A 57,671-nucleotide genomic window follows, 5' to 3' on the forward strand; every position below is an offset into this window, starting at 1 on the left:
TTACTGTGCTACGGCAACAAAAACGACAAGCACGCCCACGTTAAATACTGCGCTGGAATGGCTTATTCGGACAACCTCGCCAGTGCTTTGGAAAAGGCAACCATCGAATTATGGCAAACCTTCCGATTCATGCAGTCATTTAGCAGCACCAATAACTTTAAAAAAGAAATTGAGGACCCTTACCTCAGCTATTTCATGGAATGCAACCATTACAGTACCTACAATACAATTTCCAGCAACATAGATATGAGTCACCCCAAGTCCTCATCCAACGACACCGTCCCACTCACCTGCCAAAACCTTATTAGCGCAATAAGAAAACTCAAGTTAAATGGCTACCTATACTTATCCGCGCTGCCCACCAAAAAATCCAACATTCACTTTTGCAAGTACACCTCACCCAATCTGTTCCTCCACATGAACAATGCCTTCCACCTAAATACCAAAAACACTTATTCCGATTTCTTTTCCAAAAAAATCATCACTACACAACTAACCAGAATGGTCCCCTTCCCATGAGCAGCCTTCCTCAATGTGCGACGCCTAGGGTGGTCAGAATTGCAAGAATCTCAAAGATTTTAGTTCTCGAGCACTTGAAGGAGCCCACTGCACTTCTGTGGACAGCACTATCGCCTTGTATAATGTTCATCATCTTGACGCAAAGCACCCCGACATCTCAACAAACGAGCCAAGCATATATCACTGCAGCAGCATGGTTCTACGCATACATTTCGTCAAGCGTCGCTTTTTTTGGCCTGAGCTTTTATCTCATCGGCAGAAGAGAAAGTGGATTCATCCGATCATTTATCTATCAGAAAACAGCAATCGCTCTATTCTTGTGCTCACACCTCACTAGTTACACCCTGATCAGCATCATCTATTTCAGCTTTTTCTACTTAACAACCAAACCACTATACGGCGACTACTCGACCTATGAATTTCTGTATTTACTATCCTGCTTTTATGCGAGCTATCTGATGTTTTCATGCATTGGACTTGCCATAGCAGCATTACCCATAAAGTTCACCACTGCCAACACACTTTTCTCTCTCTTGTCTTTCATAATGTTACTCTCAGGCTATATAGGCGCCATGCACACTCAGGACATTCCTTCTATAAACCCACTACATCTGAGCACAAAAATATTTCACGGAGAGATTTCACTGATCAACAGCTTTCTCGCAGCACTTACCAGCTCCCTTCTTGGCAGTTACCTGACTGGTAAATATTTCAGAATCCAGCCTATTTGGAGTAGATACTAAATGAGCATACTAAGCATCAAAAACCTGAGCTTCTCCTATAAAAATCAAACCTTGTTTGACAATATAGGCCTAGCTCTAAACAAAGGCGAAATAGTTGGTATTCTTGGTAGCAACGGAGCTGGGAAAACGACACTTTTCGACCTAATCTGCAAAATTAGAAAGCCTACCCACGGAAAGATAATCAACAATTCCCAGCAACAGCTTTACCTTACTCAAATTCTAACCCCTCCACCGCTACTGCATATGGCCGAAGTTTACAACTTAATTTCCTGTTTAAGCTCAACATCCACACCCAGCCACTCTGAAACGCTTGCACGCCTCTACACTTGGTCGCCTCCGTTATTCAAACGCTATTCCGAGATATCAAAAAAGAAGGCTTCTACGTGCAGCTACGGTGAGATTCGGAGTTTTTTCACCCTAACGCTACTCCTCATGGGCAGCGACTTGATCATACTCGACGAACCTACTGCAGGTGTCGACCCAGAATTCCGTCATTACATATGGCTTGGTATCAGTAATGCCTGCCAAGAAGGTGCAGCTGTGTTGATCTCATCTCACTACACACATGAGATCGCCACTCACTGTCATCGCTTCTACATGCTTGCCCGCCAACGACTCGAGGAATTTGATAGCGGCGACCAGTTCATGACCCGTCACCATGCCACTTCACTTGATGAAGCGTTCATCAATGCCACTGTGTAATGGCGATGTGCAGCAACCTGCTCTTGACCCTATGGCCGTAGAATCGGCGATAGGGTCAAGAGCGACGCTTACAACCCCTCCAACTCCGCCATCAGGTCACTGAGCCGGTCGACCTTGTCATCGTCCAGCGCACTGTCCTGCAGCCCGCGCACGTACTCGGCCAACGCCTCCACCGTGCTGCACTCGAACATCGCCCGCAGCGGTACGTTCAACTGCAACTGCTTCTGCACCCGCGAGGCGATCTGAGTCGCCAGCAGGGAGTGGCCGCCCAGTTCGAAGAAGTTGTCGCGCACGCCAACCCGCTCGGCCTTGAGTACGTCCGCCCAGATACCAGCCAGGGTCTGCTCCAGCTCGTCGCGCGGCGCCAGGTAGTCCTGGCTGTGCTGGCCGCCGATGTCGATGGCTGGCAGGGCCTTGCGGTCGAGCTTGCCGTTGGCGTTGTGCGGCAGGCCGTCCAGCCAGGCCCAGTGCAGCGGCACCATGTAGTCCGGCAGCTCGGCCCGCAAGCGTAGCTTGACCCGCTCCAGCAACGCGGCATCGGCGCTTATGCCCTGGTGAGCCACCAGGTAGCCGACCAGGTGCTTGCCATTGACGCCCTCCTGCACGCCCACAGCAGCATCGCGGATCTCGGCCTGCTCATGCAGGCGGGCCTCGATCTCGCCCAGCTCGATGCGGTAGCCGCGGATCTTCACCTGGTGGTCGATGCGGCCGACGTATTCGAGCACACCGTCCGCACGGCGCCGTGCCAGGTCGCCGGTGCGGTACAGGCGCTCACCCGGAGCCCCATAGGGATGCGGTATGAAGGCCTGGGCAGTACGCACCGGGTCACCGACGTAACCGCGGCCGACACCGGTACCGGCGACGCACAGCTCGCCCACCGCCCCCAGCGGCACCAGCGCCTGGTCCTCGCCAAGCAGGTACAGGCGGTTGTTGTCGGTCGGCGTGCCGATCGGCAAGTAGCTGCCACGGGTCGACGCGGCGTCGACGCGGAAGAACGCCACGTCGTCCGAACACTCTGCCGGCCCATAGGCGTTGACCAGGCCGATCTCGGCGTAGCGCTGCAGCCACTGGGCCGCCAGCTCCGGCGGCATGGCCTCGCCGGTCGGCAGCATCCAACGCAGGCGGTCCAGGGGCTGGTGCTCGTTGGCCAGCATGCCCTGGATCAGCGACGGCACGCTTTCCAGCACGCTGATACCGGTGGCCTGCACATGGGCCAGCAAGCCCTGCGGGTCGTGGGCGATGGCGTTCGGCACGATGTTCACCTGGGCACCGAACAACGGCGCGGCGAGGAACTGCCAGACCGAAATGTCGAAGCTCTGCGAGGCGGTCTGGGCGATCACGTCCTGCTCGTCCAGTTGCAGGTAGGGCACCTTGCTCAACTGGTTGTTGAGCATGCCGCGCTGTTCGACCATCACCCCCTTGGGCAAGCCAGTGGAGCCGGAGGTGTAGATCACATAAGCCAGGTTGTCCGGCGCGCTGTGGATGCCGGGGTTGTGGCTGGCCACATCGCTGGCCTGGACCGCCTCCCACAGCAGCAGCTTCGGCCGTGCCGCGCCGCCCAGCTCGTCCAGCAACTGGCGCGCCTGTTCGGCACAGGCCGCCGTGCACACCAGCACTGGCGTGCGGCTCAGCTCGACGATACGTTGCAGGCGCGCCGAGGGCAGGCCCGGGTCCAGCGGCAGGTAGCCAGCGCCGGCCTTGAAGCTGCCGACGATCATGCCCAGCAACGGCAGGCCACGCTCGGCCAGCAGCGCCACGGGCTGGTCGATGGCCACGCCCGCCGCGACCAGGGCATGGCCCAGGCGGTTGGCCGCCAGGTTCAGCCCGGCATAGTCATAGGCCGCCTCCAGGCAACGGGCGACGACACGCTCGGGATGGGCGGCGACCCGCGCCTCGAACAGCGCCACATAGCTCTGCTCCAGGCTGTAGGCGTGCTCGGTGCGATTGCAGTCTTCCAGCAGGAAGCGCTGCTCGTCCGCGCCCAGCAGCGGCAGCTCGGCCACCTCCCCTTCGAAACCTTGCACCAGCGCCAGCAACAGGCGCTTGAACTCGGCCAGCAGGCGTTCGACGGTCGGGTAGTCGAAGTAGCGCTGGTCGAACGACAGGTGCAGGCCCAGGTCGTCGCCCGGGTAGCACACCGCGGTCAACGGGAAGTTGGTGTGGGTACGGCCCGAATCGGAGCTGGCATTGAGGTGCTGCGCATGATCCAGCACCGCCGTTTCCACCGGTGCATTCTCGAACACGAACAGGCTGTCGAACAGCGGCTGGCCCTTGGGCAGCTCGCTGCACTCCTGGATCGCCACCAGCGGCAGGTACTCGTATTCGCGCAGCTCCATGTTGCGCTCCAGCAGGCCCTGCAGCCACTGGCGCACGCTGAGCCGCTGGCCTGGCTCGGGCAACTGCACGCGCAAGGCGATGCTGTTGATGAACAGGCCGACCGTGCGCTGCATCTGCGGCAAGCTGACCGGGCGCCCGGCCACGGTGACGCCGAAGACCACGTCGCGCTCGCCGCTGTAGCGCGCCAGCACCAGGGCCCAGGCCGCCTGGGCGAAGGTGTTGACGGTCAGTTGGTGGGCTTGGGCCAGCTCGCGCAGGCGCACCCCGTCCTTGACCTCCAGGCGGGTGTAGCAGTCACCGACGATCATGCCGTCACCGGCATGCTCATGACGCAGTGGGCGGTCGCTCGGGATGGCCGTGGCGCGCTCGAAACCGGCCAGGTTGTCTTGCCACCACTGGCGTGCTTCGTCCAGATCCTGGCGTTGCAGCCAGCCGATGTAGTCGCGGTAGCGCGGCGGCACCGGCAGTTGGGCCTGGCGACCCTCGCCAAGGGCCTGGTAGATCTCGAAGAAGTCGTTCATCAGCAGCGAGCGGCACCAGGCATCGATGAGGATGTGGTGGTTGCTCATCATGAACCAGTAGCGCTCATCGTCGACGCGCACCAGGCGCAGGTGGAACGGTGCCTCGCGCAGCAGCTCGAAGCCGGCCTCGCGCTCCTGCTTGTGCAAATCTTGCAGGCGCTCTTCCTGGACCGCCTCGTCGAGGCCGCGCCAGTCCTGGTAGTCCACCGGTGTCTTGCCGGGCTTGTGGATGATCTGCAGCATCGCCTCGCCGGCGTTCCAGCTGAACGATGCGCGCAGGGCCTCGTGGCGCGCCACCACGGCCTGCCAGGCCTGGGCGAAGCGCTCGGGGTCGACGGCACTGTTGATGCGATAGCGGTCCTGCATGTAGTAGATGCCGGTGCCTGGCTCGAGCAGGGTGTGCAGCAGCAAGCCCTCCTGCATCGGCGTGAGCGGGTAGACGTCCTCGATCTCGGCGGCCGGTACCGGCAGGCTGTCGATCTGCTCCTGGGTCAGTTGCGCCAGGGGGAAGTCCGAGGGCGTGAAGCTGCCGTTGCCCTCGCCCAGGCAGTGCTCGACCAGGGCCAGCAGTTCCTGGCGATAGGCCTCGGCCAGCTCGGCGATGGTGCGCTCCTCGTAGCGCTCGGCGCTGAAGGTCCAGCGCAGTTGCAACGCGCCGCCATACACCTGGCCATCGACGCTCAGCCAGTTGGGCAGCGGTGCGTCCTGGTCGTGGGCCAGGCCTGTCGGTGCATCCAGCGGCTGGAACAGCGCCTTGGCATCGAACTGCTGGTCGAACTGGCCCAGGTAGTTGAAGGTGATCCGCGCCTGGGGCAACGCCGCCATGCGTTCACGGCTGGCGTCGTCGGCCAGGTAGCGCAGCACGCCGTAGCCGATGCCCTTGTGCGGCACCTGGCGCAGTTGCTCCTTGATGCGCTTGATCGAGCTGGCACGGGCAACGTCGCCCTCGCCCGCTGCCGGGCTCAGGCTCAGCGGGTAGGCATTGGTGAACCAGCCGACGCTGCGGGTCAGGTCGATGTCCTCGAACAGCCCGTCGCGGCCATGCCCCTCCAGTTGCACCAGCACCGCATCGTCACCGCTCCAGCGGCACAGGGCGCGGGCCAGGGCGGTGAGCAGCAGGTCGTTGACCTGGGTGTGGTAAGCCGCCGGCGCCTGTTGCAGCAGTTGCCGGGTCTGCTCCACATCGAGTTCGATGGCCAGGGTACGGGCATGGCGATGCAGGTTGCCACCCTGGGGATGGTCGCACGGCAGCTCGTGACGGGCATTGCCCAGTTGGCCGACCCACCAGCCCAGCTCGTCGCGCAGCGAGTCGCTGCCGGCATAGCTGGCCAGGCGCGCGGCCCAGTCGCCCATGGCGTGGGTCTTGGCTGCCAGTCGCTCGCCACGGTAGAGCGCCTGCAGGTCTTCCAGCAGCACGCGCCAGGACACACCATCGACCACCAGGTGGTGGATCGCCAGCAGCAGGCGCTGCCCACCCTGCCCGTCGCTGACCAGCAAGGCACGCAACAGCGGGCCCCGGTCAAGGTCCAGGCTGCGCTGCACGTCGGTGTAGAGCGCCTGGCAGTCGTCGAAATCGGCCACGGTGGCGGTCCACAGCAGCGCTTGCGTCGCCGCTTGGGCATAGTCGGCCTGCCACTGCCCATTGGCCTGGGTGAAGCGCAGGCGCAGGCTGTCGTGATGCTCCAGCAACGCCGCCAGGGCACGCTCCAGGGCATCGGCCTGCAACGGCTGGCGAGCCTCCAGCAGAACCGCCTGGTTCCAGTGCTGGGGCTGGCTCATGGCGCTGTCGAAGAACCAATGCTGGATCGGCGTCAGCGCAGTGCGCCCCTGGCGCGGGCCCTGCTCGATGCTGCTCGGCGCCGAGCCACTGCGCACCACCGCCGCCAGTGTCTGGATGGTCTGGTGCTGGAACAGGTCGCGCGGGGTGAATTGCAGCCCCAACTGACGCGCACGGCTGACCACCTGGATCGACAGGATCGAATCACCGCCCAGTTCGAAGAAGTTGTCCTGCACACCGACCCGCGACACGTTGAGCACCTCGCGCCAGATCTGCGCCAACTGCTGCTCCAGCTCGTTGGCCGGCGCCTGGTAGTGCTGGCGCGCCTGCTCCAGGTCGGGCGCCGGCAGGGCGCGGCGGTCGAGCTTGCCGTTGCCCATCAGGGGCAGGCTATCGAGCAGCACCAGGTGCGCCGGCACCATGTAGTCCGGCAGGTGCTGACGAGCATGGGCCTTGACCGTCTCGCGCAGGGCCGCCTGGGCCTCGCCGTCGGCCTGGGCCTGGGCACAGACCAGGTAACCCACCAGTTGCCGGCCGCCTGGCAGGTCGAGGGCCAGGACCACCGCCTCGTCGACGTCGGCATGGGCCTGCAGGCGACTCTCGATCTCGCCCAGCTCGATGCGAAAGCCTCGGATCTTCACCTGCTGGTCGGCACGGCCGACGTACTCCACCAGGCCGTCGGCGCGCAGGCGCACCAGGTCGCCGGTGCGGTACAGGCGACCGCCATCCTGGCTGAACGGGTCGGCGACGAAGCGCTCGGCAGACAACCCCGGTCGATCGTGGTAGCCCTGGGCCAGGCCTGCACCGCCGACGTACAGCTCACCGACGCCACCCTGGGGCAGCAGCGCCAGGTCTTCGTCGAGCACATAGGCGGTGCGTGCCCCGATCACCCGACCGATCGGCACGCTGCCGGCGTCGGCGGGAATCTGCTCGGGCGCCAGGCAGGCCAGCGGCATGACCACGGTCTCGGTGGGGCCGTAGGCGTTGAAGAACTGTTGCGGGGCAAAGGCCTGGCGGATGCGCTGCAGGTGCTCGCCGGTCAGCGCCTCGCCGCCGGTGATGACCAGCCGCACCGGCAACTGCTCGCCACGCCCGGCCAGGTACTGAGCCAGCTGGCTGCCATAGCTGGGGGTGAAGCCCAGCACGCTCACCTGTTGCTCGCGCACCAGTTGGCAGATTTCCTCGGCGCCCCACTGGCCCTGGCCACGCAGCACCACCCGAGCACCGCACAGCAGCGGCACCAGCAGGCGTTCGCTGGCGGCATCGAAGTTGATCGAATAGAAATGCAGCTCGCAGTCGTCGCTGCGCATGCCGAAGGCGGCGATCACCGCCTGGCAGTGCATGGCGATCTCGCCATGGCTGACCACCACGCCCTTGGGCTTGCCAGTCGAGCCGGAGGTGTAGATCAGGTAGGCCTGGTGCTGCGGCAGGTTGAGGTTGTCCAGCGGCGCATCGCTGTAGGCCGCAAGCGTCGCCGCATCGTCCTCCAGGCTCCAGTGGGCGACACCTGCGGGCAGCTCGCCCAATGCCGCGAGCAGCGCGCGCTGCCCCAGCAGCAGGCCGATGCGGCTGTCCTCGATCATGTAGCGCAGGCGGTCGAGCGGGTACTCCGGGTCCAGCGGCACGTAGGCGCCACCGGCCTTGAGGATGGCCAGCAGGCCGACCACCATCTCCAGCGAGCGCTCCAGGGCCAGGCCGACCCGGACCTGCGGGCCGACACCACGCTCGCGCAGGGCTCGGGCCAGGCGGTTGGCCTGCTGGTCCAGCTCGGCGTAGGTCAGGTGCTGGCCGGCGAAGGTCAAGGCTCGGGCCTGCGGGGTGCTGGCCGCCTGGGCGGCGAACAGGCCATGCACGGTGTGGTTCAGCTCGAAGTCATGCTCGCCCTGCAACTGGCCGATCAGCACCTGCTGCTCGGCGCTGCTGAGCATCGGCAGTTCGCACAGGCGCTGCTGCGGGTCGTCGAGCAGCGCTACCAGCAGTTGCTGCCAATGCTCGGCCAGGCGGGCGATGCGCGGCTCGTCGAACAGGTCGCGGCTATAGGTCAGGCAGCAGCCCAGGCGGCCGTCCAGGTCGGTGACTTCCAGGTAGAGGTCGAACTTGGTGGCGCTGGCGTCGTTGACCAGGTAGTCCACCTGCATGCCGGCCAGTTCGCGGCTCTGCTGGAAGGCCCAGCGCTGGACGTTGCACATCACCTGGAACAGTGGGTTGTAGGCGCTGCTGCGCGGCGGCTGCAGGGCTTCGACCAGTTGGTCGAACGGCAGGTCCTGGTGCGACTGCCCCTCGACCACGGTGTGGCGCACCTGCTCGAGCAGTTCGGCGGCGCTCATTTGCCCGTCCAGCGCGCAGCGCAGCACCTGGGTATTGAGGAAGGCACCGATCAGCCCTTCGCTCTCCGGGCGGATGCGGTTGGCCACCGGCGCGCCGATGCGCAGGTCGCGCTGACCGCTGTAGCGGTGCAGCAGCAGGGCCAAGGTGGCGGTGACGGTCATGAACAGGGTCAGGCCACGCTCGCTGTTGAAGGCCCGCACCCGCGCCGCCAGTGCCGGGTCGAGGTCGAAGCGGTACAACTCTCCACGGTGGCTCTGCACGGCGGGGCGCGGACGGTCCGAGGGCAACGCCAGGACCGGGTGCTCGTCGCCCAGGCGGGCTTTCCAGTAGGCCAGCTGGCGCTCCCCTTCCCCGCCCTCCAGCCACTGGCGCTGCCATACGCTGTAGTCCAGGTACTGCACCGGCAGCGGCGCCAAGGGCGATTCGCGCTCGTCGACGAAGGCCTCGTACAGCTCGCCCAACTCGCGGGCGAAAATGTCCATGGCCCAGCCTTCGGTGACGATGTGGTGCAGGGTCAGGACGAAGTAGTGCTCGCGCTCGTCGGCCTTGACCAGGCAGGCGCGCAGCAGCGGGCCGCGCTCCAGGTCGAACGGCTGGTGCGCCTGTTCGTCGGCCAGTTGCTGCAGGCGTTGCTCGCGCACCTTGGCCGGCTCGGCGCTGAAGTCATGCCAGGCCAGGTGCAGCGGGCTATCGTTGGCCACGCACTGGTACGGCACCCCGTCGATGCTCGGGAAGGTGGTGCGCAGAGTCTCGTGGCGTACCACCAACGCCTGCAGGGCGCGCTCGAAGGCATCCACGTGCAGCACCCCACGCAGGCGTGCCATGCCGCCGACGTTGTAGGCAGGGCTGTCCGGCTCCATCTGCCAGAGGAACCACATGCGCTGCTGCGAATAGGACAGCGGCACCGCCTGGCGTCGGTCGACCCGGGCGATCTCGCCTTGCAGGTTGCGCTCGCCCGCCTCGCGGATGCGCGCGATCTCGGCGCAGAAGGCGCCCAGTTCGCTGGCCTCGAACAGCGCCTTGAGCGGCAGCTCCACGTCCAGCGCCTGGCGGCTGCGCGAGACGATCTGGGTGGCCAGCAGCGAATGGCCGCCGAGGGCGAAGAAGTCGTCCTGCAGGCCGACCTGTGGCAGGTTCAGCACCTCGCGCCAGATCGCCGCGACCTGCTGCTGCAACTCGCTTTGCGGCGCGATGTGCTCGCGCTGCTGCCAGACCGGGGCCGGCAGCGCCTTGCGATCGACCTTGCCGCTCGGCCCCAGGGGCATGCAGGTCAGGTGGATCAGTTGCGCCGGCACCATGTAGGCCGGCAGGCGTTCGGCCAGGGCCGCGAGCAACGCTGTATCCTGCTCGACGCCGCTGTAGTAGCCGACCAGCTGGGCGCCAAACGCGTCCTTGTGGATCAGCACCAGCGCCTGCTCGACGCCCGGCTGGGCCAGCAGGCAGGCCTGCACTTCTTCAGGTTCGACACGAAAACCTCGCACCTTCACCTGCTGGTCGAGGCGCCCCAGGTATTCCAGGGCCCCGGCCTGGACCAGCCAGCGAGCACGGTCGCCGCTGCGGTACAGGCGCTGGCCGTTGCCGTCGGGCTGGGGCACGAAGCGTTCGGCGGTCAGCCCCGGGCGGCCCAGGTAGCCACGGGCCAGGCCCGCGCCGCCCAGGCACAGCTCGCCCGGCACGCCTGGCGCGGTCGGCTGCAGGTCGTCGTCCAGTACCCGACACAGCACGTTGCCCAGCGGGCGCCCGATCGGCGAGCGTTCGCCGTCCTCGGTGCGGCAGTGCCAGTGGGTGACGTTGATCGCGGTTTCGGTCGGGCCATAGCGGTTGTGCAGTTGCACCTGTGGCAGCAGTTGCAGGGTCCGGTCACGCAAGGCAGCCGACAGCGCCTCGCCACCGGAGAACAGCCGGCGCAGGCTGGTGCAGCCCGCCGCCAGGGGTTCCTGGACGAACACCTGCAACAGCGGCGGCACGAAATGCAGCGTGGTCACCCCATGCGCCTGCACCAACTGGGCGATGCGCTGGGGGTCGCGGTGCTCGCCGGGGCCGGCCAGCACCAGACGGCAGCCGCTCACTAGCGGCCAGAAGCATTCCCACACCGAGACGTCGAAGCTGATCGGCGCCTTTTGCATCAGCACGTCGCTGTCGTCCAGCGCATAGGTAGCCTGCATCCATTGCAGGCGCTCGGCCAGCGCCGCATGGGTGTTGCCCACACCCTTGGGCTGGCCGGTGGAGCCGGAGGTGTAGATCACATAGGCGAGGTTGTCGCCGTCCAGGTGCAGGCCGGGCGCATGGCTCGGCCAGCTGTCGAGGTGCAACTGGTCGAGAGCGATGGCGCTGACGCCCTGCACCTGGGGCAGGCGGCCGAGCAGCGCGCTGTGGCTGAGCAGCAGGCTGGCGCCGCAGTCGCCGAGCATGTAGGCCAGGCGTTCGGCCGGGTAGTCGACGTCCAGCGGCACATAGGCACCACCGGCCTTGAGGATGGCCAGCAGGCCCACCAGCAACTGCGGCGAGCGCTCGACGGCGATGGCCACGCAGGTGTCCGGGCCGACGCCCTTGTCGCGCAGGTAGTGGGCCAGGCGGTTGGCCTGCAGGTGCAGGGTGGCGTAGTCGAGGCTACCACCCTCCCACACCAGTGCGGTGCGCTCCGGGGTTTGCCGCGCTTGCTCATTGAGCTGCTCGACCAGCAGCCGTTGGGCCGCTGGCGCTGGGGCCTGGCCCCAGGCCTGCAATTGGGCGCGGCCGTGTTCATCGAGCAGTTGTACCTCGCCCAGGGCCAGTTGCGGCTGCTCGCAGACCTGCTCGAGCAGCGCCAGCAGGTGGCCGGCCAGGCGCTGGATGGTGTCGGCCTCGAACAGCTCGGCCGCATAGTCGAAGGCCAGGCTCAGGCGCCCCTGGTGATCCTCCTCGCTGTGCAGCTGCAGGTCGAACTTGGCCTCGCGGCTGTGCCAGGGCAACTCCTCGGCGAGCAGGCCGGGCAGGCGGCGCAGGGCCGAGAGGTTGCGTTGCTGGTGGTTGAACATGACCTGGAACAGGCCCTGCTCGCGGGCCTGCGGCAGCGCCTCGAGCAGTTGCTCGAACGGCAGGTCCTGGTGGGCCTGGGCGTCGAGGGTGGCCTGGCGCACCTGAGCCAGCAACTGCTGGAACGGCGTACGGCCATCGAGTTCGGCGCGCAGCACCTGGGTGTTGATGAAGAAGCCGACCATCCCCTGGGTCTCCAGGCGCGGACGGTTGGCATTGGGCACGCCGACACGGATGTCACCCTGCCCGGTGTAGCGGTGCAGCAGGCCCTGCCAGGCGGCCAGCAGGACCATGAACAGGCTGGCCTGCTGCTCGCGGGCCAGGCCCTTGATGGCCTCGCCCAGCTTGGCGGGCACCTTCACGCCCAGGCGCGCGGCGCGCTTGCCACGCTGGCCGGCGCGGGGGTGGTCGGTGCACAGGTCGAGCACCGGCAGGTCATCGCCCAGCCGGGCTTTCCAGTACGCCAATTGCCGCGCGGCCTCGCCGTCGGCCAGCCACTGGCGCTGCCACTGGCCATAGTCGGCGTAGCCCAGGGGCAGTGGCGCCAGGTCGGCCTGCTGGCCCTGGGCGGCATACAGCCGGGCGAACTCGTCGAGCAGGATGTTCAGCGACCAGCCGTCGGCGACGATGTGGTGCAGGGTCACCCACAGCTGGTGCTCCTCGTCGCCCAGGCGTGCCAGGGTCACCCGCAGCAACGGCCCCTGGGTCAGGTCGAACGGCTGCCGGGCCTGGGCTTCACGCTGCGCGGCGACCTGGGCGCCATCCTGCCCCTGCAAGTCGATCCGCTGCAGCTCGAATGCGAGCGTGGGCAGGATGTGTTGCAGGGCCTGGCCGTCGACCTCGCTGAAGACGGTGCGCAGCGATTCATGGCGTGCCACCAGCGCCTGGAAGCTGGCTTGCAGCGCTGCCTCGTCCAGCTCGCCACGCAAGTGCAGGCCGGCGGGGATGTTGTAGGCCGCCGATTGCGGCTCCAGTTGCCACAGCAACCACAAGCGGTTCTGGGCCAGGGATTGCGGCAACGCCTGGCCACGCGCCAGGGTATCGATGGCGCGAGCGCCGCCAGTGCCCTGGGCGAGTATGCCAGCCACGGCGGCACTGTAGTCGGCCAGGAGCGGCGCTTCGAACAAGGTGCGCAGGCCCAGCTCGATGCCCAGCTCGTCGGCCAGCCGCGCCGTCACCTGGGTGGCGGCGATGGAGTTGCCGCCCAGCAGCAGGAAATGATCGTCCGCGGCCACCGACTCGACACCGAGCAGCTCGCGCCAGATCGCGGCGATACGTGCCTGCAAGTCATCGCCTGCTAGCTGCGGGGTGGCCTGTTCCTCGGCTGCGGGGAAGCGCGCGTAGCAGTCCAGGCTGCCGTCGTTCATGCGCAGGCGGCAGGCCGAGCGCTGCAGCTTGCCGCTGGAGGTCTTGGGCAGCGCGCCGGGGTTGAGCAGCAGGACCACTGCCGGTGCCTGGCGGCAGGCGTCGGCGATGACCTGGCGCAAGGTCTTGATGAGGTCCTGGGGCTTGACCGCCTTCTGCACGTTGCGGCTGATCTCCACCGCCACGCCGATGCCCTCCTCGCCCTGGTCGTCGACGGCGAACACCGCCACACGGCCCTTGCGCAGCACATCGACCTCACGTTCGAGGGTCTTCTCCAGGTCCTGCGGGTAGAGGTTCTGGCCACGGACGATGAGCATGTCCTTCAGCCGCCCGCTGACGAACAGTTCGCCGTCGCGCAAAAAGCCCAGGTCGCCGGTGCGCAGCCAGGTCTGGCCGTCTTTCTCGACGAAGGTACGCGCGCTGGCCTCGGGGTTGCGCCAGTAGCCCAGGGCGATGCTCGGGCCGGCGGCCCAGATCTCGCCGACCTGGTTGTCAGCCAGCGTCTCCAGGCGCTGCGGATCGACGACCTGCACCGCATGGCCCGGCTGGGCATAGCCGCAGCTCATCAGCACGCTGCCCTGGCCGGTTTCGGCGCGGTTGGCGGCGAAGGCCTCGGCATCCAGCTCCAGCGCGGCGATACCCTGGCCACGGCGGCTGCCGCTGACGAACAGGGTGGCTTCGGCCAGGCCGTAGCTGGCGAAGAAACTCTGCGGGTCGAAGCCGCAGGCCTGGAACTTGTCGGCGAAGGTTTGCAGGCTGTCCTGGCGGATCGGTTCGGAGCCGGAGTAAGCCACGCGCCAGTGGCTCAGGTCGAGGCCGGCCAGGGCCGCCTCGCTGACCCGTTCGCTGCACAGGCGGTAGGCGAAGTCCGGCCCGCCGCTGATGGTGCCGCGGTATTCGCTGATCGCCTGCAGCCAACGCAGCGGCCGGGCGAGGAAGTAGCCCGGCGACATCAGCACGCAGGGCACGCCACTGAAGATCGGTTGCAGCAGGCCGCCGATCAGGCCCATGTCGTGGTACAGCGGCAACCAGCTGACGATGACGTCGTCCGGGTTCAGGTCGATGCCGAAGCCATGGCGGATCAGTTGCTCGTTGGCCACCAGGTTGCCATGGCTGACCTGCACGCCCTTGGGCAGCGCGGTGGAGCCGGAGGTGTACTGCAGGAAGGCGATATCGTCGCCCGCCAGGGCCGGCTCGCGCCAGCCTTCGGCCAGCGCCGGGTCCAGGCGATCCACCGCCAGCAGGCTCGGCGCCTGCGCCGTGGCCAGGGCATCGAGGCCCTGCAAACTGTCACGTAGCGCTTCTACTGTCAGCAGCAGACGGGGTTCGGCGTCGTCGATGATCGACAGCAGGCGCTCCTGATGGTGACGCCGCGACGACTCCGGCGGATAGGCCGGCACGGCGATGACACCGGCATAGAGGCAACCGAAGAACGCGGCGACGTAGTCCGGGCCACTGGGGAACAGCAGCACCGCGCGATCGCCGAAGCCGGCACGGGCCTGCAAGGCGGCGGCGATGGTACGCGCGCGCAGGTCCAGGTCCCGGTAGCTGAGCACGGCCTGTTCGCTGGGGTCGTCGGCCAGAAAGCGCAAGGCGACCCGGTCCGGGGTCTGCGTGGCGCGTTGCGCCAGGGCCTGGACCAGCGAGTGCGGGAGTTCGAAGGCGTCCGTCATGGGGAGTTCCTGCCAGTGTCTGGGTGAGTCGTGCCTGGGCGGCGCCGCACGAGTCGGCGGGCAGCGTTCGGCAGCTGGGTACACAGGGGAACGGATGGGCGGGGGAAATAATTAAACGCCCGGGTGATTCGCAGCCGCGCCAACACCGGCCCTTGCTCGACGACGAATGGCACAAGGCGTGAACGGGTTCACGCGACGGCGCTTTAGAACCGATACGAATAGATACTCATTAACTTTCGTATTTGACAATCATTATCATTCTGAATAGCTTGTCGCACGTCGTAGGTAGCCACCCTCCCGGCGCGCTGCCTTCCCCTCAGAGAACAAGGTGACTTCCATGGCGGAACAATTGTCCACAAGTAGGTGCGATTCACCGTTACTCCAAGCGTTCGTCGACAACCGCAGCATCCTGGTCAAGATCGCCGCGCGCATCACCGGTTGCCGCTCACGCGCCGAGGATGTGGTGCAGGATGCGTTCTTCCGGCTCAGCGCCGCGCCACAGATCACGTCGTCGTTCAAGGCCCAGCTCAGCTACCTGTTCCAGATCGTGCGCAACCTGGCCATCGACCACTACCGCAAGCAGGCCATGGAGCTGAAGTACTCCGGCAGCGAGGAGGAAGGCCTCAATATCGTCATCCAGAACGCCTCGCCGGAAGCCACCCATATCAACCTCGCCACCCTCGAACACATCGCCGACGCCCTCACCGAACTGCCCCAGCGCACCCGTTATGCCTTCGAGATGTACCGCCTGCACGGCGTGCCACAGAAGGACATCGCCAAGGAGCTGGGCGTCTCGCCGACGCTGGTCAACTTCATGATCCGCGACGCGCTGATCCACTGCCGCAAGACCGCCAGCCGCCAGGAGTAACGGCAGCGGCGAGCCTCAAGCTACGAGCAGCAAGCAGCAAGCGCACACCAGCCCGCTCTTCGCTTGCCGCTTGCCGCTTGGAGCCGCTAGACGAGCCTGCAGCGGTCGAAAAAGCGCTCCCGCCCGAGAATCATCAGCGCTGCCCGCTTGTGCGGGAAATCGAACTCCTTCTCGCAATGGAAGCACTGGTCGTGCATGTAGCCGATCATCTTGCCGTTGTCGGCCCGCGGCTCGGCCACCACCCGCTGGGTGCGCGGGTCATCGAGGAACAGGTAGTGCACCAGCGCCGACAGCCAGCTAGCGACCTTGTGCGGGCCGCGATGGGCCTCCTCCCCCACCAGCATGTGGATGCCACGGTCGTAGTCATCGGCCGGGTAGAAGGGTGCGATGCGGTCTTCCTTGGCCCAGTAGGCCTCGAAGTAGGCGAACGGCTCATCGTCGAAACAACCGATCAGGGTCAGGGCATGCGGGTCGGCCTCGAGCTTGGCCAGGTACTCGCGATGCTGCTCGAGCGTGCCGCCTTCCTGCCAGAACTGCAGCACCCGCGGGTTGTTCTGCCAGCGGTTGAAACGCGCCAGGTCCTGCTCGATCTCCAGGGTGCGCAGCGACACCCAGGCGCCCAGGCGCGCATCGAAGCGCCGGTACACCTCGCCACGCGGCTTGGGTGCCCGACGTGGATGGCGCTTGCCGTTGCTGATCTGCATCTGCTGCGGATAGACGCCCGAACCATTATCGCCCAGCCAAGGCTGCGGTAATTGCCAGAACAGGGTGCGCTCGCACAGGTACACCCCCGGCTGTTCGCCCGCCAGCAACAGGCCACTGGCCACGGCCTGGGGGACCGGCTCAGGCAGATGCCAGGCCAGGCGCTGGCAGGCCGGATCGCGCGACAGCAGCCAGTAGCAGGCGGCCCACAGCGCCTGCTCGGCGCGCTCCGGGCAGAGGGATTCCAGGTGCACGTGGAGGGGGTTCGCAGGTACCAGGCGGATCTGGATCAGCGGGCGTCCTTCGAGTGTCAGGCTCAGCCGGCAATCGCCCTCGTCGGCGCTGAGGCTGCGCCAACGCGGCAGGGAGAGAGGCTGCGAAGCGGCATCGAACGGCATGGTCATGGCTCACGGAAAAGGTAGGGAAAGACTCATTCCTGTAGACGTGACCAGCGCCCTGGGATTTAGTCACCCGACGTGGCCTGGACGCCAATCCGGTAGGGCTTGAAGATGCGCAGCAGCTCGCCATTGTCGCGCAGGCGCTGCAACAGCGCGGCGAAGGTTTCGCCCGAGAGGGGCGCACCCGGGCGCAGCAAGGCATAGTGGTGGTAGATCTGGTCGACCCGCTCGGAGGCCATCAGGTGGCCGCGGCTGGCGGGGTTGCGCACCAGGAAGTCGTTATAGAAGGAGCGCGTCACCAGGGCGATGTCGGCGCGCCCGCGCTGGACCATGAACAGGTTGCTGTCGTGGGAGTAGGTCAGGGTCGCGTTGTAGGTCTCGCTCAGGTAGCGCGGGTCGGGATTGAAGCCGGCGAAGGCGTAGTGGTAGCCGTTGAACAGCGCCAGGCGCTTGCCCTGCAGGTCATCGAAATACCCCTGGTCGCGCCCCGGCTGCTGGCGCGCGACGAAGATCTCGGCATCCTCCAGGCCCAGGTCCACGGCCTCATGGGGAATCTGCTGCCAACCCCATTGTGGGTTCTCGAAGATCGCCATGTCGGTGCGCCCTTGCTGGAAATCGCCAAAACGCCGGGGAATCGAGGTGGGCACGAGCACGAAGTGGTAATCCTGCTGCAGGCGGTTGAGCGCCTCGACCAGTTGCGCCAGCAGGCCGCGCTCGGCGCCCTGCTCCGGGCGCACGGTATAGGGCGGGAAATGCGCCGCGCCGACCCTCACCTCCAGCGCGTCGCCAGCCTGGGCCGGGGTGGCCAGCCACAACGCGGCAACCATCAACAAGGAAGACAGGGCCTTGCGGCCGGACGCAGGAGTCAAGGGAGACACTCATCACGGTTTGTGACCTGGATCCATTTAAGCTAGGCGCTTTCCCGCCGGGGCACAACCGATGGCCATAGCAAAATAACAGCATTGTGCCAGGGGATGTCGGCAGGCCGGAGATTGGCTACGCTTCACTGGCCTGTCGGGTCGAGGCCGACCCTGCAGGCCTCTGCATCTTGCAAGGGAGCCTGGTATGGGCCATTGGTTGGTGATCGACCTGGAGGCCACCACCGACGACGGTGGCTGGCCGGTCACGGAGATGGAAATCATTGAAATCGGCGCAAGCCTGGTCACCCGCGAAGGCCGCGAGGTCGACCATTTCCAGCGTTTCGTGCGGCCCAGGCGACGGCGGCAGTTGACGCCGTTCTGCCGCGAACTGACGCATATCAGCCAGGCCGATGTCGACGGCGCCGCGGTTTTCCCCGAGGTGTGGGCACAGTTCGAGCGCTGGCTCGGCCATCACCGCGGGCACCTGCAGGCCTGGGTCAGCTGGGGCGACTACGATCGCCAGCAGTTGTGCCAGGAATGGCAGCAGCATCAGGTGCAGAGCCTGCTGCAAGCCCTGCCCCACATCAACCTCAAGCAACGCTTCGCCAAGGCCCGCCACCTGCAGCGGCCTGCCGGCCTCAACGGCGCGCTGCAGCTGGCGGGCCTGCAGTTCTGCGGGCAGCAGCACCGCGCCCTGGAAGATGCCCGCAATACCGCACGGCTGTTGCCCTTGAGCCTGCCCGCCAACGGCCCCTGAAAGCAGATGACGGCGCCGGGGGCCTTGGGCATACTGGCCAGCCTTTTTTCATTCCTTCTTTCAGGAGTCGCCCATGTTCAAGGTCAACGAGTACTTCGATGGCACCGTCAAGTCGATCGCCTTCACTGGCCAGGAAGGTCCGGCCACCGTCGGCGTCATGGCCCCGGGCGAATATGAATTCGGCACCGCCAAGCGCGAGATCATGCATGTGGTTTCCGGTGCCCTGACCGTCAAGCTGCCGGGCAGCGACAACTGGGAAACCTTCAAGGCCGGCAGCCAGTTCAATGTGCCGGCCGACAGCAAGTTCCAGCTGAAGGTGGCGGTGGATACGGCCTACCTGTGCGAGTACCGCGACTGAGGCGTTCGATTTTTCAGGGCGGCGCAATCGAGCCCTGGGGCCAGCCTCTAGCGGCCCGTTGGATGTAACAGATGCTGGGGCTGCTTCGCAGCCCCAATTGATAGGCTAGTTCCCCCCCGCCAGGAACCCGGCCACCCGCTGCGCCGCCGCCTGCAGATGCCCTTCATGGGTCGCCCCCGAGGCCTTCAGCGGCTTGAGGTCATGATCGGCCGCCGCCAGCCAGCACACCTCGATCGACGGCGATAACACATACCCTTGCACCCGCTCCCGGTTACCCAGGGCATCGCGCTCGCCCTGGACGATCAGCGTGCGCGTACGCAACCCCGCCAGGTGCTCGACCCGGGGCTTCTCGGGCTTGCCCACGGCATGGAACGGATAGCCCAGGCACACCAGGGCATCGGCCCCCAGTTCGTCGGCCAGCAGGCTGGCCATGCGCCCGCCCATGGACTTGCCGCCAATGGCCACCGGCCCCGCGACCAATAGTCGCACCTGGCGGTACACCTCGCGCCAGCAGTCGAGCAGCACCTTCTGCGGATTGGGCGGCCGCTTGCCGCCGCCCTGGCGCCGCTGGGCCATGTAGGGAAACTCGAAGCGCACCACGCCTACCCCTTGCGCCGCCAGCCTTTGCGCCATGTCCTGCATGAAATCGCTGTCCATCGGCGCCCCCGCGCCATGGGCCAGGACCAGGCAGCCAGCATAGCCCTGGTCCCCCCGGATGCGTGGGGGATCGCAGCGCAAGCCTGGGACATTTCCCACTTGCGCCCATTGATCCCCGTCAATACCGGCCATTTGCCCATTACTCATGCTTGCCTCGCTGTCTAGCCTGCCTATAACCGTGGATGGGAACCCATACATGAACACAACCAGCAGTACCGCCTACAACTACAAGGTGGTCCGCCAATTCGCCATCATGACGGTGGTGTGGGGAATCGTCGGGATGGGGCTCGGCGTTTTCATCGCCGCGCAACTCGTCTGGCCTTCCCTGAACTTCGACCTTCCCTGGACCAGCTTCGGTCGCCTGCGCCCGCTGCATACCAATGCGGTGATCTTCGCCTTCGGCGGTTGCGCCCTGTTCGCCACCTCCTATTATTCGGTGCAACGCACCTGCCAGACCACCCTGTTCGCACCGGGCCTGGCCGCGTTCACCTTCTGGGGCTGGCAACTGGTGATCCTGCTGGCGGCGATCAGCCTGCCGCTGGGCTACACCAGCTCCAAGGAATACGCCGAACTGGAATGGCCGATCGACATCCTGATCACCATCGTCTGGGTCTGCTACGCCATCGTGTTCTTCGGCACGCTGATGAAACGCAACACCAAGCACATCTATGTGGGCAACTGGTTCTTCGGCGGCTTCATCCTCACCGTGGCGATGCTGCACATCGTCAACAACCTGGAACTGCCGGTCAGCCTGACCAAGTCGTACTCGGTCTACGCCGGTGCCACCGACGCCATGGTCCAGTGGTGGTACGGCCACAACGCCGTGGGCTTCTTCCTGACTGCGGGCTTCCTGGGGATGATGTACTACTACGTGCCCAAGCAGGCCGAGCGCCCGGTGTATTCCTACCGGCTGTCGATCGTCCACTTCTGGGCGCTGATCACCCTGTACATCTGGGCCGGCCCGCACCACCTGCACTACACCGCCCTGCCCGACTGGGCCCAGTCGCTGGGCATGATCATGTCGCTGATCCTCCTGGCACCGAGCTGGGGCGGCATGATCAACGGCATGATGACCCTCTCCGGTGCCTGGCACAAACTGCGTAGCGATCCGATCCTGCGCTTTCTGGTGGTGTCCCTGGCGTTCTACGGCATGTCCACCTTCGAAGGCCCGATGATGGCCATCAAGACGGTCAACGCCCTGTCCCACTACACCGACTGGACCATCGGCCACGTGCATGCCGGTGCCCTCGGCTGGGTGGCGATGATCTCCATCGGCGCGCTGTACCACACCATCCCGAAAGTGTTCGGCAAGGAGCGCATGTACAGCATCGGCCTGATCAACGCGCACTTCTGGCTGGCGACCATCGGCACCGTGCTGTACATCGCCTCGATGTGGGTCAACGGCATCGCCCAGGGCTTGATGTGGCGCGCGGTCAATGCCGACGGCACGCTCACCTACTCCTTCGTCGAGACCCTGGTGGCCAGCCACCCTGGCTTCATCGTGCGCTTCGTCGGTGGCGCGATCTTCCTCAGCGGCATGCTGCTGATGGCCTGGAACACCTGGCGCACCGTGCGTGCCCCGGCCGCCGAGGCCGCCCCTGCGACCGCCCAGCTGGCCTGAGGAGACAAGCCTGATGAAACACGAAGTCATCGAGAAAAACGTAGGCCTGCTGGCCCTGCTGATGGTCTTCGCCGTCAGTATCGGCGGCCTGACCCAGATCGTCCCGCTGTTCTTCCAGGACGTCACCAACAAGCCGGTCGAAGGCATGAAGCCCTACACCGCCCTGCAGCTCGAAGGCCGCGACATCTACATCCGCGAAGGCTGCGTCGGTTGCCACTCGCAGATGATCCGCCCGTTCCGCGCCGAGACCGAGCGCTACGGCCACTACTCGGTGGCCGGCGAGAGCGTCTGGGACCACCCCTTCCTCTGGGGCTCCAAGCGCACCGGCCCGGACCTGGCCCGCGTCGGCGGCCGCTACTCCGACGACTGGCACCGCGCGCACCTGTACAACCCGCGCAACGTGGTACCGGAATCGAAGATGCCGTCCTACCCGTGGCTGGTCGCCCAGCAGGTCGACAACAGCCACACCGACACCAAGATGCGCACCCTGCGCACCCTGGGCGTGCCCTACACCGACGAGGACATCGCCGGCGCCCGCGACGCGGTCAAGGGCAAGACCGAGATGGACGCCCTGGTGGCCTACCTGCAGGTGCTGGGCACCGCGATCAAGAACAAGAGGTAAGCGATGGAACTGTCACTGGACATCGGCCTGATCCGTGGCCTGGGCACCCTGGTGGTGATGATCGCCTTCCTGGGCCTGTGCCTCTGGGTATTCAACCGTCGCCGCGACCGTGATTTCGCCGAAGCGCGCCTGCTGCCCTTCGTCGACGACCGCCTGCCCCCTGCTGGGCAGGAACCTGCCATGAGGAATAACCGGCAATGACCACCTTCTGGAGTACCTACATCAGCGTACTGACCATCGGCAGCCTGATCGGCCTGACCTGGCTGCTGCTCGCCACGCGCAAGGGCCAGAGCCACAACACCACCGACCAGACCATGGGCCACAGCTTCGACGGCATCGAGGAGTACGACAACCCGCTGCCCAAGTGGTGGTTCTGGCTGTTCGTCGGCACCCTGGCCTTCGGCGTGGGCTACCTGATCCTCTACCCGGGCCTGGGCAACTGGAAAGGCATCCTGCCGGGTTACGAGAACGGCTGGACCCAGGTCAACGAGTGGCAGAAGGAAATGGACAAGGCCGATGCACGCTTTGGCCCGATCTTCGCCAAGTACGCCGCCATGCCGGTGGAGGAAGTGGCCAAGGACCCGCAGGCGCTGAAGATGGGCAGCCGCCTGTTCGCCTCCAACTGCTCGGTGTGCCATGGCTCCGATGCCAAGGGCGCCTACGGCTTCCCCAACCTGACCGACAAGGACTGGCGCTGGGGCGGCGAGCCGGAGACCATCAAGGCCTCGATCATGGATGGCCGCCACGGCGTGATGCCGGCCTGGGCCGAGGTGATCGGCGAACAGGGCGTGGCCGACGTCGCCGCCTTTATCCTGACCAACCTGGACGGTCGCAGCCTGCCCGAGGGGGTCAAGGCCGATGCCGCCAAGGGCCAGGAGATCTTCGCCGCCAACTGCGTAGCCTGCCACGGCCCCGAGGGCAAGGGCACCCCGGCCATGGGCGCACCTGACCTGACCCATCCGCAGGCGTTCATCTACGGTTCGAGCTTCGCCCAACTGCAACAGACCATCCGCTACGGTCGCCAGGGCCAGATGCCGGCCCAGCGCGACATCCAGGGCAACGACAAGGTCCACCTGCTGGCGGCCTATGTGTACAGCCTGTCGCAAGATGAAGCGGGCGACAACCTGACTGCCCGTTGATCTTTCGGGGCCGCAGTGCGGCCCCAACTCCCCGCCATACCTCCCTTCCTTGCACCCCCTCTGAACGGAACTAAGCTTGTTTGCCTAAGAGAGGCTTCGCTCGCAGCGACCGAAGCAGACGCGGTGCATGGCCTGACACCGCGCAACGACTTCGACATCGCTCGCCCATAGCGTCGGGAGGGGAGCCTTGCCTGCCCACTCTGAAAAAAAGCTTGACCGATCGATCAGAAAAAGGCGAAAAACGGTACACATTACAAACATTTATTTGTGTACAATCATCCAGCCCCCAAACCGCGGGACGGTGGTGGAAAGGGCCTGGACACGGGTCGGCGAGAGGTCTTGCGTTGCGATAACCCTGGTGGTTACCGATACTGGCGCCGATTTTCCAACCAACAAGAACACCCAAACCGTGGAACCTTAGCAATGAGCACTGCAATCAGTCCGACTGCTTATAACTATAAGGTCGTCCGCCAGTTCGCCATCATGACGGTGGTCTGGGGGATCCTTGGCATGGGGCTAGGCGTGTACATCGCCTCGCAACTGGTATGGCCCGAGCTGAACCTGGACCTGCCATGGACGAGCTTCGGCCGCCTTCGCCCGCTGCACACCAACCTGGTGATCTTCGCCTTCGGAGGTTGCGCGCTGTTCGCCACCTCCTACTACGTCGTGCAGCGCACCTGCCAGACCCGGCTGATCTCCGATGGCATGGCCGCCTTCAGCTTCTGGGGCTGGCAAGCGGTCATCGTCGGCGCGCTGATCACCCTGCCGATGGGCTACACCACCACCAAGGAGTACGCCGAGCTCGAGTGGCCGTTGGCGATCCTCCTGGCCATCGTCTGGGTCACCTACGCCCTGGTGTTCTTCGGCACCATCGTCAAGCGCAAGACCAAGCACATCTACGTCGGCAACTGGTTCTACGGTGGCTTCATCGTGGTCACGGCGATGCTGCACATCGTCAACCACATCTCCCTGCCGGTCAGCCTGTTCAAGTCGTACTCGGCCTATGCCGGGGCCACCGACGCCATGATCCAGTGGTGGTACGGCCACAACGCCGTGGGCTTCTTCCTGACCACGGGCTTCCTGGGGATGATGTACTACTTCGTGCCCAAGCAGGCCGAACGCCCGATCTACTCCTATCGCCTGTCGATCGTCCACTTCTGGGCGCTGATCACCCTGTACATCTGGGCCGGCCCGCACCACCTGCACTACACCGCCCTGCCCGACTGGGCCCAGTCGCTGGGCATGGTGATGTCGATCATCCTCCTGGCACCGAGCTGGGGCGGCATGATCAACGGCATGATGACCCTCTCCGGGGCCTGGCACAAACTGCGCACCGACCCGATCCTGCGCTTTCTGGTGGTGTCCCTGGCGTTCTACGGCATGTCCACCTTCGAAGGCCCGATGATGGCCATCAAGACAGTCAACTCGCTGTCGCACTACACCGACTGGACCATCGGCCACGTGCATGCCGGCGCCCTCGGCTGGGTGGCGATGATCTCCATCGGCTCGCTGTACCACCTTATCCCGAAGGTCTATGGCCGCGAACAGATGCACAGCGTGGGTCTGATCAACGCGCACTTCTGGCTGGCGACCATCGGCACCGTGCTGTACATCGCCTCGATGTGGGTCAACGGCATCACCCAGGGCCTGATGTGGCGCGCCATCAACGACGACGGCACGCTCACCTACTCCTTCGTCGAAGCCCTGCAGGCCAGCCACCCGGGCTACATCGTCCGCGCCCTGGGCGGTGCGTTCTTCGCCTCCGGCATGTTGCTGATGGCCTACAACGTCTACCGCACCGTACGCGCCTCGAAGCCGGCCGACGCTGAAGAAGCCGCCAAGATCGTCGTCGTGGGAGCTCACTGATGAAGCATGAAGCAGTCGAGAAGAACATCGGCCTGTTGGCCTTCTTCATGGTCATCGCCGTCAGCATCGGCGGCCTGACCCAGATCGTCCCGCTGTTCTTCCAGGACGTCACCAACAAACCGGTCGAAGGCATGAAGCCGCGCACCGCACTGGAGCTCGAAGGGCGCGACATCTACATCCGCGAGGGCTGCGTCGGCTGCCACTCGCAGATGATCCGCCCGTTCCGTGCCGAGACCGAGCGCTACGGCCACTACTCGGTGGCCGGCGAGAGCGTCTGGGACCACCCCTTCCTCTGGGGCTCCAAGCGCACCGGCCCGGACCTGGCCCGCGTCGGCGGCCGCTACTCCGACGACTGGCACCGCGCGCACCTGTACAACCCGCGCAACGTGGTACCGGAATCGAAGATGCCGTCCTACCCGTGGCTGGTCGAGAACACGCTCGATGGCAAGGACACCGCGAAAAAGATGGAGGTGCTGCGCACCCTGGGCGTGCCCTACACCGACGAGGACATCGCCGGCGCCCGCGACGCGGTCAAGGGCAAGACCGAGATGGACGCCATCGTGGCGTACCTGCAAGGCCTGGGCACCATCATCAAGAGCAAACGGTGACGCTGATGGATATCGGGATGATTCGTGGCCTGGGCACCGTCGTGGTGATGGTGGCCTTCGTGGGCCTGGCGCTGTGGGTGTTCAACCCACGGCGCAAGAAGGAATTCGACGAGGCGACCCGGTTGCCCTTCGCCGACGACCCCGAGGCCAGCAAGCACGTCGAGCAAGCGCAAGCGAAAGCTTCTAGGAGCAAAGAACAATGACAACCTTCTGGAGTCTGTACGTCACCGTCCTGACCCTGGGCACCATCTTCGCCTTGACCTGGCTGCTGCTGTCGACCCGCAAGGGCCAGCGCGAAGAGGTCACCGACGAGACCGTCGGCCATGCCTTCGACGGTATCGAGGAGTACGATAACCCCTTGCCGAAATGGTGGTTCTGGCTGTTCGTCGGCACCATCGTGTTCGCCCTGGGTTACCTGGTGCTGTACCCGGGCCTGGGCAACTGGAAAGGCATCCTGCCCGGCTACCAGTACCTGGATAACGAGAAGAAGACCGAGTTCTCCAACGGCCAGCCCGGCTGGACCGGCGTGCACGAGTGGGAAAAGGAGATGGCCAAGGCCGACGCCCGCTTCGGCCCGATCTTCGCCAAGTACGCCGCCATGCCCATCGAGGACGTGGCCAAGGACCCGCAAGCGCTGAAGATGGGCAGCCGCCTGTTCGCCTCCAACTGCTCGGTGTGCCACGGCTCCGATGCCCGTGGCTCCTACGGCTTCCCCAACCTCACCGACAACGACTGGCGTTGGGGCGGCGAGCCGGAGACCATCAAGGCCTCGATCATGAACGGTCGCCACGGCGTGATGCCGGCCTGGGCCGAGGTGATCGGCGAACAGGGCGTGGCCGACGTCGCCGCCTTCGTCCTGACCAATCTGGACGGTCGTAGCCTGCCCGAAGGGATCAAGGCCGATGCCGCCAAGGGCAAGGAGATCTTCGCCGCCAACTGCGTGGCCTGCCACGGCCCCGAAGGCAAGGGTACCCCGGCCATGGGCGCGCCTGACCTGACCCACCCGCAGGCGTTCATCTACGGCTCAAGCTTCGCCCAGTTGCAGCAGACCATCCGCTACGGCCGCCAGGGCCAGATGCCGGCACAGGCCGAGTTGCAGGGCAACGACAAGGTCCACCTGCTGGCAGCCTATGTCTACAGCCTGTCGCACCAGCAGCAGTCGGAAACCGCCAAGGCCGAGTGAGCCCATCCATGGCCCTGCCATCGCTGGCAGGGCCATGCTCCCCCAGGTTACGGCGCAACGCCGGACATTTCGCCTCCCGCCATGACCTGGATCAATTGACAGCCGCCATAACACGATTCAAACCACCAACCCAATGCGACTAAAGGTCGCAACGCGCTCCCAGCCTGCCAGCAGCGGCGTATCATGGGCCGCAGAGCGCTAGCAGAATGCGTACGACCGCGGCCGGCACGTACTGGCCGCGGCACTTCTCCACTGCCGTGGGACTTGATGATGAGCAAGCAGATTCCGGTACATGACGTCACCCCGCCTGCCAAGAAGGGAAAGGACTCCGTCGACCTCTACGCCTCCCGGGAAAAGATCTACACCCGCGCCTTCACCGGCGTGTTCCGCCGGCTGCGAATGGTCGGCGGGGCGTTCCTGTTCCTGCTGTACTTCGGTACCGTGTGGCTGAACTGGGGCGGGCACCAGGCCGTCTGGTGGAACCTGCCCGAGCGCAAGTTCTACATCTTCGGCGCCACCATCTGGCCCCAGGACTTCATCCTGCTCTCGGGCATCCTCATCGTCTCTGCCTTCGGCCTGTTCTTCATCACCGTGTTCGCCGGCCGGGTCTGGTGCGGCTACACCTGCCCGCAGAGCGTCTGGACCTGGATCTTCATGTGGTGCGAGAAGGTCACCGAGGGCGACCGCAACCAGCGCATGAAGCTGGACAAGGCGCCGATGAGCGCCAACAAGTTCCTGCGCAAGGCGGCCAAGCACAGCCTGTGGCTATTGATCGGCTTCGTCACCGGCATGACCTTCGTCGGCTACTTCTCGCCGATCCGCGAGCTGGTCATCGAGTTCTTCACCGGGCAAGCCGATGGCTGGGCCTATTTCTGGGTGGCGTTCTTCACCCTCGCCACCTACGGCAACGCCGGCTGGCTGCGCGAGCAGGTGTGCGTGTACATGTGCCCCTACGCGCGCTTCCAGAGCGTGATGTTCGACAAGGACACCCTGATCGTCTCCTACGACCCGCGCCGCGGCGAGACCCGCGGCCCGCGCAAGAAGGACATGGACTACAAGGCCAAGGGCCTGGGCGACTGCATCGACTGCACCATGTGCGTGCAGGTCTGCCCCACCGGCATCGACATCCGCGATGGTCTGCAGATCGAGTGCATCGGCTGCGCTGCCTGCATCGACGCCTGCGACAGCATCATGGAGAAGATGAACTATCCCAAGGGCCTGATCAGCTACACCACCGAGCACAACCTCTCCGGGCAGAAGACCCACATGCTGCGCCCACGGCTGATCGGCTACGCCCTGGTGCTGCTGCTGATGATCGGTATCCTGGTCACCGCCTTCGCCACCCGTTCGCTGGTCGGTTTCGACGTCAGCAAGGACCGGGTGCTGTACCGCGAGAACGCGCAAGGGCGGATCGAGAACGTCTACAGCCTCAAGGTCATGAACAAGGACCAACGCGACCACGTCTACGTGCTCGACGCCAGCGGCCTGCCAGGCCTGCAGCTCGAGGGGCATCGCGAGATCCGGGTCGCCGCCGGCGATATCGTCAGCCTGCCGGTGCAGTTGTCGGTCGCGCCCGAGCAATTGCCCTCGACCACCAATGAAATCACCTTCATCCTCAAGGACGCCGACGACAGCGCCACCCAGGTTGAAGCCAAGAGCCGCTTCATCGGCCCGCAAATCCGTTGAGAGAGAAGTCGACAATGCCTGCCGCAACCGCCGCCAGCCCGTGGTACAAGCACCTCTGGCCCTGGATCATCATCGGCATCCTCGCCACCTCGGTGTGCCTGAGCCTGACGATGGTCAGCATCGCCGTGAACAACCCGGACAACCTGGTCAACGACAACTACTACGAGGCCGGCAAGGGCATCAACCGCTCGCTGGACCGCGAGCTGCTGGCCCAGGACCTCAAGCTCAAGGCCAGCGTGCACCTGGACGAGCTGACTGGCGAGGTGGACGTGCGCCTGACCGGCAATAGCGATCCGCAAGCCCTGGAACTGAACCTGATCTCACCGACCCAGCCGGACAAGGACCGCAAGGTCGAGCTGGCCCGCAGCGAGCCGGGCCGCTATGTCGGCCAGCTGGACGACCGGGTCGAGGGGCGGCGCTTCGTCGAGCTGCTGGGCAGCCAGGACGGGCAGGTATGGCGATTGTTCGAGGAGGAGAAGGTCGCCCACGGCGTCACCCTGGAGCTGGGCGACGAGGCCTTGCAAGGGGCCGAGCATCACGAATGACTGCATCACGATGACCGAGCCAACCCCCTGCTACCACTGCGCCCTGCCCGTCCCCGCCGGCAGCCGTTTCACCGCGGTGGTCCTCGGCGAACCCCGGCAGTTCTGCTGCCCTGGCTGCCAGGCAGTGGCCGAGTCCATCGTCGCCGGCGGCCTGGAGAGCTACTACCAGCACCGCAGCGACGCCAGCGCCAACCCCGAGGCCCTGCCCCGGCAGTTGCAGGATGAGCTGGCACTCTACGACCGCGTCGACGTGCAGCAGGCTTTCGTCCACCACCAGGGCGAACTGGCCGAGGCCACCCTGCTGGTCGAGGGCATCAGCTGCGCAGCGTGCGGCTGGCTGATCGAGAAACACCTGCGCAACCTGCCGGGCGTGGCCGAGGCACGCCTGAACCTGTCCAACCACCGCCTGCTGCTCAACTGGGACGACCAACGAACGCCCCTCTCGCGCCTGCTCGCCGAGCTGCGCCGGATCGGCTATGCCGCGCACCCCTACCAACCTGACCAGGCCGCCGAGCAACTGGCCCGGGAAAACCGCAGCGCCCTGCGCCGCCTGGGCGTGGCCGGCCTGCTGTGGTTCCAGGCGATGATGGCGACCATGGCCACCTGGCCGGAATTCAACATCGACCTGAGCCCCGAGCTGCACACCATCCTGCGCTGGGTGGCGCTGTTCCTGACCACGCCGATCGTGTTCTACAGTTGCGCCCCCTTCTTCAAGGGCGCCGCCCGCGACCTGCGCACCCGCCACCTGACCATGGACGTCTCGGTGTCGCTGGCCATCGCCCTGGCCTACGGCGCCGGGATCTGGACCGCGATCACCGGCAGTGGCGAGCTGTACTTCGACACCGTGGGCATGTTCGCCCTGTTCCTGCTCACCGGCCGCTACCTGGAGCGCCGCGCCCGCGAGCGCACGGCGGCGGCCACCGCGCAACTGGTCAACCTGCTGCCGGCCTCCTGCCTGCGCCTGGATGACCAGGGACACAGCGAGCGCATCCTGCTCGGCGAACTGCAGCGCGGCGACCGGGTGCAAGTGCTGCCCGGCGCGGTGATCCCGGCCGATGGCCGCATCCTCGACGGCCGCTCCAGCGTCGATGAGTCGCTGCTGACTGGCGAGTACCTGCCCCAGGCCCGCCATGCCGGCGACCGGGTCACCGGCGGCACCTTGAATGTCGAGAGCAGCCTGACCGTGCAGGTCGAGGCCCTGGGCCAGGACACCCGCCTGTCGGCGATCGTCCGGCTGCTGGAGCGCGCCCAGTCGGAAAAACCCCGCCTGGCCGAGATCGCCGACCGCGCCTCGCAGTGGTTCCTGCTGTTCACCCTGCTCGCCGCCGCCGCCATCGGCCTGCTGTGGTGGCAGCTGGATGCCTCGCGGGCATTCTGGATCGTCCTGGCCATGCTGGTGGCGACCTGCCCCTGCGCCCTGTCCCTGGCCACCCCGACAGCCCTCACCGCCGCCACCGGCACCCTGCACAAGCTCAGCCTGCTGGTCACCCGCGGACATGTGCTGGAAGGGCTGAACCAGATCGACACGGTGATCTTCGACAAGACCGGCACCCTCACCGAGGGCCGCCTGGCCCTACGCAGCATCCGCCCACTGGGCCTGCTCGCCGCCGACCGCTGCCTGGCCCTGGCCGCAGCCCTGGAGAACCGCTCGGAACACCCCATCGCCCGTGCCTTCGGCCGCACCGCCACCCCCGCCGAGCAGGTGCAGGCCATACCTGGCCTGGGCCTGGAGGGCGTGGTGGACGGCCAAAGCCTGCGCATCGGCCAGGCCACGTTCGTCTGCGCCCTGAGCAGCGCCGCAGTGCCCGCCGTACCCGAACCCCGTGGCCAGTGGCTGTTGCTGGGCGACCGCCAGGGGCCGCTGGCCTGGTTCGGCCTCGACGATCGCCTGCGCGAGGATGCCCCCGACCTGCTCGCCGCTTGCAAGGCCCGTGGCTGGCGTACTTTGCTGCTGTCCGGCGACAGCTCGCCGATGGTCGGCGAAGTGGCCGCGCAACTGGGCATCGACCAGGCCGTCGGCGGCCTGCGCCCGGACGACAAGCTCGCCCGCCTCAAGGCCCTGCAGGCCGAAGGCCGCAAGGTGCTGATGCTGGGCGATGGGGTCAACGACGTGCCGGTGCTGGCGGCGGCCGACATCAGCATCGCCATGGGTTCGGCCACCGACCTGGCCAAGACCTGCGCCGATGCGGTGCTGCTGTCCAACCGCCTGCAGGCGCTGGTGCAGGCCTTCGACCTGGCCCGGCGCACGCGGCGCAACATCCTCGAGAATCTGCTGTGGGCGACCCTGTATAATGGCCTGATGCTGCCGTTCGCCGCCCTGGGCTGGATCACGCCGGTCTGGGCGGCCATCGGCATGTCGGTCAGTTCGCTGATCGTGGTGCTCAACGCCCTGCGCCTGACCCGCCTGGCCAAGGGCGCGGGCATGCCCGCACACCAGACGCCGTCGCCCGCAAGGAAACCGCTATGCCCGCCCTCTACGTCATGATCCCCGCCGCCCTGCTGATCGTCGGCGTGGCCGTGTACATCTTCTTCTGGGCGGTGGACAGCGGCCAGTACGACGACCTCGACAGCCCGGCCCACAGCATCCTGTTCGACGACCAGGACCCTCGCCACCAGGCTGCCGTCAAGCCAGAGCCAGAACAAACGCCAGGGCAGCCCGACGACAAGGATCCTCAGCCTCGTGCCTGACCTGTTTCCCCTGCTCGGCTCGGCATTGGTCCTGGGCCTGCTCGGCGGCGGCCATTGCCTGGGCATGTGCGGCGGTCTGATGGGCGCCCTGACCTTGGCCATCCCGCCAGAGCAACGCGCCCGCCGCCTGCGCCTGTTGCTGGCCTACAACCTCGGACGCATCCTCAGCTATGCCTGCGCTGGCCTGCTCCTGGGCCTGGCCGGCTGGGCCCTGGCCAACAGCCCGGCGACCCAGGGGCTGCGGGTGGTGGCGGCCCTGCTGCTGATCGCCATGGGCCTGTACCTGGCCGGCTGGTGGAGTGGCCTGACCCGTATCGAGGCGCTCGGCCGCGGCGTGTGGCGGCACATCCAACCTTTGGCCACACGCCTGCTGCCGGTCTCCAGCCTGCCCCGCGCCCTGCTGCTCGGCGCCCTGTGGGGTTGGCTGCCGTGCGGCCTGGTCTACAGCACCCTGCTGTGGGCCGCCAGCCAGGGCAATGCCGGCTACAGCGCAGCCCTGATGCTGGCCTTCGGCCTCGGCACCTGGCCCGTACTCCTGGCCACCGGCCTTGCCGCCGAACGGGTCGGCGCCCTGCTGCGCCGCCGCAGCGTGCGCCTGGCCGGCGGCCTACTGGTGATCCTGTTCGGCCTGTGGACCTTGCCTGGTCCGCACCAGCATTGGCTCATGGGGCACTGATCCGGCGACAAGCTGCAAGACAAAGCAGTTTTCGGCGAGCCAGGGCTTTGCTGCCATTTGGGGTCGCTTCGCGCCCCATCGCCGGCAAGCCGGCTCCCACAGGTTCACTGCCAGCCTCAAGAATGACGCCAATCTGTGGGATTAGGCTTAATCGCTGGGGTTGGCACTGCGCAAGACTGCTTTTTCTTGCCGCTTGCCGCCCGGCGCTAGCTCCGCCCCCCTTGATACAAATCAACACAGATTCCTACAGACGCCCCTAGACTCCGGACACTGCCGCTTCTTCCGGGGATTGACCCACATGCTCGACGACCTACGTTGGGATGCCGACCTGATACGTCGCTACGACCTGGCCGGCCCCCGCTATACCTCCTACCCGACCGCCGTCCAACTGCACGGCGAAGTGGGTTCGTTCGACCTGCTCCACGCCCTGCGCGAGAGCCGCCGCGCGGTACGGCCGCTGTCGCTGTACGTGCATGTGCCGTTCTGCGCCAACATCTGCTACTACTGCGCATGCAACAAGGTCATCACCAAGGATCGCGGCCGCGCCCAGCCGTACCTCAAGCGCCTGGAGCAAGAAATCCAGCTCATTGCCTGCCACCTGGCCCCTAAACAACGTGTTGAACAGCTGCATTTCGGTGGCGGCACGCCGACGTTCCTCAGCCATGTGGAACTGCGCCAGCTGATGGCCTGCCTGCGCCAGCACTTCAACCTGCTGGACGACGACTCGGGCGACTACGGCATCGAGATCGACCCGCGCGAAGCCGACTGGTCGACCATGGGCCTGCTCCGCGAGCTGGGCTTCAACCGCGTCAGCCTCGGCGTGCAGGACCTGGATCCGGCCGTGCAGCGTGCGATCAATCGCCTGCAGAGCCTGGAACAGACCCGCACACTGATCGAGGCAGCACGGACCCTGCAGTTCCGCTCGGTCAACCTCGACCTGATCTACGGCCTGCCCCGCCAGACCCCGGAAGGCTTCGCCCGCACCGTCGAGGAAGTGATCCGCCTGCAACCAGACCGCCTCTCGGTCTTCAACTATGCCCACCTGCCCGAACGCTTCATGCCCCAACGGCGCATCGACAGCAACGAACTGCCTGCGCCAGCCGCCAAGCTGGAGATGCTCCGCGCCACCATCGAGCAACTGACCGCGGCCGGCTACCGCTACATTGGCATGGACCATTTCGCCCTGCCCGACGACGAGTTGGCCATCGCCCAGGAGGAAGGCACCCTGCAGCGCAACTTCCAGGGCTACACCACCCATGGACATTGCGACCTGATCGGCCTGGGCGTCTCGGCCATCAGCCAGATCGGCGACCTCTACTGCCAGAACAGCAGCGACCTCGCCACCTACCAGGACACCCTCTCCACCGCCCAACTGGCGACCCAGCGCGGGCTGCTGTGCGATCAGGACGACCGCCTGCGCCGCGCGGTGATCCAGCAGTTGATCTGCCATTTCGAGCTGGACTTCGAAGCGATCGAGCAGGCGTTCACCATCGATTTCCGGGGGTACTTCAAGGACCAATGGCCCCAGTTGCAGGCCATGCAGCGGGACGGCCTGATCAGCCTGGACGGCAAGGGCATCAGGGTACTGCCCGCCGGGCGCCTGCTGGTGCGCTCGGTGTGCATGGTGTTCGACGCCTACCTGGCCCTGCAGGACCGCCAGCGCTTCTCGCGGGTGATCTGACGAGCGAGTCGATCGACCGCATGGACTTATTTCCTTGCCAGGCACACTATTGGCCATCATCGGCCTTGACCCGCTGCGGACAAGGCCTCGCCAGGTCGCAACACCATAGCGCCCGCTGGCCTACAACCTTGCTGTGAGTTACCCTTACAGCTTATGTGTGCTTTCCCACAAGGATCGATTGAAATGTCCGAGCCAGTCAAACTGCGCCCACACAACCAGGCCCACTGCAAGGATTGCAGCCTGGCCCCCCTGTGCCTGCCTCTGTCGCTCAACCTGGAAGACATGGATGCACTGGATGAAATCGTCAAACGCGGCCGCCCGCTGAAGAAAGGCGAGTTCCTGTTCCGCCAAGGTGACAATTTCGGCTCGGTCTATGCCGTACGTTCCGGCGCCCTGAAAACCTTCAGCCTCAGCGACGCCGGCGAGGAGCAGATCACCGGTTTCCACCTGCCCAGCGAGCTGGTGGGCCTGTCGGGCATGGACACCGAAACCTACCCGGTGTCGGCCCAGGCCCAGGAAACCACCTCGGTATGCGAGATCCCCTTCGAGCGCCTGGACGAACTCTCGGTCCAACTGCCGCAACTGCGCCGCCAGCTGATGCGGGTGATGAGCCGGGAGATCCGCGACGACCAGCAGATGATGCTGCTGTTGTCGAAGAAGACCGCCGACGAGCGCATCGCCACCTTCCTGGTCAACCTCTCCGCGCGCTTCCGTGCCCGTGGTTATTCGGCCAACCAGTTCCGCCTGAGCATGTCGCGCAACGAGATAGGCAACTACCTGGGCCTGGCGGTGGAGACCGTGTCGCGGGTGTTCACCCGCTTCCAGCAGAACGGCCTGATCAAGGCCGAAGGCAAGGAAGTGCACATCCTCGACCCGATCCAGCTGTGCGCGCTGGCGGGCGGGGCGATGGAAGCCTGAAGCCCTTCGCGCGGCGGGGTATACTGGCGCATTCGTTTTCCAGGAAAGCAGCATGCACAGCGATACTTTCGACCTCAAGGCCTTGATCCGCCCAGTGCCGGACTTCCCCAAGCCGGGCGTGATCTTCCGCGACATCACCCCGCTGTTCCAGTCGCCACGTGGGTTGCGCTACGTCGCCGACCAGTTCATCGAGCGCTATGTGGAGGCCGAATTCAGCCATATCGGCGCCATGGATGCGCGGGGCTTCCTGATCGGCTCGATCATCGCCCATCAGTTGAACAAGCCGCTGATCCTGTTCCGCAAGCAGGGCAAGCTGCCGGCCGAGGTGTTGGCCGAGGCCTACCAGACCGAGTACGGCGAAGCCTTCCTGGAGGTGCATGCCGACAGCCTGTGCGAAGGCGATTCGGTGCTGATTTTCGATGACCTGATCGCCACTGGCGGCACCCTGCTGGCCGCTACCAACCTGGTGCGTCGCACCGGTGCCGAGGTATTCGAGGCCGCGGCGATCATCGACTTGCCGCAGCTGGAGGGTTCCCGTCGCCTGCAGGCGGTTGGTGTGCCGACCTTCTGCCTGACCGAGTTTTCGCTCAGCGAGTATTGAGTCGCCTGCTGGGGCCGCTCGGCGGCCCATTCGCGGGCAAGCCCGCTCCCACAGGGCCCTTCGCCAGCCGTATGTTCTCTGCGCGACAGCGCAACCCAAAAAGGCTGGGTTATCTCCCACAGGGCCCCTGCAAGCCATATCACTTGTGATCGACGCTCACCCTGTGGGAGCCGGCTTGCCGGTGATGGGGCGCGAAGCGGCCCCCGATCACCGTTTCACAGCGAAATCGGTCTGCGCCCGGCAAAGGCATGGGCCAGGGTCCCGCCATCCACCAGCTCCAGCTCCCCGCCCAGCGGCACGCCATGGGCGATGCGCGAGGCGGTCAGGCCTTTCTCGGCCAGCAGTTGGGCAATGTAGTGGGCAGTCGCCTCCCCTTCCACCGTGGGGTTGGTCGCGAGGATCACCTCGGTGAAGGTGCCCTGCTCCTCGATCCGTGCCATCAGCTGCGGGATACCGATCGCCTCGGGTCCCAGGCCGTCCAGTGGCGACAGATGCCCCTTGAGCACGAAGTAGCGGCCGCGATAGCCGGTCTGCTCCACCGCATATACGTCCACGGGGCCTTCCACGACGCACAGCTGGGTGTCGTCCCGGCGTGGGTCGGCGCACTGGGGGCAGAGTTCCTGTTCGGTCAGGGTGCGACACTGGCGGCAGTGGCCGACACCCTCCATGGCCTGGGTCAGGGCCTGGGCCAGGCGCAGGCCGCCGCTGCGGTCGCGTTCGAGCAACTGCAGGGCCATGCGCTGGGCAGATTTCTGGCCGACGCCGGGGAGCGTGCGCAGGGCGTCGATCAGTTGGCGGATCAGGGGGCTGAAGCTCATGGGGAAGGCCTGACAGATCAATAGGAGGCGGTTTATACCGAGCGGTGGCATCCACGTCAAATCAGCGGAAGCAGGTCCTCTCCTGAGAATAGCCATCACGGCGTATGCGATGCTGTTGCTGTTGCTGTTGCTGTTGCTGTTGATCTTGGTGCGCGATAGCTCAGTCGCCGCGAATCGCGACTTCAGGAGGCCGAGTGGAGGCGCCTGGAGGGGCCTGGCGCGCAGCGCCCTTCGGCGTAGCCGAAGTCGCGAGATGTAGACTTGCGCAGCAAGTCGGAGGCCGCGAAGCCCCGGAAGGCGCCGGAGCGAGGGGACCCCGGAGCGCAGCGTAGGGGCCGTATGATGGAGCAGGCGGTTTTTGGTTACTGAATGGGCTTTACTCAACGTACTTATTTTGCAGCACAATAAAAAAGCCGCTCCGGCAATCGGAAGCGGCTTTCGATATGCAGCCAGCTCTACCTGGCAACACAGCCTCAGAACGGCAGCTTGAAACCCGGTGGCAGTTGCATGCCAGCCGTCATGCTCCCCATCTTCTCCTGACTGTTCTGCTCGACCTTGCGCACCGCGTCGTTAACCGCAGCGGCAATCAGGTCCTCGAGCACTTCCTTGTCTTCCTGCATCAGGCTGTCATCGATGCTGATGCGCTTGACGTCGTGGCGACCGGTCATCACCACGCTGACCAGGCCAGCACCGGATTGGCCAGTCACTTCGGCATTGGCCAGCTCTTCCTGCATCTTGGCCATCTTTTCCTGCATCTGCTGAGCCTGCTTCATCAGGCCGGCCATGCCACCTTTCATCATGGGGTACACCTCGATTGGGTCATGTGATACGGCCCAGCACAAGGCCGGCCGCACGGTTATCCGTTCATTGGCCCTGGCTGGCCAGGGCGTCTACAGGCTCAATAGTATCCTGTCGCACCGTCGCACCGAACTGCCGGATCATCTGCTGGATGAGTGGGTCCTGCTCGATCGACGCCTCCGCATCACGCTGGCGCTCGGCACGCTTGCGGGCGGCAGCCTGGGCCGGGGTCTCCTGCTCGGGGCGGATCAGCTCGATCTTCAGCCGCAGGGTACGCCCCAGGTGCTGGTTGAGCGCCTCGTTCAGGCGACGCTGCTGGGTCGCATTGAACAGCGCCCCCTGGCCAGGGTCCAGGTGCAGCAGCCAGTCGTCACCCTCAGCAGCGATCAACGTACAGTTCGCCGCGATGTTGCCCGTCATCCCGGAGACAGGCAACTGTGGGAATAATTCCAGCCATTGCAGGGCAAGGCCCGTGGCCGGCTGGGCCGCCGGCAGCGGCTCCACTACCGGGGCCGGCTCGGCTTCGTGGACATGCTCGGCCAACTCGTCCAGGTAGCTGAAACCCGCCGGATCGCTGTCCGGGGTGTAGTAGTCCTCGTCCAACGGTGGCTCGTCGTCGCGGTCCATGCCGGCCGAGCCATAGGCAGACGGGTCGAATGGCGGCTCGTCGTAGGCCGGCTGGCTGGCTCGCGGCTCGGGTGCCGGGGCCGCTGGCACAGGGTCGACGGTCACAGGGGCCGGGCTGGGGTCTTCCCACGGCAGGTCGACGACCTCTTCCTCGACCGTGTCCCGCTCCGGCTCCGGCGCAGCGGCTTCAGCTTGGGGCTCACGCTCGGGCGTGGGCTCCGGCAGGGGTTCGGTCACAGGCTCGGGCACCACGGCCTGCTCCACCACGGGCGCAGCGGGCACGACCGGCGCGGCTTCTGCCGGTGCAACGGCGTGCACAGGGGGATTGGCGACAGCTGGCTCGGCGGCAGGCGCCGCAGCTGCCACCGGGCTTGCAGGATCAGCTGTGGCCTGGCTGATCCCCACCGGCTTTAGTACCGGCCTCGGGGCATCGTCGCTGTCGGCCGGCCGGAAGGCCAGCATCCGCAGCAGGACCATTTCGAAACCGCCGCGCGGGTCCGGTGCCAGTGGCAGGTCACGACGGCCAATCAGGCCCATCTGGTAATAGAACTGCACATCCTCGGCCGGCAGGGCCGAAGCCAGCGCCAGGACCCGCTCGCGGTCACCCTGGCCGTTGTCGACCGCCTCCGGTAGCGCCTGGGCGATGGCCACCCGGTGCAGCACGTTGAGCATCTCGGCCAGCACGCCGTTCCAGTCCGGCCCCTGTTCGGCGAGGTTGCGCACCGCCTCCAGCAGTGCCCGGGCATCGCCTTCCAGCAGCGCCTGGAGCACGCCATACACCTGGCCGTGGTCGAGGCTGCCGAGCATCGCCCGGACATCGGCGGCCAGCACCTTGCCCTCGCCGAAGGCGATGGCCTGGTCGGTCAGGCTCATGGCATCGCGCATCGAACCGTCGGCGGCGCGGCCGAGCAGCCACAGGGCATCTTCCTCGAACGGCACGTTCTCGGCGCCGAGCACATGGCTCAGGTGCTCGACCACCCGCTCCGGGCTCATGTTCTTCAGGGAGAACTGCAGGCAGCGCGAGAGAATGGTCGCCGGCAGCTTCTGCGGGTCGGTGGTGGCGAGGATGAACTTGACGTAGGGTGGCGGCTCTTCCAGCGTCTTGAGCAAGGCGTTGAACGAGTGGGTCGAGAGCATGTGCACTTCGTCGATCAGGTAGACCTTGAAGCGCCCACGGCTCGGCGCGTACTGCACGTTGTCGAGCAACTCGCGGGTATCCTCGACCTTGGTACGGCTCGCGGCATCGATCTCGATCAGGTCGACGAAACGGCCTTCGTCGATCTCCCGACACACCGAACAGGTGCCGCAGGGCGTCGAGGTGATACCGGTTTCGCAGTTCAGGCACTTGGCGATGATTCGCGCGATGGTGGTCTTGCCCACCCCACGGGTACCGGTGAACAGGTAGGCATGATGCAGGCGCTGGTTGTCCAGGGCGTTGATCAAAGCCTTGAGCACATGGGTCTGGCCGACCATTTCGCGGAACGAGCGCGGACGCCATTTACGTGCAAGAACCTGATAACTCATCAAAAACCATCGCAACCTGAACGAGCGGAAGATCGCTAATGCTAGCGGAGCGGGGGCAAAATTGCACCCTGCCGAACTCGTCTAAGCTAACGATCAGGCGCACGCCTGGGCAACGATCAAGGAGGATTGACGTGCGGCGAGTCCTGGCCATCTTGATGCTGTGGGCGAGCCACGGCCTGGCGGAGCAACCGACGCTGCGCTTTTCCGTGGCCGAAAGCTGGAGCATGCCGCTGATCCGCATCGAGCACGAGCAGCCGGTGGACGGTATCCTCTTCGACCTCATGCAGGCCCTGGCCCGCGAGGCGGGCGTGCGCCCGGAATACCACCTGCTGGCCCGCCTGCGCCTGCAGCAGGCCGTCGACGAGGGCGACATCGATGTGCGCTGCTACGTCGCCAGCCACTGGCTCAACGATCACGCCGGCAATTTCCTGTGGAGCGTACCGTTGATCCGCCAGCGCGACCTGCTGGTCGGCAGGGCCGATGACCGTAGCCCTGTCCTGCCTGAACAGCTCCCGCCCCAGGCCATCGGCACCGTGCTGGGCTACACCTACCCCACCCTCGCCCCACTCTTCAAGCAGGGCCGCCTGCGTCGCGAGGACAGCCGCAACCAGTTGCTCGCCCTGCAGAAGCTGCAGGCTGGCCGCTATCGCCATGCGGTGAGCAACCAGTTGTCGCTGCAATGGTTCAACCACGCCTTGCCAGCGCAGGAACGCCTGCAGCCCCTGGCAGTGTTGGAGGAACAGGAACTGGGGTGCATGGTACGCAACGACCCGGCGCTACCGACGCAGCGCGTGCTCAGGGCGCTGGTGCGGATGAAGCAGTCCGGGGAGATCGAGGCCATCGTCCAGCGCTACGGCACCTTGGCCCATCAACCCGAGAACGATCAACTGGCCGTGCCCAGCCAGATCTCCGGTCGATGACGGTGCTAGCAAGACTGCGACCGTGAAAATCCGAACCTTTTCATAAACGAGTGCGCGTTGCTGGCTGCATCCCCCGTCAATAACCATGCGATTCGCGGAACGACTTGCCCTTGTGGTAGGCGATCCACTCCTCCACATCGTAGGGCAGGTAGAGCTGTCGGCGGGCGCGGGACAGGGCGATGTACACGGCGCAAATCCGCGCATCGAACTCATAGGCATCCTTGAAGGTGCCAAGCGACATCAACCCCGGGGTCAGCAACACCTGGTCGAACTCCAGCCCCCCCGCGTCCTGCGCCATCATCAGCATCAGGTTGTCGGGATGATCGCTGACCCGGCTCTCCAGCCGGGTCAGGTCGCCGACCCGGAACCCTTCCCTCAGCCTGTTCTCCACCCACAGGAACGATTCGTCATGCTGGTTGGCATGGCGTACCTGCTGCCAGTCGGTCATATGGGCAAAGTACGGGTGCGCCGTCTGCGCGTCTTGCTCGTAGTAGTTGTGGGCATACAGGGCCGCCCTGGACAGCTGGGTGGCCGAGCGCATGAAATGCTGCATGTCCTGGGCATCGGGAAAACCGATCCCACGGTCGCGCTCGGTCATTTCCATGGCCCACTTCATCGTGTCCCAACGTGAAGCGGTCAATACCACGCAACCGGCCGGCGGCACGAACCCCTCGGGATAGCGCTTGACGCTCACGTCCACGGGGCTGGCGCCGGCGAAGGCGAGCTTGGACTTGTACGAGTGGACGTTGATCAATGGATTGATCAAGCGCTCGACCTTGGCGCCGGAGCGCACCGACAACGCGACATCACGCTGGCGCACCTCGCGCCGCTGCTGGAAGCCAGGCCCCTTGGCCCGCTGGTATTCATCGCCCAGGGTGATCAGCGCCTGCCTGCCTCGCTCGATGATCTGCAGCAACGACTCCGGCACATCCTGGCTCTCGTCGATGATGACGTGGCTGTAGTACGCCGGCACGCTGAAGCCCGCCAAGCTGGCCCGCTTGATGGCCAGCAGCGCCGGGAAGCCGGTCTGCGAATCCCAGGCGGGCTCTATCTGCAGGTACGACCAAAGGCGGCTCGAGTACTCCAGCAGGACCTGGCTGTCCTGGCGAGACAAGGGCATCTCGAAGAATGGCAGGTGTCGCGAGGTCAGGCTGTGGCTACGGGACTCGCAGTAGTTCTTCAGCAACTCCAGGCAGATATCCAGTGTTTGCCGTGCACCGTACTGGCGAAAACCGACGATCCCCAGTTGCTCGGCCAGCGCGCGCTTGTCCGTATGCCTGGCAGTCGCATTAAGCGGCCTGGGTCGGGGCCCCGACAACAGCATGTGGGCGAAGGCCTCGAACGTCTTGCCCAGCGCCTTGTGGGCCTGGGGGCCGATGCGCTTGCGCAAGGCATCGAGTTTTCCAGGGGTACGGGCAAGCGCCAGCACCCTGCCCGACGGTAGGCAGTCCATCAGGGCCCCCAGCAGGTAGCTCTTGCCGATGCCTGCATAGCCTTGGATATGCAGGTCCTCTCCTGGGTCGGCGCGTACGATCCTGAGCAGCTTGTCCTGCTCCCGGGTCAGCCAGCGCTCCTTGTCGTAACCGGTGAAAACCTGCTGGGAAAACGGATTGGCGGCCTGGTACTTGTGGCCGCTGAAGGTGAAATCCCAAGTGCCGTCTTCATGCAGGTAATCGCGGGCGGCCACCTCGTCGGCCTTCATCAGGCGCAGGTTCGCCTTCTTCAGCAGCCTCAGGCCATGATGCAGGCTTTGCGCATCGAACAAGCGCCGGGCCTCCGTAAGCAGCCCGACGCCGGGCGCGTGACGGCTGTCGGCCGCCCAGGCCAGAAGTTTCGCCAGCAGCTTCTCCGCCGCGGCCGGTCGCAGGTCCTGCCCTGCCCCCTTGGCCAGGTGCTGAATGACCAGCACCGCCGCCAGTTCCGCCTCGCTCAAGGCTTCGAGCGCCGCATCGCCCTGGGCGTCGAGCAGCCCCTGGCACACCTCGGCGGTGACGGGAAGAAACACAGGGTGGGAAAAGTCGTGGTGTTCAGGTTGCATACGCGCTCACGGCAAGATGGCGAAGATCGTTCAGGACTTGGAGGTTTCAGGATCGCCCGCGACCTCGAGCGCATACTCGTAAGCCCCCAGGCTGCCCGACATCCCTCCCGGATACACCCTGCCCCGCCCGTCGACAGGCACCTGCCGAGCATCGGCCTCGAGCAGGCCATCGAGTTCGTGGAGGGCCATTTCCAGGAGTTTGCGCAAGTCCCTCGCATTACTGGCCGAGACCCGCAGCTGGAAGTCCAGGCCATCGAGCAGAGCCCCTTCCGGCTTATCGGACGGCGCGTCGCTGGCCAGGCTGGCCTGGCTCAGGATCCGCTCATGCTCCTCTTCCATCTGGTCCAGCACCTTCGTCAGTTCCAGGACCTTCTCGGGATGGGCCGCCATCTCGTTCTTGATCTCCAGGCGGCGCAGCTGCCATTCGCGGATCCTCTGGCGGGTCTGCTCGTCAACTTGATCCATGGTCGCTACCTCACGGCCGAAATGCACTGACAGGAATGCCGTGCATGATAAAGCGCCTGGGGCAAAGGTGCAGGGAAAAGAACGAAGGCGTGCATGAGCACCGCCAGGGGGCTGGCGACACGACGAGGACAGGAGGGTGAAACGAGGTGGCGGACGCCAGAAATGGAGGCGGCCCCACCAGCCACACCCCGGCACACGATGTCACCGCTGCGGCTGCTCCCTTCCAGGCCTGACCGGGTGGCATGCAAGCATGCTCGGTAATCAATGCGGGCCTTATGGGGCAAGGGTTTGAAGCTGATGAGGTAGCAAGATATCCAGCCGTGGGGACACTCAGCACGGACGTTCAAAACTTGGGGTGTGACCAGAATTGTTCCACTCAATTGGTCCACTTTACTGGTCCACTCTGGTGTTTCTCATGACCTACATCGTCCGCCGCCAGTCCGTTTACTACCTCAACCTTCGACTGCCAAAACACCTGTTTCCCAACCGGCACACTCTGCGTATTTCCCTGCGAGTGCGAGAGCGGCAGGCGGCCTTGTACCTTGCCACCTCACTGGCTCAGCGAGTGAGCAGCCACTTGAGCGAACACCCCCTAACACCTCCGGAAACGCTGCGTGTGCTTTGCGTGCAATGGTGCAAATCATCACCTATGCCAATCCCTCGCGCTGCACCACAGCAAGCTATGGCGCCCACAGCGAAGCCAATAAGTGGCGGTCCTACCCTGGCAACCCTTTCCAAGCTTTATATAGAGGAAGGCAAACGCGGTGGCACATGGCGGCAAGGCAGTATCGACGATGTGGAACGTGCCTTATCTGAACTGTTCGAGCTGATGGGCGACATGCCGGCGGTAGACTTCGATGCTGAGCAAGCTCGCCTCCTTAAAAAACGTCTCAGCCGCTGCCCCCAGTACTTCGGTTTACGGCCAGAGTTTAAGGGCAAGACGCTGAAGCAGGTGGTTGAGTCAGGCTGCACCTACAAGACCATCACCGCCGTCACGGTGAACAACCGGCTACGCAAGCTCACCGCGTTCTTGAACTGGTGCAAGGCCAACGGGTATATGACAGACAACCCGCTGGCGGGCATGAAAGTCATGACGGGATCAGCGAAGGAAGCTCGGTTGTCCTTTGAGCGACACGACCTAGCTGCACTACTAAACCTTGAGGGACTGCGAAAAGAGTCACGGAAGCATCCATGGCGCTACTGGCTGCCACTCCTTGGACGGTTCACTGGTGCACGGCTTGAAGAACTGTGCCAATTGCGTATACACGACTTTATTGAGCAACAGGGCATGCCATGTATTCGCATCGATGACAGCCATGAAGATCAGAACCTCAAGAATGCCAGCAGCCGTCGTGTTCTCCCCCTGCATCCTTCACTGATTGAGCAGGGTTTGTTGCAGTACACCGAGTCAGTCAAGACCAGTGGGGCTGATCGACTATTCCCCGAGCTTGAAGCGGTACGAGGGAAGCGCGGTCACGCGGCCTCAAAATGGTTTGGACGCTACAAAGCGAAGCAAGGCATCACCGACCCACGCAAAACCTTCCACAGCTTCCGCCACACCTTCATCGATGACCTGCGTGATGCTGGCGTACAGGACTCACTGATCAAGCGGATGGTGGGTCATGAAGATAGCTCCGTGACCTTTGGCATCTACGGCAGCAGGACGCCAATCAAGGCGATGGTCGATGCCATGAAGCACATCAAATAACCTCGAATAACCCAGTCAAAACCTTAGTTAAACCCTGTCGCCTACAGTGACGTTTACCTGCCATCTTTCATGGCAACCCAGTATTTTCGGGGTTAAAGGAGCGTTTGAACTAAGCAAAACGCGTTCTCCGCACAGCAAAACGGTTTTTACAGACGCGGCAGTCAAAAAAGTCAATACCTGAAGATTGCTTTTTTCCGAGGATCGTGTATTATTAGTCCCCTGCCTCAGCGGGCAGACATACAGACTAGAAGCCTCCACCGCGACCACCGAATTGGTGCATTGCATGGGGGCTTCGTCGTGTCTGGGACTCACAAAACTAAACCGGCACAACCCGAGAGGAATGCCTATGCACTGAACTGACACAAGGAGAAAATAAGATGACTGCACTCGTCCGCAACAAAGTATACCCCACCACTACACCTGCTACCGACATTCGTCCCGCACTGTCCAAGCTCAGCACAACCACAGTTGACAGTTTCGTCATCGACAAGACCACTGGTGAGATATTGGCCTGGTACACCACTCACGACCTTGCCCCAACTACGTACGATTACGAACAGCCTCAGATTGGCAAGACCCGAGCAGCTCACCCGAGCTATGAGCTTGATCCTGCTCCAAGGCCAAGCATCATCGAGACACAAATGGAGCGCCTGCCGGATGGCGTTGTCGACCTTGATGCACAACGTAGTAAACGTGGACCTAAGCCCAAGGTAACGCCCAATCCGCACGCAAGCCATTTCAAGGCGGCCCATGCTGAACGCCATAGCTGGATTGACGATTACGTTCATGGCGCCTGCATGACAGTAGGCAAGGACAGCAATGGGAAAATGAACGTAAGCCCCTCCCATGTACTGCGGGCTTGTATGCTTGATGAGATCAGCACCGAGATCGTAAAGAGCGTGATTCGCCTTGAGGATTTACGCACGATGAGCGACCAACAAGCACGGAGAGTCTGCCAGTGTGCCCGTTTCGCCATCGGCGGGATGGAACTCTACCTTGAACGAAACCCTGCTGTACGTCAGCAGCTCCAGTTTGAAGTGGACTTTGCCGACTCGTACCACCAAGACAACACCGGGCAACTGCAAGGACTGGCGTGATTCAATTACGCTCGGATAAGAGAGAGAAGCGAACGACCTGTAAGAGAGGTCACACTGGGCAGGTGAATTACGCTCGGATATAGAAGTGAAGCATTCGCACCATGAAGGCAACTCTCAGACCGACAGGTCTAGGCTTGATACACCTCGACCGTAGGCCAATGCCACTACCTTTCAACTTCCAAGGGTTACTGGGGAATAATGATTGATGAATATCAATTCCCCAGAAAACGAAAGTAATCATCCTGTGTCGGTGCGACACGGCGCTACCCCTTTAACTCCGTTCGGTTCTTTGCACCGTACAAATAAGAGCAGTAAGCTCGTCAGCATTGATTTCTATTGGTTTTATTTCTATTGGTTTTTGTTTATCTATGTATCAATCTATACTGTCGCACAGCATGAGCCACTAGCAGCTTTGATCCTGATGTGCTTGTTATGCGAAGCATGGAGGGCACTCCGTGTAAGCGCCGCTTACAGGTTGATTCCACTGAAATGGAAAGGGGATGAATGATATACAATATCATCCCCAAAACCTGAAGGCTGACCGCCTTGGAGTGTAACCAGCTAAGCGAAGCTTGCACGGGATAAAATCGTTAGCTCTCGCTAACCACCTTGCACCAACAATCAAGATCAAAGGCAAGAATTGGATTGGTGTTGATTTCGATTGGTGCACCGTTCGACCGAACGGTCAGCAATGGTGATCCATTACAGCAAGATCGGTTCAAAGCTTGCCGCTTTCGGTGCAGACGACCAGCGGAGCTGATAAAGGTATCTGTTTGCTAGCTCCGCCGAAGGTATGCAACCTCTACCGTAGGTAGAAGTAGAGGAACACTACCACCAACAAAACGAAAATCACCCTTCCTTGAAGCACATCAGCATTCAGCTTGTCTGTCTTCATCTGCTGGTGTGTAGCAGCATCACTCAAGCCCTGAGACTTGTAGTGCATGATCTGGTCGATTTCCCTATCGATCTTCTTGTTCTGACCATCGTTGCTTCGCATTGTGATGCCCCACACGATCAACCAAAGCCCTCCTGTCAGAACGGTCAGGATCAGGTGCAGGATGTGGTTTGTCTTCTTCTTACGGGTGGTCAGCACGAACAGTTTTTCGTTCATTTCGTTGGTCTCTCAGAGCTAGGCGTTCGCTTCCCCGGCGTAAGGGGGCCTGAGACCATTGTATCACCTAGTGTGTCATCATTTGGAGTGGCACCATTTGGTGTGTTCACGATCAGGGTGCATCCAACCATCATGCAGGGATGCAGACAAACCAACACCTACGAAAGGCCTTTGGCCAAAGAATCCGCGACCTACGTAGCAGCCAAGGCTTCAGCCAAGAAGCATTCGCTGACAAATGCGGCTTTGTCCGCACGTATATGTCTCGCATTGAGACGGGCACAGCCAATCCCAGCCTTGAGGCTGCCAAGGTGCTTGCTGACGGGCTGAGCATGTCCCTGTCTGAGCTGCTTGAAGGTCTGTAGTCACGTAGATCACCGCTACACTCATGCACGACCCTTCACAGGACTACGTACATGGATGACCGCACTCCAATCACTGCTGACACACTTGAGCTGCTGCACCTCAACCAATCGCCATCCGTGCAGCTTTGGAAGAGGCGAGCCTCTGGATCAGTCAACGCGGATCAACAGACGTGCATGACAACGTTCTGAGCATCCTCCACACCTTCGACACCAACGCCGAAGCCATCGCATCAGGTATCGACTCGCTCCGATCCTGAGCTTTGGAACACCGCAAATTGAACTGCACGAGGCATCCACAACCATGTCCGGAAAACCGCAACATTCATTGATAAGCGGAATTTCCGCAGAATTTGGCTACTACCCAATACGCTGGAATCTGGAGACTGAAAATTTTTCCATCCTGACCCTACCAGATCACGAGGAAACCGTATCCTTAACCACCGAAGATGCGAACGTCATCGACGGTTGGCTCTACCCGCCATCACAGAAGCGACTGGACTTCGTGAGCGGAATTGTCCGATCAATGCCCTATAGCAGTCGCGTCTTCGGGCTGCCCAAAACTCATGCCTTAACCCTTTATAGAAGCAAGAACCAAGACGATCTCGACTTTGTAGTCTGGTGCCTATCCTTGTTCACTGGGATGCGCCTGACGACTACGGAGGCGGGCTTTCTTGATGCGACTCCCGTTAAGCCACACAAGCTCGTTGACTTCGTCCTTCACCGCCGCACCCTAATCGAAGCCGTGCATTTGGCACTCGACTTCCTAGAGCAGGAACGCGATGCTCCTCGTACACCCAAGAGAATCGCCGCAGTCATTCATGCCTTGTTCTTGGCTCAGTACCCACAGAGCCTTCCTTTTGAGCGGTTTCAGTACCTCTACATGGCATTAGATGGCTGTTTCAAGCTTCTCGAAGTCAAGGAGAAGACCAACCTACGCGTGCCTCATGCACGACGAATCCAATGGATGTGTGAAAAATTCGACATCCCCCTACCCGAATGGGCAGAAAGCAAAGCAGGAGCTTCACCCCTATCAACCGCTCGTAACGATGCCATCCACGAAGCCATATTCTTCGATGAACCTTTAGGGTTCTCGATTTACGGTGGTAACAAGCCTGATGGAAATCCTACCAATGTCACCCTGCAAATGAAGGCACTGGTATGTCGACTTCTAGTCGCCATCCTCGGAAGGGCTGATACCACATATGTCAAATCCCCAGTCAACACCCGAATGCTACATAGCCTTGAGTTGTGAGATCGCGTCACGGGCAACGATGGGAGGAAGATGCTGAGAGAGCAAACTCATTTGGGTATACGTCAACGAGTACAGCTAAATTGTAGCCATAGGATGTAGCGAAAATCCCATACGAAAGCCTACCGAGCACAGATATGATCGGTACATTCAAAACGGCACAAGGCATCAGTCACCATGTTCATCCGTGCCTACCTCCGAGGTTCAACCAATTCCTAAGACGCCAACCGTGCTAAATGCTCTTTGGCTCAGTACGCGGCTGACAGTGACCATAAGCTTGCAGCCTTCAGCACGAGCAATGAGCAATGAGCAATGAGCAATGAGCAATGAGCAATGAGCAATGAGCAATGAGCAAAGCTGATGGGCAATCACTGGTGTGCCACAAGCTGATTCCAGAGGCTATCAGGGAAACATAGGAAGCATCGACCATCCGCAACTGTTTTATACCTTCCTATGTACCCTGTACCTTGGCAGCGCCCGCATGAAGGATCTGCCCGTGACTGTAGAAAGCTCTTCAAGTTGACCTGACGATAGGCAACACCTGATACCGGCTTGTCATTCCTCGACCAACTGTCCAGTAGCTCGTCGAACTGATCTGGATCGTGTGGATCTATCCTCATTGCTTCACAGAAGTCTTCCCAATCACTCACTTCGAATCTCCTTGACGTGACCCTCTTTGCAGGGACTACTGAGGATTATGGTGTTCCCACAATCACCTCTACCCATATCCTAACTGGCAGAACCAATCATGACCAGCAGATGAGCAACCCAAAAGCGGTACACGGACCAAGGCCGAAGCAATCGCTTCATGTAAGGCACCTCGAAACCACTGCAAAGCTCTATCGTTCGCTCGATTCAGGAATGAAATTCAAACAAATTCACTATCAAAGGAGTCTACCTATCCGGTAGCTCGATAGCGGTCGGAAAAAAGCTATCAATAGCCTATTGCTGAAAGATATATAATTCATTTATCATTTGACTATCATAGAAAATGACAAATGATAGCCAACGATGAATACTCACCTGTACCTCCGTGCATCGACCAAAGACCAAGACGCCAATCGTGCAAAGGTTGCCCTTGAATCGTTCGCAATCGAGAAGGATTTGAGAATCGTTGGCGTGTATGCCGAGAACATCAGTGGCACCAAGCTCAATCGCCCTGAACTGCTCTCCCTGCTCGATACTGCTGAGCCCGGAGATGTGCTACTGGTCGAGTCCGTAGACCGCCTCAGTCGCCTTTCACAGCCTGACTGGGATACTCTCAAAGGCACTATCAAGACCAAGGGGTTGCGCCTGGTAGTAGCTGATTTGCCCACCAGTCATATGCTGGTTGAAGCGAGGGGAATTACCGGACAAATCATGGACGTGATCAACAACATGCTGATCGACCTGATGGCTACGATGGCACGACTGGATCAAGAGAAGCGCGTGGAACGCATCAAGCAGGGCCTGGAGAACAAGAAAGCTGCCAATCCAGAATGGAAGCCATCGGGTAAAGGGCGGAACGCTGCCAAGTGGACCAAGGTACAAACACTGATGCGGGAACATCCAACCATGTCTGCTGAAATGATCGCCAAATTGGCAGATTGTGGTGTCGCCACAGTGTACAGGATTAAGAAAGAATCGAAGGTGGCGTGAGGAGAGCGCTCTGCGCCTGTTGTGCTGATCAACAGACGCAGCGATAAAGGCAAAAGGTTATTTTCAAATTACGGCGCCTGTCATTTACCCCCTCGCACTTGGCTAGGCACCTAGGAAAAACCACCAGAATTATTTCCAGTCAGCAAATCACCCACCATTTGAAGCGCACTCTTTTTCTAGCGACGGGGCGGACCTCGCTCAACGGGGCTTCACAGTATAAAGTTTCGACTTTCTAACCGCCCCCGGAAACTTTAAAACCTCTTTAAGATAGTGTCGCATGGCGTGACAAATTTCATCTGGAGCCCTAGGATCAAACAATATGGAGTCAATCAGATCAATACCATCGAAATCAACTGCAATTCCTTTCAGCACACCGCCTTCTTTTCTCTCTGCATTCGAATTAAATAAGATTGCCCGCACTTCACTTTCGTGCTCAAAAGCCGACCTTTTAATGCACAGTAAATCAGCACCAAGAGACGGACTACTGAAATCACTGTCAGTCATGAGAGACTCTAGCTGTACAGTTTCTTTTTTATAATCCGCTTGACCTAGGTACCTGACCTTTTCCAAGCGCCTTTTGAAACCTTTATTGTTCGCAGTGTAGGCTTGCATAGCTTGAGTTAGCTTACCTACTCTAGTGCGAAGACGAACACCAAGAAAATTAGGGGAGTAGATTCTCCACATTGCATCCGACATACTGGCTGTAGTCCAGCACTGAGCAAAAATCGCATGGTCGTAACTATGTTTTACATGCGTTTCATAAGGGTCCTCCCACTGAGACGGATGTGAGAAAAAAAGTGTCCCTTTTAAAACCTGCACAGCGTGGTCAAACCTCATAATACGATACAAGTATTTATTCTCTGAAATCTTTACCATGCCATACCTCGCACTTCACACCCCCAAATATTAGCACCCATATAATTCCAGCAAGACAATTCGAAGCTGCACCACCCACCACTCGCAGACTATCGGAGACAACATAAAAATCAATTAATCAAATTATTCCACTGCTGCCTAAAGCTCTCAAAAACATTATCACGATCATCATTATACGTTCTCACCAGCGCTTCGATATCCTTATCCTCCAAGACAAGCATATAACCCCGCCTATCCTTGGCAGTATCCTTGCACCTCTCCAACAAAAGTTCCCTATCTTCGATAGACCGGCATACCAGAATACCAACTTGCCCTCTACTCGGCCCAAATCTAGAAGAAAGTTGATCGATCTCAGGATTACCAATTTCCTTCCCGTAGTTCTTACACTCAATGAATATCAATGGAGCACAATAATGAAGAGACAGCCATGCAAAAAAACCACTCTTTGCTTCATTGCTATATGTGATGTCAACTCGTTTCCGCCCCTGGTGCAAAATAGCCTGTTTCTTAGGGTTACAAAGGGAAGGGTAGAAAATAACCGAGAAGATTTTTTCGATTATTTTTTCGTAAGCATCCGCATCATTTCTTCCCGGAGCCAAAGCTTTCATTTCAAGCAACAGAGCGTCAAGATCAGGAAGCTCTACTCCCTCCACCTCTGAAAGCTGTTCATGAGACAAAGGTGAAGATACGTTACTTTCTTTGTACTCCCTATACTCATCTAGAACCCTAGGACGCAACTGAGTCTCTCGTACAGCTGCCAATTTATCACGCCCATACTTTTCCATCAGCGCCTTTTTAGTAACTCGCTCCCTACCATCACTCAAAACTTCTACAAGACTTGACCTTGCACTTAAGTGCTCCTGCTGCATTTGAGGTAACAAAAAATTTCGGTAATACTCATCAAACCGATAACTAAGACGCTGACGAACTAGAAGCTTAGGAACCAAAATCACCTTTCCGTAAGGTGTAATTGGCAAAGGAACGAGAGCTGTTTCCCATTTCCCCACCTCCGCATTCCATATAGGGCCAGAATCAACATCAGGAGTTAAAGGAACACCGTAAAAATAACACATATCTTGCGTATACTTAATAAGTGGTCCACGCAAAATATTGCACACTGCATCAGATATCATGTCAGTTCCTATACCCGGAATGAGCAATGCAGTGTCTTCAAGGTCTCTCAGTAGACCGGTTCTTACAGCATCGCTTTGACTGAGAGCTCCCCAGACGCTCTTAGCCGACCCACTACCAAATCCATGCCCTCGAGATTCATGTGCCGAGTAGCCCAAATGGAATTCATTCCGTTCACTCAGTGATGAAAGCAGTCTTTGTGCTTTATCATTACTTCCAGAGCGAATTAAAGTCAGTACTTCTTCAAAGAAAGTCTGGAGGAGTGATGATAATTCATTACCCCATAGACTACTTAAAGACTTTATTGCAGTTGGTTCCAAGAAAACAGGAACGTCAGTATCCAAACGAATATCGACAAAATCTAAGTAGGGCTGCGTCAACCCAAGTTTGAAGTGCTCAGAAAATCTCATCATTCCCTCGATAACTGTTAAACCAAGACCTAACAATACCGGGACGAAGGTCATTTTGCCATCACCCCAAGCGACTTACTTGGTGAGATGCATAAAATAGACGGCGAGATCGAGCCCCGCATGCGTCAGCGTCGCACTGAAATGCTGGTCAGGAGCGGAGAGACAATTGGATAAAGCGTGAGCACGAGATAACATGCCGCTTATGGTGCACCACTTAGGTGTACCTAAACGCTGTCACACTTCGAGATTTTGAGCGAGAAAAGCCCTTTAGAATTAAGGACTTGCAGAATGGAGGCGGCCCCACCAGCCACACCCCGGCACACGATGTCACCGCTGCGGCTGCTCCCTTCCAGGCCTGACCGGGTTCACGGCTGATCGTTGCGGGGGGACCGATGGGGCCACCACGACGCGGCTCGTCAAGCGACGAGCCGCGCCATTGTACCGGTCTGGGGCGAAGTTACAAGCGCTGGCTCAAGAAAAAACCATCATTTCTCAATAACTTGCCCCACCGCCCAGTCACACGGCGATGCCGTGCCCGTCGAGAAACGCGACGAATGCGTCCTCGTCCAGCACCTTGACCCCCAGTTCGTTGGCCTTGGCCAGCTTGGAACCGGCACCGGGGCCGGCGACCACGCAGTGGGTCTTGCCCGACACGGAACCGGCGACCTTGGCCCCCAGGCTCTCCAGCTTGTCCTTGGCGATGTCGCGGCTCATGCGCTCCAGGGTGCCGGTCAGCACCCAGGTCTGCCCGGCCAGGGGCAGCCCTTCGGCGGCCTTCTTCTCGCTGGCCCAGTGCATGCCGAAGGCCTGCAGTTGCGCCTCGATGTCGCGGGCCAGCCGTTGGTTGGCCTCGGCCTTGAAGAACTCGCGCACGGCGTCGGCCTGCTTGGTGTTCAACGCCTGGCGCAGGTCGATGCCGTCGGCCGCGATGATCTTGTCCAGCGTGCCGAGCTTGTCCACCAGCTTCTCGGCACCGGTCGGGCCGACCGAGGGGATGTCGAGCTTGGCGATCATTCCGGCCAGGGTGGTGCTGGCAGCGAACTCGGCGGCCAGGTCGCCTTCGTCCTGCAGGTGCAGGCCGCTGGCGAGCAGTTGCTCGATGACCTCGCGGTTGTGGGCGTCTTCGAAGAAGTTGCGGATCTCGTAGGCGACCTCCAGGCCGATGTCCGGCAGGTAGGTCAGCACCTGCGGCAGGGCCTGCCGCACCCGTGCCAGGCTGCCCAGGGAGCGAGCCAGCACCTTGGCGGTTTCCTCGCCCACGTCGGGGATGCCCAAGGCATAGATGAAGCGTGCGAGGCTCGGGCGCTTGCTCGCCTCGATGGCCGCCAGCAACTTGTTGCTGGACACCTCGGCGAAGCCTTCCAGGGCGACCACCTGCTCGAAGGTCAGGCGGTACAGGTCGGCCGGCGAGCGGACCAGACCTTCGTCCACCAGTTGCTCGACGCTCTTCTCACCCAGGCCGTCGATGTCCATGGCGCGGCGCGACACATAGTGGATGATCGCCTGCTTGAGCTGGGCGGCACAGGCCAGGCGGCCGACGCAACGATACACCGCGCCTTCGCTGGTGGTTTCCCGGCCCTTGCTGCGCTTGACCAGCTGGGTGCGCTCGACCTGCGAACCGCACACCGGGCACTGGCTGGGCACCTGCACCGGGCGGGCATCCTCGGGGCGGCGTTCGGGCACCACCTGCATGACCTGGGGAATCACGTCACCGGCACGACGGATGATCACGGTGTCGCCGATCATCAAGCCCAGGCGGGCGATCTCGTCCATGTTGTGCAGGGTGGCGTTGGAGACGGTGACACCGGCCACCTTGACCGGCTTCAGGCGCGCCACAGGCGTGACTGCGCCCGTGCGACCGACCTGGAATTCGACGTCGAGCACCTCGGTGAGCTCTTCCATGGCCGGGAACTTGTGGGCGATGGCCCAGCGCGGCTCACGGGCACGGAAACCCAGCTCGCGCTGGGCGGCCAGGCTGTTGACCTTGAACACCACGCCGTCGATCTCGTAGGGCAGCTCGTTGCGCCGGGCGCCGATGTCGCGGTAGTAGGCCAGGCACTGCTCGACGCCGGCGGCATGCTTGAGTTCGCGGCTGATGGGCAGCCCCCAGGCCTTGAGCTGCTCGAGGATGCCGATATGGCTGTCGGCGATGTCCTCGGACACCTGGCCCAGTCCATAGCAGCAGAACTCCAGCGGGCGGCTGGCGGTGATCCTCGGGTCCAACTGGCGCAGGCTGCCGGCGGCGGCGTTGCGCGGGTTGGCGAAGGTCTTGCCGCCGCTCTCGGCCTGGGCGGCATTGAGCCGATCGAAGCCGGCCTTGCTCATGTACACCTCGCCCCGCACCTCCAGCACCGCAGGCCAGCCGCTGCCCTGCAGCCGGAGCGGGATGTTGCGCACGGTGCGCACGTTGGCGCTGATGTCCTCGCCGGTGCTGCCGTCGCCACGGGTGGCGCCCTGCACCAGCTGGCCGTCGCGGTACAGCAGGCTCACCGCCAGGCCGTCGAGCTTGGGTTCGCAGCTGTAGTCGACCGCATCGGCCTGGTCGAGGCCTTCGACCACCCGGCGATCGAACTCGCGCAGGTCGGTTTCCTCGAAGGCGTTGCCCAGGCTGAGCATGGGGATCTCGTGGCGCACCTGGCTGAAGGCTGCCAGCGCCGCACCGCCGACACGCTGGGTCGGGGAGTCCGGCGTGACCAGGTGCGGATACTCGGCCTCCAGGGCCTTGAGTTCATTGAACAGACGATCGTATTCGGCGTCGGGTACGCTCGGCTCGTCCAGCACGTAGTAGCGGTAATTGTGCTGGTCGAGTTCGGCACGCAATTCGTGGATTCGGTTTTCGGCGTTCATTTCATCTTCTCTTGCAAAGCGAAAGAGCAGCCAAGGGACGATGACGTTCACGTCAGGCCTGCGCCTGCGGGCCGCTTCGCGCCCCATCGCGACACAAGGCCGCTGCCACAGATTCAACGCCGCTCTAGGGAAACGCGTCATGACCTGTGGCAGCGGCCTTGCGATGGGCTGTGAAGCAGCCCCGAGTGAACGACATCCAGCCCCAGGGCTGCTCTTGCGTTTGTATCAGGGCGGACAGGATCGAGGCCGGGCCTGCCCGCTGGGGTACCTCAACGCTTCTGGGTCAGTGCGCGGCGCTCGAACTCGACGATGCGCTGGCGGTAGTGCTCGATGGTCTGGGCGGTCAGCACGCTGCGCTGGTCGTCCTTAAGCTCGCCGTTGAGCTCGTGGGCCAGCTTGCGCGCGGCGGCGACCATCACGTCGAAGGCCTGCTTCGGGTGACGCGGACCGGGCAGGCCGAGGAAGAAGCTCACCGCGCGGGTGCTGAAGTGGTCGATGTCGTCCAGGTCGAACACGCCGGGCTTGACCGCGTTGGCCATGGAGAACAGCACCTCGCCGTGGCCAGCCATGCTCTCGTGGCGGTGGAAGATGTCCATCTCGCCGAAACGCAGGCCGCTCTCGAGGATGTTCTGCAGCAGGGCCGGGCCCTTGAAACCGCCCTCGTCGCGGGAGATGACGCTGATCACCAGCACTTCCTCGACCGGCGGCAGCTCCTTGGCGGCGTTGTTGCCGGTGGCGAAGCCATTGTTGCGATTGCTGTCGGCGGCGTAGTCGTCGTCGGCATCGGCGAACAGGTCGGGCTCACGGGGCTCGGCGGCCAGGTTCAGGTCGCCCTGCTGTGGATCACCGCGCTTGCCACGCTTGGCGGCCTTGGCCGGCTTGGGTTCGCGCTCGCGCGCCGGGGCACTGAGCGACGGCAGGTCGCTTTCGTCCAGCTCAGGCTCCTTATGGGTGTCGAGGACACGCGCAGGGCCGAGCACCTCGGCGCCGCCCTCGTCGTCCGGCAGGTTCGAATAGCTGCGATCCAGGCGGAACTTCAACTTGCCCTTGCCGCCGCGCATGCGGCGCCAGCCGTCGAAAAGAATACCGGCGATGACAATGATGCCGATGACGATCAGCCACTCGCGCAGACCGATTTCCATGTAATCCCGTGCCTCTATAAAAATATGCTTGAAAACAAAGGCTTCAAAGCCCTTTAACACGTGGCGCCAACTCTATGTTCTGACAGGCGTTTTACCCACGCAAAAAACAAGTGACATTAAGCTAGCACGACCAAAGACAACTTTACACCGTCTCTCGCACATGTCAGGGGCATTTACCCACTAATCCTGCCCTATCTTCGCTCATCAGGCGTCGACCATGGCCAGTGCCTCCTCCACATCAACTGCAACAAGACGTGAACAGCCCGGTTCGTGCATGGTCACCCCCATCAGTTGATCGGCCATTTCCATGGCGATCTTGTTATGGGTGATGTAGATGAACTGCACACTCTCGCTCATTTCCTTGACCAACCTGGCGTAACGCCCGACGTTGGCATCGTCCAGCGGCGCATCGACCTCGTCGAGCATGCAGAACGGTGCCGGGTTCAGCTTGAAGATGGCGAACACCAGCGCCAGGGCGGTCAACGCCTTCTCGCCACCGGACAACAGGTGGATGGTGCTGTTCTTCTTGCCCGGCGGGCGCGCCATGATCGTCACCCCTGTATCGAGTAAATCTTCGCCCGTCAGTTCCAGATAAGCACTGCCGCCACCGAAAACTTTTGGAAAAAGTGCCTGTAATCCGGCATTTATCTGATCAAAGGTATCCTTGAAGCGGTTGCGGGTTTCCTTGTCGATCTTGCGGATGACGTTCTCCAGCGTCTCCAGGGCCTCCACCAGGTCGGCGTCCTGGGCGTCCAGGTAGCGCTTGCGCTCGGACTGCTGCTGATATTCCTCGATGGCCGCCAGGTTGATCGCGCCCAGACGCTGGATGCGCCCCTCGAGCTGTTCCAGCTCCTGTTCGGTGCCCTGCTCGCTGGCCTCGGGCTCGAGCGTGGCGAGCACGCCCTGCAGATCGTAGCCATCGGCCAGCAGTTGCTCCTGCAGCGTCTTGCGGCGTACGTCCAGGCCCTGGGACTCCAGGCGCGACTGCTCCAGCTGGCCACGCAGCAGCTGGGCCTGCTGCTCGGCCTGGGTGCGGCGGCGCTCGGCGTCGCGCAGTTCGCGGTCGGCCTCGTCCATGTGCAGGCGGGCCTGGCGCATTTCCTCGTCGACGCTCATGCGCCGCTCCAACAGCTCCTCCAGCTTCAGGCGCAGCTCCTCCAGCGGCGCTTCGCCCTCTTCCAGGTTCAGGCTCAACTGTTCCTGGCGCTCGCTCAGGCGCGCAGCCTGCAACTCCAGGCGCTCCAGGGCCTGGCGCGTGGAGTCGTGCTGGGCCCGCAGCGAGCCCAGGCGCACGGCCAACTGGTGGGCGTGATCCTTGTGCTGTCGGGCCTCCTGGCGGATGCGGTCGAGGCCCTCGCGCAAGCGATCGCGACGGGCCAGCAGTTGTTCGCGCTGCTCGGTGTCCTGGGCCATCAGCTCCAAGGACTCCTGCAACAGCAGGCGCGCTTCGCCCAACTGCTCGTGCTCCAGGGCGCGCTGCTCCAGCAGCTCGGCCA

43 protein-coding genes and 1 other RNA gene (2 of these 44 only partly in view) are annotated in these 57,671 nt (G+C 62.7%); 28 read left to right on the plus strand and 16 right to left on the minus strand.

What is annotated here, in order from left to right; genetic code table 11:
* On the plus strand, positions 1–519 hold the 3' end of the coding sequence (locus tag ABFA30_RS16685) for a YcaO-like family protein (protein WP_410045693.1). It extends 687 nt beyond the left edge of the window; 519 of the gene's 1,206 nt are visible here — the last part of the coding sequence; the start codon falls outside the window, past its left edge; its stop codon occupies positions 517–519.
* Between the two features lie 743 nt (positions 520–1,262).
* Positions 1,263–1,964 (plus strand): ATP-binding cassette domain-containing protein, encoded by a 702-nt coding sequence (locus ABFA30_RS16690; RefSeq protein ID WP_253081348.1) that lies wholly within the window; start codon positions 1,263–1,265, stop codon positions 1,962–1,964.
* A 68-nt stretch (positions 1,965–2,032) separates the two neighbouring features.
* Here ABFA30_RS16690 and ABFA30_RS16695 read toward each other — a convergent pair whose 3' ends face one another.
* Positions 2,033–14,980: a non-ribosomal peptide synthetase gene (locus tag ABFA30_RS16695; RefSeq protein ID WP_410045694.1), complete on the minus strand. Its 12,948-nt coding sequence runs from the start codon at positions 14,978–14,980 to the stop codon at positions 2,033–2,035.
* 337 nt (positions 14,981–15,317) lie between these two features.
* Between ABFA30_RS16695 and ABFA30_RS16700 the strand changes: the two genes are divergently transcribed.
* Positions 15,318–15,848: an RNA polymerase factor sigma-70 gene (locus ABFA30_RS16700; RefSeq protein WP_225789872.1), complete on the plus strand. Its 531-nt coding sequence runs from the start codon at positions 15,318–15,320 to the stop codon at positions 15,846–15,848.
* An 86-nt stretch (positions 15,849–15,934) separates the two neighbouring features.
* On the opposite strand, the gene ABFA30_RS16705 is transcribed toward ABFA30_RS16700, so the two are convergent.
* Together ABFA30_RS16705 and ABFA30_RS16710 are read right to left on the minus strand one after the other, a co-directional pair.
* Complete coding sequence (locus tag ABFA30_RS16705) at positions 15,935–16,948, minus strand: GNAT family N-acetyltransferase (protein ID WP_410045695.1); 1,014 nt, start codon at positions 16,946–16,948, stop codon at positions 15,935–15,937.
* 65 nt (positions 16,949–17,013) lie between these two features.
* Positions 17,014–17,817 (minus strand): substrate-binding periplasmic protein, encoded by an 804-nt coding sequence (locus ABFA30_RS16710; RefSeq protein WP_225789874.1) that lies wholly within the window; start codon positions 17,815–17,817, stop codon positions 17,014–17,016.
* A 196-nt stretch (positions 17,818–18,013) separates the two neighbouring features.
* On the opposite strand from ABFA30_RS16710, the gene ABFA30_RS16715 reads away from it, so the two are divergent.
* Both ABFA30_RS16715 and ABFA30_RS16720 read left to right on the plus strand, forming a co-directional pair.
* The gene (locus tag ABFA30_RS16715; protein WP_225789875.1) at positions 18,014–18,565 is read left to right on the plus strand and encodes an exonuclease domain-containing protein; all 552 of its coding nucleotides are present in this window, start codon (positions 18,014–18,016) and stop codon (positions 18,563–18,565) included.
* A 73-nt stretch (positions 18,566–18,638) separates the two neighbouring features.
* Positions 18,639–18,923: a pyrimidine/purine nucleoside phosphorylase gene (locus ABFA30_RS16720; RefSeq protein ID WP_225789876.1), complete on the plus strand. Its 285-nt coding sequence runs from the start codon at positions 18,639–18,641 to the stop codon at positions 18,921–18,923.
* Between the two features lie 105 nt (positions 18,924–19,028).
* On the opposite strand, the gene ABFA30_RS16725 is transcribed toward ABFA30_RS16720, so the two are convergent.
* Positions 19,029–19,727, minus strand: coding sequence for an alpha/beta fold hydrolase (locus tag ABFA30_RS16725; RefSeq protein ID WP_225789877.1), 699 nt, complete (start codon positions 19,725–19,727; stop codon positions 19,029–19,031).
* 49 nt (positions 19,728–19,776) lie between these two features.
* Between ABFA30_RS16725 and ccoN (ABFA30_RS16730) the strand changes: the two genes are divergently transcribed.
* The 16 genes from ccoN (ABFA30_RS16730) to ABFA30_RS16805 all read left to right on the plus strand — a co-directional run bounded on the left by ccoN (ABFA30_RS16730) (position 19,777) and on the right by ABFA30_RS16805 (position 35,414).
* Positions 19,777–21,201 carry a cytochrome-c oxidase, cbb3-type subunit I gene (gene ccoN / locus ABFA30_RS16730; RefSeq protein WP_225789878.1) on the plus strand — a complete coding sequence of 475 codons (1,425 nt, stop codon included), beginning with the start codon at positions 19,777–19,779 and terminating at the stop codon, positions 21,199–21,201.
* Between the two features lie 13 nt (positions 21,202–21,214).
* On the plus strand, positions 21,215–21,823 hold the full coding sequence (gene ccoO, locus ABFA30_RS16735; RefSeq protein ID WP_023381403.1) for a cytochrome-c oxidase, cbb3-type subunit II: 609 nt from the start codon (positions 21,215–21,217) through the stop codon (positions 21,821–21,823).
* Positions 21,824–21,826: 3 nt separating this feature from the next.
* The gene (locus ABFA30_RS16740) at positions 21,827–22,024 is read left to right on the plus strand and encodes a cbb3-type cytochrome oxidase subunit 3 (protein WP_410045696.1); all 198 of its coding nucleotides are present in this window, start codon (positions 21,827–21,829) and stop codon (positions 22,022–22,024) included.
* Positions 22,021–22,962, plus strand: coding sequence for a cytochrome-c oxidase, cbb3-type subunit III (gene ccoP / locus ABFA30_RS16745; RefSeq protein ID WP_225789879.1), 942 nt, complete (start codon positions 22,021–22,023; stop codon positions 22,960–22,962). The genes ABFA30_RS16740 and ccoP (ABFA30_RS16745) overlap by 4 nt, the downstream gene beginning before the upstream one ends.
* 423 nt (positions 22,963–23,385) lie before the next feature.
* Positions 23,386–24,828: a cytochrome-c oxidase, cbb3-type subunit I gene (gene ccoN, locus ABFA30_RS16750; RefSeq protein ID WP_225789880.1), complete on the plus strand. Its 1,443-nt coding sequence runs from the start codon at positions 23,386–23,388 to the stop codon at positions 24,826–24,828.
* On the plus strand, positions 24,828–25,436 hold the full coding sequence (gene ccoO, locus ABFA30_RS16755; protein ID WP_225789881.1) for a cytochrome-c oxidase, cbb3-type subunit II: 609 nt from the start codon (positions 24,828–24,830) through the stop codon (positions 25,434–25,436). The genes ccoN (ABFA30_RS16750) and ccoO (ABFA30_RS16755) overlap by 1 nt, the downstream gene beginning before the upstream one ends.
* Positions 25,437–25,441: 5 nt before the next feature.
* A complete protein-coding gene (locus ABFA30_RS16760) occupies positions 25,442–25,639 on the plus strand; it encodes a cbb3-type cytochrome oxidase subunit 3 (RefSeq protein WP_225789882.1) in 198 nt (65 codons plus the stop codon).
* A complete protein-coding gene (gene ccoP / locus ABFA30_RS16765; RefSeq protein ID WP_225789883.1) occupies positions 25,636–26,619 on the plus strand; it encodes a cytochrome-c oxidase, cbb3-type subunit III in 984 nt (327 codons plus the stop codon). The genes ABFA30_RS16760 and ccoP (ABFA30_RS16765) overlap by 4 nt, the downstream gene beginning before the upstream one ends.
* 270 nt (positions 26,620–26,889) lie before the next feature.
* Positions 26,890–28,305, plus strand: coding sequence for a cytochrome c oxidase accessory protein CcoG (gene ccoG / locus ABFA30_RS16770; RefSeq protein WP_225789884.1), 1,416 nt, complete (start codon positions 26,890–26,892; stop codon positions 28,303–28,305).
* Positions 28,306–28,319: 14 nt separating this feature from the next.
* Complete coding sequence (locus tag ABFA30_RS16775; RefSeq protein ID WP_225789885.1) at positions 28,320–28,850, plus strand: FixH family protein; 531 nt, start codon at positions 28,320–28,322, stop codon at positions 28,848–28,850.
* A gap of 10 nt (positions 28,851–28,860) precedes the next feature.
* The gene (locus ABFA30_RS16780; RefSeq protein WP_253091016.1) at positions 28,861–31,335 is read left to right on the plus strand and encodes a heavy metal translocating P-type ATPase; all 2,475 of its coding nucleotides are present in this window, start codon (positions 28,861–28,863) and stop codon (positions 31,333–31,335) included.
* Positions 31,314–31,538 (plus strand): cbb3-type cytochrome oxidase assembly protein CcoS, encoded by a 225-nt coding sequence (gene ccoS / locus ABFA30_RS16785; protein ID WP_225789887.1) that lies wholly within the window; start codon positions 31,314–31,316, stop codon positions 31,536–31,538. Before ABFA30_RS16780 ends, ccoS begins: the two co-directional genes overlap by 22 nt.
* Entirely contained in the window at positions 31,531–32,214 is a 684-nt protein-coding gene (locus ABFA30_RS16790; RefSeq protein ID WP_410045697.1) for a sulfite exporter TauE/SafE family protein, read from the plus strand. Before ccoS ends, ABFA30_RS16790 begins: the two co-directional genes overlap by 8 nt.
* 298 nt (positions 32,215–32,512) lie before the next feature.
* Positions 32,513–33,895, plus strand: coding sequence for an oxygen-independent coproporphyrinogen III oxidase (hemN, locus tag ABFA30_RS16795; protein WP_225789889.1), 1,383 nt, complete (start codon positions 32,513–32,515; stop codon positions 33,893–33,895).
* Between the two features lie 183 nt (positions 33,896–34,078).
* A complete protein-coding gene (gene fnrA / locus ABFA30_RS16800; RefSeq protein ID WP_225789890.1) occupies positions 34,079–34,813 on the plus strand; it encodes a Crp/Fnr family transcriptional regulator FnrA in 735 nt (244 codons plus the stop codon).
* Positions 34,814–34,865: 52 nt separating this feature from the next.
* A complete protein-coding gene (locus ABFA30_RS16805; RefSeq protein ID WP_225789891.1) occupies positions 34,866–35,414 on the plus strand; it encodes an adenine phosphoribosyltransferase in 549 nt (182 codons plus the stop codon).
* Between the two features lie 215 nt (positions 35,415–35,629).
* Here the strand turns inward: ABFA30_RS16805 and recR are convergent, their stop codons facing one another.
* The 3 genes from recR to dnaX all read right to left on the minus strand — a co-directional run bounded on the left by recR (position 35,630) and on the right by dnaX (position 39,181).
* Positions 35,630–36,232: a recombination mediator RecR gene (gene recR / locus ABFA30_RS16810; RefSeq protein WP_225789892.1), complete on the minus strand. Its 603-nt coding sequence runs from the start codon at positions 36,230–36,232 to the stop codon at positions 35,630–35,632.
* Positions 36,233–36,705: 473 nt separating this feature from the next.
* A complete protein-coding gene (locus ABFA30_RS16815; protein WP_225789893.1) occupies positions 36,706–37,032 on the minus strand; it encodes a YbaB/EbfC family nucleoid-associated protein in 327 nt (108 codons plus the stop codon).
* 64 nt (positions 37,033–37,096) lie between these two features.
* Entirely contained in the window at positions 37,097–39,181 is a 2,085-nt protein-coding gene (dnaX, locus tag ABFA30_RS16820) for a DNA polymerase III subunit gamma/tau (protein WP_253101200.1), read from the minus strand.
* Positions 39,182–39,312: 131 nt separating this feature from the next.
* Between dnaX and ABFA30_RS16825 the strand changes: the two genes are divergently transcribed.
* Positions 39,313–40,101: a substrate-binding periplasmic protein gene (locus ABFA30_RS16825; RefSeq protein WP_225789895.1), complete on the plus strand. Its 789-nt coding sequence runs from the start codon at positions 39,313–39,315 to the stop codon at positions 40,099–40,101.
* A 76-nt stretch (positions 40,102–40,177) separates the two neighbouring features.
* Here the strand turns inward: ABFA30_RS16825 and ABFA30_RS16830 are convergent, their stop codons facing one another.
* The gene (locus ABFA30_RS16830) at positions 40,178–42,139 is read right to left on the minus strand and encodes a hypothetical protein (RefSeq protein WP_225789896.1); all 1,962 of its coding nucleotides are present in this window, start codon (positions 42,137–42,139) and stop codon (positions 40,178–40,180) included.
* Positions 42,140–42,169: 30 nt separating this feature from the next.
* Positions 42,170–42,604 (minus strand): hypothetical protein, encoded by a 435-nt coding sequence (locus ABFA30_RS16835; RefSeq protein ID WP_225789897.1) that lies wholly within the window; start codon positions 42,602–42,604, stop codon positions 42,170–42,172.
* Positions 42,605–43,019: 415 nt separating this feature from the next.
* Here ABFA30_RS16835 and ABFA30_RS16840 point away from each other — a divergent pair, with 415 nt between their 5' ends.
* The 3 genes from ABFA30_RS16840 (at position 43,020) to ABFA30_RS16850 (ending at position 45,917) form a co-directional block, all read left to right on the plus strand.
* The gene (locus tag ABFA30_RS16840) at positions 43,020–44,312 is read left to right on the plus strand and encodes a tyrosine-type recombinase/integrase (protein WP_410045698.1); all 1,293 of its coding nucleotides are present in this window, start codon (positions 43,020–43,022) and stop codon (positions 44,310–44,312) included.
* A gap of 377 nt (positions 44,313–44,689) precedes the next feature.
* Complete coding sequence (locus ABFA30_RS16845; RefSeq protein ID WP_410045699.1) at positions 44,690–45,409, plus strand: hypothetical protein; 720 nt, start codon at positions 44,690–44,692, stop codon at positions 45,407–45,409.
* A gap of 205 nt (positions 45,410–45,614) precedes the next feature.
* Positions 45,615–45,917, plus strand: coding sequence for a hypothetical protein (locus ABFA30_RS16850; protein WP_410045700.1), 303 nt, complete (start codon positions 45,615–45,617; stop codon positions 45,915–45,917).
* A 294-nt stretch (positions 45,918–46,211) separates the two neighbouring features.
* On the opposite strand, the gene ABFA30_RS16855 is transcribed toward ABFA30_RS16850, so the two are convergent.
* On the minus strand, positions 46,212–46,520 hold the full coding sequence (locus ABFA30_RS16855) for a hypothetical protein (RefSeq protein WP_410045701.1): 309 nt from the start codon (positions 46,518–46,520) through the stop codon (positions 46,212–46,214).
* A 140-nt stretch (positions 46,521–46,660) separates the two neighbouring features.
* Here ABFA30_RS16855 and ABFA30_RS16860 point away from each other — a divergent pair, with 140 nt between their 5' ends.
* From ABFA30_RS16860 to ABFA30_RS16870, 3 genes are all read left to right on the plus strand, one after another.
* Positions 46,661–46,882 carry a helix-turn-helix domain-containing protein gene (locus tag ABFA30_RS16860; protein ID WP_264209604.1) on the plus strand — a complete coding sequence of 74 codons (222 nt, stop codon included), beginning with the start codon at positions 46,661–46,663 and terminating at the stop codon, positions 46,880–46,882.
* Between the two features lie 301 nt (positions 46,883–47,183).
* On the plus strand, positions 47,184–48,134 hold the full coding sequence (locus ABFA30_RS16865; protein ID WP_410045702.1) for a hypothetical protein: 951 nt from the start codon (positions 47,184–47,186) through the stop codon (positions 48,132–48,134).
* Positions 48,135–49,142: 1,008 nt separating this feature from the next.
* Positions 49,143–49,769, plus strand: a complete 627-nt coding sequence (locus ABFA30_RS16870; protein ID WP_410045703.1) for a recombinase family protein — start codon at positions 49,143–49,145, stop codon at positions 49,767–49,769.
* Between the two features lie 198 nt (positions 49,770–49,967).
* On the opposite strand, the gene ABFA30_RS16875 is transcribed toward ABFA30_RS16870, so the two are convergent.
* The 6 genes from ABFA30_RS16875 to smc all read right to left on the minus strand — a co-directional run.
* Positions 49,968–50,645, minus strand: coding sequence for a DUF2971 domain-containing protein (locus ABFA30_RS16875; RefSeq protein WP_410045704.1), 678 nt, complete (start codon positions 50,643–50,645; stop codon positions 49,968–49,970).
* A 110-nt stretch (positions 50,646–50,755) separates the two neighbouring features.
* Complete coding sequence (locus ABFA30_RS16880; RefSeq protein WP_410045705.1) at positions 50,756–52,240, minus strand: hypothetical protein; 1,485 nt, start codon at positions 52,238–52,240, stop codon at positions 50,756–50,758.
* 244 nt (positions 52,241–52,484) lie between these two features.
* Positions 52,485–52,581: signal recognition particle sRNA small type (gene ffs / locus ABFA30_RS16885), an RNA gene on the minus strand.
* A 121-nt stretch (positions 52,582–52,702) separates the two neighbouring features.
* The gene (ligA, locus tag ABFA30_RS16890; protein ID WP_253167911.1) at positions 52,703–55,033 is read right to left on the minus strand and encodes an NAD-dependent DNA ligase LigA; all 2,331 of its coding nucleotides are present in this window, start codon (positions 55,031–55,033) and stop codon (positions 52,703–52,705) included.
* Between the two features lie 269 nt (positions 55,034–55,302).
* Positions 55,303–56,175, minus strand: a complete 873-nt coding sequence (gene zipA, locus ABFA30_RS16895; protein WP_225789899.1) for a cell division protein ZipA — start codon at positions 56,173–56,175, stop codon at positions 55,303–55,305.
* Positions 56,176–56,379: 204 nt separating this feature from the next.
* Positions 56,380–57,671, minus strand: the 3' end of a protein-coding gene (gene smc, locus ABFA30_RS16900; RefSeq protein ID WP_410045706.1) for a chromosome segregation protein SMC. 2,197 nt of this gene lie beyond the right edge of the window; only the last 1,292 of its 3,489 coding nucleotides appear in the window; its start codon lies off the right edge, out of view; it ends in the stop codon at positions 56,380–56,382.

Origin of the sequence: Pseudomonas sp. HLMP (genome assembly GCF_046365545.1) — a bacterium.
Taxonomy (GTDB): Bacteria; Pseudomonadota; Gammaproteobacteria; order Pseudomonadales; family Pseudomonadaceae; genus Aquipseudomonas; species Aquipseudomonas guariconensis_B.

Coding starts and splice junctions, on each gene's coding strand:
- ABFA30_RS16690 (WP_253081348.1), top strand. CDS start 1,263: ATGAGCATACTAAGCATCAAAAACCTGAGCTTCTCCTATAAAAATCAA.
- ABFA30_RS16695 (WP_410045694.1), bottom strand. CDS start 14,980: ATGACGGACGCCTTCGAACTCCCGCACTCGCTGGTCCAGGCCCTGGCG.
- ABFA30_RS16700 (WP_225789872.1), top strand. CDS start 15,318: ATGGCGGAACAATTGTCCACAAGTAGGTGCGATTCACCGTTACTCCAA.
- ABFA30_RS16705 (WP_410045695.1), bottom strand. CDS start 16,948: ATGCCGTTCGATGCCGCTTCGCAGCCTCTCTCCCTGCCGCGTTGGCGC.
- ABFA30_RS16715 (WP_225789875.1), top strand. CDS start 18,014: ATGGGCCATTGGTTGGTGATCGACCTGGAGGCCACCACCGACGACGGT.
- ABFA30_RS16720 (WP_225789876.1), top strand. CDS start 18,639: ATGTTCAAGGTCAACGAGTACTTCGATGGCACCGTCAAGTCGATCGCC.
- ABFA30_RS16725 (WP_225789877.1), bottom strand. CDS start 19,727: ATGAGTAATGGGCAAATGGCCGGTATTGACGGGGATCAATGGGCGCAA.
- ccoN (WP_225789878.1), top strand. CDS start 19,777: ATGAACACAACCAGCAGTACCGCCTACAACTACAAGGTGGTCCGCCAA.
- ccoO (WP_023381403.1), top strand. CDS start 21,215: ATGAAACACGAAGTCATCGAGAAAAACGTAGGCCTGCTGGCCCTGCTG.
- ABFA30_RS16740 (WP_410045696.1), top strand. CDS start 21,827: ATGGAACTGTCACTGGACATCGGCCTGATCCGTGGCCTGGGCACCCTG.
- ccoP (WP_225789879.1), top strand. CDS start 22,021: ATGACCACCTTCTGGAGTACCTACATCAGCGTACTGACCATCGGCAGC.
- ccoN (WP_225789880.1), top strand. CDS start 23,386: ATGAGCACTGCAATCAGTCCGACTGCTTATAACTATAAGGTCGTCCGC.
- ccoO (WP_225789881.1), top strand. CDS start 24,828: ATGAAGCATGAAGCAGTCGAGAAGAACATCGGCCTGTTGGCCTTCTTC.
- ABFA30_RS16760 (WP_225789882.1), top strand. CDS start 25,442: ATGGATATCGGGATGATTCGTGGCCTGGGCACCGTCGTGGTGATGGTG.
- ccoP (WP_225789883.1), top strand. CDS start 25,636: ATGACAACCTTCTGGAGTCTGTACGTCACCGTCCTGACCCTGGGCACC.
- ccoG (WP_225789884.1), top strand. CDS start 26,890: ATGAGCAAGCAGATTCCGGTACATGACGTCACCCCGCCTGCCAAGAAG.
- ABFA30_RS16775 (WP_225789885.1), top strand. CDS start 28,320: ATGCCTGCCGCAACCGCCGCCAGCCCGTGGTACAAGCACCTCTGGCCC.
- ABFA30_RS16780 (WP_253091016.1), top strand. CDS start 28,861: ATGACCGAGCCAACCCCCTGCTACCACTGCGCCCTGCCCGTCCCCGCC.
- ccoS (WP_225789887.1), top strand. CDS start 31,314: ATGCCCGCCCTCTACGTCATGATCCCCGCCGCCCTGCTGATCGTCGGC.
- hemN (WP_225789889.1), top strand. CDS start 32,513: ATGCTCGACGACCTACGTTGGGATGCCGACCTGATACGTCGCTACGAC.
- fnrA (WP_225789890.1), top strand. CDS start 34,079: ATGTCCGAGCCAGTCAAACTGCGCCCACACAACCAGGCCCACTGCAAG.
- ABFA30_RS16805 (WP_225789891.1), top strand. CDS start 34,866: ATGCACAGCGATACTTTCGACCTCAAGGCCTTGATCCGCCCAGTGCCG.
- recR (WP_225789892.1), bottom strand. CDS start 36,232: ATGAGCTTCAGCCCCCTGATCCGCCAACTGATCGACGCCCTGCGCACG.
- ABFA30_RS16815 (WP_225789893.1), bottom strand. CDS start 37,032: ATGATGAAAGGTGGCATGGCCGGCCTGATGAAGCAGGCTCAGCAGATG.
- dnaX (WP_253101200.1), bottom strand. CDS start 39,181: ATGAGTTATCAGGTTCTTGCACGTAAATGGCGTCCGCGCTCGTTCCGC.
- ABFA30_RS16830 (WP_225789896.1), bottom strand. CDS start 42,139: ATGCAACCTGAACACCACGACTTTTCCCACCCTGTGTTTCTTCCCGTC.
- ABFA30_RS16835 (WP_225789897.1), bottom strand. CDS start 42,604: ATGGATCAAGTTGACGAGCAGACCCGCCAGAGGATCCGCGAATGGCAG.
- ABFA30_RS16840 (WP_410045698.1), top strand. CDS start 43,020: ATGACCTACATCGTCCGCCGCCAGTCCGTTTACTACCTCAACCTTCGA.
- ABFA30_RS16845 (WP_410045699.1), top strand. CDS start 44,690: ATGACTGCACTCGTCCGCAACAAAGTATACCCCACCACTACACCTGCT.
- ABFA30_RS16850 (WP_410045700.1), top strand. CDS start 45,615: ATGAATATCAATTCCCCAGAAAACGAAAGTAATCATCCTGTGTCGGTG.
- ABFA30_RS16855 (WP_410045701.1), bottom strand. CDS start 46,520: ATGAACGAAAAACTGTTCGTGCTGACCACCCGTAAGAAGAAGACAAAC.
- ABFA30_RS16860 (WP_264209604.1), top strand. CDS start 46,661: ATGCAGACAAACCAACACCTACGAAAGGCCTTTGGCCAAAGAATCCGC.
- ABFA30_RS16865 (WP_410045702.1), top strand. CDS start 47,184: ATGTCCGGAAAACCGCAACATTCATTGATAAGCGGAATTTCCGCAGAA.
- ABFA30_RS16870 (WP_410045703.1), top strand. CDS start 49,143: ATGAATACTCACCTGTACCTCCGTGCATCGACCAAAGACCAAGACGCC.
- ABFA30_RS16875 (WP_410045704.1), bottom strand. CDS start 50,645: ATGGTAAAGATTTCAGAGAATAAATACTTGTATCGTATTATGAGGTTT.
- ABFA30_RS16880 (WP_410045705.1), bottom strand. CDS start 52,240: ATGACCTTCGTCCCGGTATTGTTAGGTCTTGGTTTAACAGTTATCGAG.
- ligA (WP_253167911.1), bottom strand. CDS start 55,033: ATGAACGCCGAAAACCGAATCCACGAATTGCGTGCCGAACTCGACCAG.
- zipA (WP_225789899.1), bottom strand. CDS start 56,175: ATGGAAATCGGTCTGCGCGAGTGGCTGATCGTCATCGGCATCATTGTC.